Annotated in this window: 50 protein-coding genes, 1 pseudogene and 1 riboswitch (2 of these 52 only partly in view); of the genes and pseudogenes, 33 read left to right on the top strand and 18 right to left on the bottom strand. The window is 62.9% G+C overall.

The features are described 5' to 3' along the window. Together ertB and J3R84_RS11515 are read left to right on the top strand one after the other, a co-directional pair. Positions 1-1057, top strand: partial view of a thiourocanate hydratase gene (ertB, locus tag J3R84_RS11520; RefSeq protein ID WP_025427801.1) — the 3' portion only. Its footprint begins 605 nt before the window's first position; only the last 1057 of its 1662 coding nucleotides appear in the window; the start codon falls outside the window, past its left edge; its stop codon occupies positions 1055-1057. Positions 1058-1250: 193 nt separating this feature from the next. Next, a complete protein-coding gene (locus tag J3R84_RS11515) occupies positions 1251-2057 on the top strand; it encodes a class I SAM-dependent methyltransferase (RefSeq protein ID WP_025427800.1) in 807 nt (268 codons plus the stop codon). Between the two features lie 296 nt (positions 2058-2353). Here J3R84_RS11515 and J3R84_RS11510 read toward each other — a convergent pair whose 3' ends face one another. From J3R84_RS11510 to J3R84_RS11490, 5 genes are all read right to left on the bottom strand, one after another. Then, entirely contained in the window at positions 2354-3115 is a 762-nt protein-coding gene (locus tag J3R84_RS11510) for an SDR family NAD(P)-dependent oxidoreductase (RefSeq protein WP_025427799.1), read from the bottom strand. 4 nt (positions 3116-3119) lie between these two features. Continuing rightward, positions 3120-3938 carry an ABC transporter permease gene (locus J3R84_RS11505; protein WP_025427798.1) on the bottom strand — a complete coding sequence of 273 codons (819 nt, stop codon included), beginning with the start codon at positions 3936-3938 and terminating at the stop codon, positions 3120-3122. Continuing rightward, positions 3938-4804: an ABC transporter permease gene (locus tag J3R84_RS11500; protein ID WP_025427797.1), complete on the bottom strand. Its 867-nt coding sequence runs from the start codon at positions 4802-4804 to the stop codon at positions 3938-3940. The genes J3R84_RS11505 and J3R84_RS11500 overlap by 1 nt, the downstream gene beginning before the upstream one ends. A gap of 78 nt (positions 4805-4882) precedes the next feature. Then, complete coding sequence (locus J3R84_RS11495; protein ID WP_025427796.1) at positions 4883-6043, bottom strand: polyamine ABC transporter substrate-binding protein; 1161 nt, start codon at positions 6041-6043, stop codon at positions 4883-4885. Between the two features lie 71 nt (positions 6044-6114). After that, positions 6115-7203, bottom strand: coding sequence for an ABC transporter ATP-binding protein (locus tag J3R84_RS11490; RefSeq protein WP_025427795.1), 1089 nt, complete (start codon positions 7201-7203; stop codon positions 6115-6117). A 186-nt stretch (positions 7204-7389) separates the two neighbouring features. Between J3R84_RS11490 and J3R84_RS11485 the strand changes: the two genes are divergently transcribed. Continuing rightward, positions 7390-8193, top strand: a complete 804-nt coding sequence (locus J3R84_RS11485) for a helix-turn-helix transcriptional regulator (RefSeq protein ID WP_025427794.1) — start codon at positions 7390-7392, stop codon at positions 8191-8193. 339 nt (positions 8194-8532) lie between these two features. Here J3R84_RS11485 and J3R84_RS11480 read toward each other — a convergent pair whose 3' ends face one another. Next, positions 8533-8829 (bottom strand): hypothetical protein, encoded by a 297-nt coding sequence (locus tag J3R84_RS11480; RefSeq protein ID WP_057211102.1) that lies wholly within the window; start codon positions 8827-8829, stop codon positions 8533-8535. Positions 8830-8861: 32 nt separating this feature from the next. Between J3R84_RS11480 and J3R84_RS11475 the strand changes: the two genes are divergently transcribed. From J3R84_RS11475 to J3R84_RS11395, 17 genes and pseudogenes are all read left to right on the top strand, one after another. Then, a complete protein-coding gene (locus J3R84_RS11475; protein WP_025427792.1) occupies positions 8862-9830 on the top strand; it encodes a sugar-binding transcriptional regulator in 969 nt (322 codons plus the stop codon). A 126-nt stretch (positions 9831-9956) separates the two neighbouring features. Further along, positions 9957-11399, top strand: a complete 1443-nt coding sequence (locus tag J3R84_RS11470) for an extracellular solute-binding protein (protein WP_025427791.1) — start codon at positions 9957-9959, stop codon at positions 11397-11399. Positions 11400-11556: 157 nt separating this feature from the next. Next, positions 11557-12480 (top strand): annotated as a pseudogene (locus J3R84_RS11465) (carbohydrate ABC transporter permease). Positions 12481-12490: 10 nt separating this feature from the next. Then, positions 12491-13348, top strand: a complete 858-nt coding sequence (locus tag J3R84_RS11460; RefSeq protein WP_025427789.1) for a carbohydrate ABC transporter permease — start codon at positions 12491-12493, stop codon at positions 13346-13348. Positions 13349-13351: 3 nt separating this feature from the next. Further along, entirely contained in the window at positions 13352-14470 is a 1119-nt protein-coding gene (locus tag J3R84_RS11455; RefSeq protein WP_057211104.1) for an ABC transporter ATP-binding protein, read from the top strand. Continuing rightward, positions 14467-15591, top strand: a complete 1125-nt coding sequence (locus tag J3R84_RS11450) for an ABC transporter ATP-binding protein (RefSeq protein WP_025427787.1) — start codon at positions 14467-14469, stop codon at positions 15589-15591. The genes J3R84_RS11455 and J3R84_RS11450 overlap by 4 nt, the downstream gene beginning before the upstream one ends. Next, complete coding sequence (locus tag J3R84_RS11445; RefSeq protein WP_025427786.1) at positions 15591-17168, top strand: FGGY-family carbohydrate kinase; 1578 nt, start codon at positions 15591-15593, stop codon at positions 17166-17168. Before J3R84_RS11450 ends, J3R84_RS11445 begins: the two co-directional genes overlap by 1 nt. Next, positions 17165-18202 carry a 2-hydroxyacid dehydrogenase gene (locus J3R84_RS11440; RefSeq protein ID WP_025427785.1) on the top strand — a complete coding sequence of 346 codons (1038 nt, stop codon included), beginning with the start codon at positions 17165-17167 and terminating at the stop codon, positions 18200-18202. Before J3R84_RS11445 ends, J3R84_RS11440 begins: the two co-directional genes overlap by 4 nt. After that, positions 18202-19734 (top strand): glycerol-3-phosphate dehydrogenase, encoded by a 1533-nt coding sequence (locus J3R84_RS11435; RefSeq protein WP_038576262.1) that lies wholly within the window; start codon positions 18202-18204, stop codon positions 19732-19734. The genes J3R84_RS11440 and J3R84_RS11435 overlap by 1 nt, the downstream gene beginning before the upstream one ends. A 12-nt stretch (positions 19735-19746) precedes the next feature. Next, positions 19747-20799, top strand: coding sequence for a class II aldolase/adducin family protein (locus J3R84_RS11430; RefSeq protein WP_025427783.1), 1053 nt, complete (start codon positions 19747-19749; stop codon positions 20797-20799). Further along, positions 20796-22082, top strand: coding sequence for an FGGY-family carbohydrate kinase (locus J3R84_RS11425; RefSeq protein WP_025427782.1), 1287 nt, complete (start codon positions 20796-20798; stop codon positions 22080-22082). The genes J3R84_RS11430 and J3R84_RS11425 overlap by 4 nt, the downstream gene beginning before the upstream one ends. Beyond that, positions 22079-22918, top strand: coding sequence for a TIGR01459 family HAD-type hydrolase (locus tag J3R84_RS11420; protein WP_025427781.1), 840 nt, complete (start codon positions 22079-22081; stop codon positions 22916-22918). The genes J3R84_RS11425 and J3R84_RS11420 overlap by 4 nt, the downstream gene beginning before the upstream one ends. A 14-nt stretch (positions 22919-22932) precedes the next feature. Then, complete coding sequence (locus J3R84_RS11415; protein WP_025427780.1) at positions 22933-23871, top strand: sugar phosphate isomerase/epimerase family protein; 939 nt, start codon at positions 22933-22935, stop codon at positions 23869-23871. 104 nt (positions 23872-23975) lie between these two features. After that, a complete protein-coding gene (locus tag J3R84_RS11410) occupies positions 23976-24761 on the top strand; it encodes a DeoR/GlpR family DNA-binding transcription regulator (RefSeq protein WP_025427779.1) in 786 nt (261 codons plus the stop codon). Continuing rightward, positions 24758-25525 carry a triose-phosphate isomerase gene (locus J3R84_RS11405; protein ID WP_025427778.1) on the top strand — a complete coding sequence of 256 codons (768 nt, stop codon included), beginning with the start codon at positions 24758-24760 and terminating at the stop codon, positions 25523-25525. Before J3R84_RS11410 ends, J3R84_RS11405 begins: the two co-directional genes overlap by 4 nt. A 42-nt stretch (positions 25526-25567) precedes the next feature. Next, the gene (gene derI, locus J3R84_RS11400) at positions 25568-26005 is read left to right on the top strand and encodes a D-erythrulose-4-phosphate isomerase (RefSeq protein ID WP_025427777.1); all 438 of its coding nucleotides are present in this window, start codon (positions 25568-25570) and stop codon (positions 26003-26005) included. A 357-nt stretch (positions 26006-26362) separates the two neighbouring features. Next, entirely contained in the window at positions 26363-27640 is a 1278-nt protein-coding gene (locus J3R84_RS11395) for a low temperature requirement protein A (RefSeq protein ID WP_025427776.1), read from the top strand. Between the two features lie 240 nt (positions 27641-27880). Here J3R84_RS11395 and J3R84_RS11390 read toward each other — a convergent pair whose 3' ends face one another. The 7 genes from J3R84_RS11390 to J3R84_RS11360 all read right to left on the bottom strand — a co-directional run bounded on the left by J3R84_RS11390 (position 27881) and on the right by J3R84_RS11360 (position 34488). After that, on the bottom strand, positions 27881-28354 hold the full coding sequence (locus J3R84_RS11390; RefSeq protein ID WP_025427775.1) for a 6,7-dimethyl-8-ribityllumazine synthase: 474 nt from the start codon (positions 28352-28354) through the stop codon (positions 27881-27883). 91 nt (positions 28355-28445) lie between these two features. Beyond that, a riboswitch (FMN riboswitch) is annotated at positions 28446-28595 on the bottom strand. A gap of 166 nt (positions 28596-28761) precedes the next feature. Beyond that, positions 28762-29115 carry a TfoX/Sxy family protein gene (locus J3R84_RS11385; protein ID WP_025427774.1) on the bottom strand — a complete coding sequence of 118 codons (354 nt, stop codon included), beginning with the start codon at positions 29113-29115 and terminating at the stop codon, positions 28762-28764. Between the two features lie 194 nt (positions 29116-29309). Beyond that, entirely contained in the window at positions 29310-30371 is a 1062-nt protein-coding gene (locus J3R84_RS11380) for an ABC transporter ATP-binding protein (RefSeq protein WP_025427773.1), read from the bottom strand. Between the two features lie 4 nt (positions 30372-30375). Continuing rightward, positions 30376-31164 (bottom strand): ABC transporter permease, encoded by a 789-nt coding sequence (locus J3R84_RS11375; RefSeq protein WP_025427772.1) that lies wholly within the window; start codon positions 31162-31164, stop codon positions 30376-30378. Beyond that, entirely contained in the window at positions 31161-32036 is an 876-nt protein-coding gene (locus tag J3R84_RS11370) for an ABC transporter permease (protein ID WP_025427771.1), read from the bottom strand. The genes J3R84_RS11375 and J3R84_RS11370 overlap by 4 nt, the downstream gene beginning before the upstream one ends. Positions 32037-32318: 282 nt before the next feature. Then, positions 32319-33422 (bottom strand): ABC transporter substrate-binding protein, encoded by a 1104-nt coding sequence (locus J3R84_RS11365; RefSeq protein WP_025427770.1) that lies wholly within the window; start codon positions 33420-33422, stop codon positions 32319-32321. A 187-nt stretch (positions 33423-33609) separates the two neighbouring features. Beyond that, positions 33610-34488: a MurR/RpiR family transcriptional regulator gene (locus tag J3R84_RS11360; protein ID WP_025427769.1), complete on the bottom strand. Its 879-nt coding sequence runs from the start codon at positions 34486-34488 to the stop codon at positions 33610-33612. Between the two features lie 173 nt (positions 34489-34661). On the opposite strand from J3R84_RS11360, the gene J3R84_RS11355 reads away from it, so the two are divergent. The 7 genes from J3R84_RS11355 (at position 34662) to J3R84_RS11325 (ending at position 43935) form a co-directional block, all read left to right on the top strand. After that, complete coding sequence (locus tag J3R84_RS11355) at positions 34662-35435, top strand: N-formylglutamate amidohydrolase (RefSeq protein WP_025427768.1); 774 nt, start codon at positions 34662-34664, stop codon at positions 35433-35435. Between the two features lie 111 nt (positions 35436-35546). After that, positions 35547-37094, top strand: a complete 1548-nt coding sequence (locus tag J3R84_RS11350) for an amino acid permease (protein WP_025427767.1) — start codon at positions 35547-35549, stop codon at positions 37092-37094. Positions 37095-37189: 95 nt separating this feature from the next. Continuing rightward, positions 37190-38554 (top strand): glutamine synthetase family protein, encoded by a 1365-nt coding sequence (locus J3R84_RS11345; protein WP_025427766.1) that lies wholly within the window; start codon positions 37190-37192, stop codon positions 38552-38554. A gap of 86 nt (positions 38555-38640) precedes the next feature. Further along, entirely contained in the window at positions 38641-40026 is a 1386-nt protein-coding gene (locus tag J3R84_RS11340) for an aldehyde dehydrogenase family protein (protein ID WP_025427765.1), read from the top strand. Beyond that, the gene (locus J3R84_RS11335; RefSeq protein WP_025427764.1) at positions 40023-41171 is read left to right on the top strand and encodes an iron-containing alcohol dehydrogenase; all 1149 of its coding nucleotides are present in this window, start codon (positions 40023-40025) and stop codon (positions 41169-41171) included. Before J3R84_RS11340 ends, J3R84_RS11335 begins: the two co-directional genes overlap by 4 nt. Before the next feature lie 234 nt (positions 41172-41405). Next, positions 41406-42125 (top strand): AAA family ATPase, encoded by a 720-nt coding sequence (locus J3R84_RS11330; protein WP_025427763.1) that lies wholly within the window; start codon positions 41406-41408, stop codon positions 42123-42125. Positions 42126-42414: 289 nt separating this feature from the next. Then, complete coding sequence (locus J3R84_RS11325) at positions 42415-43935, top strand: globin-coupled sensor protein (RefSeq protein ID WP_025427762.1); 1521 nt, start codon at positions 42415-42417, stop codon at positions 43933-43935. A 431-nt stretch (positions 43936-44366) separates the two neighbouring features. Here J3R84_RS11325 and J3R84_RS11320 read toward each other — a convergent pair whose 3' ends face one another. Together J3R84_RS11320 and J3R84_RS11315 are read right to left on the bottom strand one after the other, a co-directional pair. Then, on the bottom strand, positions 44367-45656 hold the full coding sequence (locus tag J3R84_RS11320; protein WP_025427761.1) for an NAD(P)/FAD-dependent oxidoreductase: 1290 nt from the start codon (positions 45654-45656) through the stop codon (positions 44367-44369). A gap of 491 nt (positions 45657-46147) precedes the next feature. Next, positions 46148-47575: a L,D-transpeptidase family protein gene (locus tag J3R84_RS11315; protein WP_025427760.1), complete on the bottom strand. Its 1428-nt coding sequence runs from the start codon at positions 47573-47575 to the stop codon at positions 46148-46150. Between the two features lie 166 nt (positions 47576-47741). On the opposite strand from J3R84_RS11315, the gene J3R84_RS11310 reads away from it, so the two are divergent. From J3R84_RS11310 to J3R84_RS11300, 3 genes are all read left to right on the top strand, one after another. Beyond that, on the top strand, positions 47742-48587 hold the full coding sequence (locus J3R84_RS11310) for a DUF4432 family protein (RefSeq protein WP_025427759.1): 846 nt from the start codon (positions 47742-47744) through the stop codon (positions 48585-48587). Between the two features lie 77 nt (positions 48588-48664). Further along, complete coding sequence (locus J3R84_RS11305; protein WP_025427758.1) at positions 48665-49003, top strand: protein tyrosine phosphatase family protein; 339 nt, start codon at positions 48665-48667, stop codon at positions 49001-49003. Between the two features lie 157 nt (positions 49004-49160). Further along, the gene (locus J3R84_RS11300; RefSeq protein ID WP_025427757.1) at positions 49161-49511 is read left to right on the top strand and encodes a cupin domain-containing protein; all 351 of its coding nucleotides are present in this window, start codon (positions 49161-49163) and stop codon (positions 49509-49511) included. A gap of 276 nt (positions 49512-49787) precedes the next feature. Here the strand turns inward: J3R84_RS11300 and J3R84_RS11295 are convergent, their stop codons facing one another. From J3R84_RS11295 to J3R84_RS11285, 3 genes are read right to left on the bottom strand one after another with little or no spacing between them, the layout of a single operon-like run. Then, positions 49788-51434, bottom strand: a complete 1647-nt coding sequence (locus J3R84_RS11295) for a thiamine pyrophosphate-binding protein (RefSeq protein WP_025427756.1) — start codon at positions 51432-51434, stop codon at positions 49788-49790. Between the two features lie 45 nt (positions 51435-51479). Beyond that, positions 51480-52433, bottom strand: coding sequence for a DMT family transporter (locus J3R84_RS11290; protein ID WP_025427755.1), 954 nt, complete (start codon positions 52431-52433; stop codon positions 51480-51482). Positions 52434-52445: 12 nt separating this feature from the next. After that, positions 52446-53429: an alpha/beta fold hydrolase gene (locus tag J3R84_RS11285; RefSeq protein ID WP_203528240.1), complete on the bottom strand. Its 984-nt coding sequence runs from the start codon at positions 53427-53429 to the stop codon at positions 52446-52448. Between the two features lie 217 nt (positions 53430-53646). Here J3R84_RS11285 and J3R84_RS11280 point away from each other — a divergent pair, with 217 nt between their 5' ends. The 3 genes from J3R84_RS11280 to J3R84_RS11270 all read left to right on the top strand — a co-directional run. Continuing rightward, positions 53647-54393: a ribonuclease T2 gene (locus J3R84_RS11280; protein WP_081788876.1), complete on the top strand. Its 747-nt coding sequence runs from the start codon at positions 53647-53649 to the stop codon at positions 54391-54393. A gap of 118 nt (positions 54394-54511) precedes the next feature. Then, complete coding sequence (gene ettA, locus J3R84_RS11275; protein WP_025427752.1) at positions 54512-56161, top strand: energy-dependent translational throttle protein EttA; 1650 nt, start codon at positions 54512-54514, stop codon at positions 56159-56161. Between the two features lie 660 nt (positions 56162-56821). Beyond that, positions 56822-57671, top strand: partial view of an ArsR/SmtB family transcription factor gene (locus J3R84_RS11270; RefSeq protein ID WP_057211113.1) — the 5' portion only. The gene runs 170 nt beyond the window's last position; 850 of the gene's 1020 nt are visible here — the first part of the coding sequence; it begins with the start codon at positions 56822-56824; the stop codon falls past the right edge of the window.

Genomic DNA, 57671 nt, shown 5'->3' with positions numbered 1-57671 from the left:
GCGCCGGGAGATCGGCTACCTCCAGGAGATCGCACCGGATCTGGATACGGCACTTGCGATGATCGATGCGGCGGTCCGGGACAAGCGGGCGCTCTCCGTCGGGCTCATCGGCAACGCCGCCGAGGTCTACCCGGAAATCGCCCGGCGCGGCATCGTGCCCGACGTGGTTACCGACCAGACCTCGGCGCACGACCTCGTCTACGGCTACGTGCCGAAGGGCATGACGGTCGATCAGGTGAAATCGCTGCGTGACGACGGCCAGGGCCAGCTGATGGCCGCAAGCCGCGCCTCGATCGTCGAGCATGTTACGGCGATGCTCGAGTTTCAGAAAAAGGGCGCGGAAGTCTTCGACAACGGCAACCTCATCCGCACCCAGGCGCGCGAGGGCGGCGTTACCAACGCCTTCGACATTCCAATCTTCACCGAGGCCTATTTGCGCCCACTCTTTGCCCGCGCCATCGGCCCCTTCCGCTGGATGGCTCTGTCCGGCGAGGAGAGCGACATCGCGCGCATCGACGACCTGCTACTCGAAATGTTCCCGGACAACAAGATCGTCACCAACTGGATCAGGCTTGCACGCGAGCACATCCCGTTCGAGGGCCTGCCGGCGCGCATCGCCTGGCTCGGCCATGGTGAGCGCACAGCGCTGGCCCGTCGCGTCAACGAACTGGTGGCGTCGGGCGAATTGAAGGGACCAGTCGCCTTTTCGCGCGACCACCTCGATGCCGGCGCCATGGCGCATCCCAACATCATGACCGAGCGGATGAAGGACGGATCGGACGCGATCGCCGACTGGCCGCTGCTCGACGCCATGCTGCTCTGCTCCTCGATGGCGGATCTCGTCGTCGTGCATTCGGGCGGCGGCGGCTATGCCGGCTACATGACGAGCTGCGGCGTGACGGTGGTGGCCGACGGCACGCAAGCTGCCGACGAGCGGCTCGACCATGCGCTCACCAACGACACCGCACTCGGCGTCATCCGCTACGCCGATGCCGGCTACGACGAGAGTTTTGAGGAGATCGCCGCCAAGGGCATCGGGCACATTGCCCTGACATAGCCAGGGGCCGGCGTCTTGCCACCGTCTCTCCGAGAGGATCGTCGACGCCTTGGTATCGAGCAGTGCGCGAGCTACAGCGCCGCGCGTACGCGCGAAGGTCGTTGTAGCACTTTGAATTGCCGCATGTTTCCTTAAATCGAATACGATTTATGGAAACGCGGTAGAATGCTGGCTTTGCTGCTTGGGGGCGATCATGACATCAAGCTTCAATGTTCAAAGTGCGACTGGCTATGAGCAACTGATGGGGCGTTGGAGCAAACAGCTCGCGCCGCTTTTTATCAACTTTTCAGGCCTTGCAGATGGCGAGCGGATCCTCGACGTCGGATGTGGTACCGGAAGCCTGACCTTTGCGCTGCCGCATGCGGCAGATCTCCGTGAGATCACGGCGATCGACTTTTCGCCCGTCTTCGTCGAAGCGGCGATCAAGGCGAACACCGATCCGAGGATCAGGATCCAGCAGGCCGATGCCTGCGCGCTTCCCTTTGCCGATGATTATTTCGACCGGGCGCTGGCGCTGCTGGTCCTGCATTTCGTACCTGAAGCGGAAAAGGCCGTCGCCGAAATGCGCCGGGTGGTGCGGCCGGGCGGCGTGGTTGCGGCCGTGGTCTGGGATCATTTCGGCGGTCTGCCGGGCATGCGCATGGTGCTCGATACGGCGGCGATGCTCGATGAAAATGCCGATCAGGTACGCGCCCGCTATTGTTTCCAGCCGATGATGCGGCCCGGAGAGATGATACAGAGCTTCGCGGCGCATGGCCTCGTGGATATCGAGCAGACGTCGCTTATGATCCGGATGGACTATCAGTCGTTCGCAGATTTCTGGCAGCCGATCTCCGCGGGTGAGGGACCTCTCGGCAAATACGTCTCGGCACTAGAGCCAGCCCAGCGGGTGAAGATCGATGCAGCCGTGAAGGCCGCCTATGAGGCTGGCCAACCCGACGGCCCCCGGTCGTTTGCGGCAGTGGCCTGGGCATGCCGGGGTATTGTTCCGGAGGTGTGATAGGGCGTCAACATTTGCCGACCTCATCTCTGTGCTTGTCACAGAGATCCAGCGGCGCCGCGTCGGCGGCGCCAGAGGCTCCTTCGTTCCGGCGTCTGGCACAAGTCCTTCACGGCGCAGACGCGCCGTGGCTGGATTTCTGTGACAAGCACAGAAATGAGGGAAAGGAGGAAGCGCTTCGCGCACCACAGACACCAGGGACGCGAGGAAAACGCTCCGAGCCAGCGCGGAAATGAGGCGAGTGGGGCGGCGGCGCCTTCACAACGAGGCCTGGTGGGTACCTCAGCGTCCGGACGTCACACCACCGTCTCGCCGCCATCGACCACCAGGATTTGGCCGGTCATGTAGGACGATCGGTCGGACACCAGGAACAGGATCGACTCGGCGATTTCGTCGACGCTTGCCCAGCGGCCGAGCGGTACCTTTTCGCGGATGTAGGCCTCGATCGCGCCGCGACCGCCCATCTGGGCGATGAAGGGGTCGTTGAAGGGCGTATCGACCCAACCGGGGCAGAGCGCGTTGACGCGGATGCCGTGGCGGGCGTAGTCGCCGGCCATCTGCTTGGTCATGGCGATAACCGCATGCTTGGTGGTGGTGTAGGCGATCATCTCGCGGTCGTAGAGCACGCCCGACGATGACGAGGTGTTGACGATGACGCCGCGGCCGGCGGCCTTCATCGACGGCATGACCAGGCGGGCGGCCATGAAATGCGCACGCACATTGAGGTTCCACGAGCGGTCGAAGCCGGAGACTTCGACCTCTTCAAGATCGCCGGCAACCTGCGCGCCGGCGTGATTGTGCAGGATATCGATGCGGCCGTGGCGATAGAGGATATCGGCGATGCCGTCGGCAAGCGCTGCATCGTCGGTAACGTCGAGGGTGACGGCCTCGGCCTTGCCGCCCATGGCGCGGATGGTGTCGACGGTCAGGCTGCCGGCCTCGGGGCTGCGGTCGACGACGACGACATGCGCACCCTCGCGCGCCATGATGGCAGCGCCCGCCTGACCGATCCCGGAGCCCGCTCCGGTCACGATCGCGACCCGGTCTTTCAGGATCATCTGTTCACTCCCCGGATTTCGGTTTTTTGTCCCGCATCAGGATGCGGGCGGTCAGGATCAGGAGCAGCGAGGCGACGAGCACCAGCGTCGCGATCGCGTTGATTTCCGGCGTCACGCCGCGGCGGATCGAAGCGAAGACGTAGATCGGCAGCGTCGTCTTCGAACCGGCGACGAAGAAGGCGATGATGAAATCGTCGAAGGAGAAGGTGAAGGCGAGCAGGAAACCCGCCAGGATCGACGGCAGGATCTGCGGTAGCACGATCAGGCGGAAGGTGGTGAGCGGCGTCGCATAGAGATCGCTCGATGCCTCGACGATATCGCGCCCGAGGCTGGCGATGCGAGCTTTCACGATCATGGTAACGAGCGCCATCGAGAACAGCCCGTGCGCGGCGATGATCGAGCCATAGCCGAGCCCGAGCTGTGGCGGCTGGTCGCCCGGCCAGATGGCGGATAGCGCCGGATTGACGAAGGAAAAGACGGCGACGAGCGCCACAAGCGTGGCGATGCCGATGACGACGCCGGGCACGACGATGGCCGCGGCAAAGAGCGCGTCGAAGATCGCCCGGTTGCGCGGCGCCAGCCGCTCCATGCCGAGTGCGGCCATGGTGCCGAAGATGGCGGCAAGGGTGGCGCTGGTAAAGGCGATCATCAGGCTGTTCTGCAGCGCCGAGACCAGGAAGGTATTGCCGAGCGCCTTGCCGTACCATGCGGTCGAAAAGCCGGTGAACTCGCTGGCGCTGCGGCCGGCATTGAACGAAAACAGGACGACCAGCGCGATCGGCGCGTAGAGGAAGATATAGACCGAGGAGATGAAGGCGCGCATCAGACGAGATCCACCTGTCTTGTGCCGGCGACCCTGAAGGCGATGCGCATCGCCACCATCAGGATGACCACGACCACGGCCACCAGCGTCACGGCGATCGCCGAGCCGAAAGGCCAGTTTCGAGATTGCAGGAAGAGATCGACCAGCGCGTTGCCGATGAAGAACACCTTGCCGCCACCGAGAAGCTGCGGGATCAGGTATTCGCCGAGCAGCAGGATGGTGACGAGCGCCACGCCCGTCATCACGCCCGGCAGTGACAGCGGCAGGGTGACGCCGAAGAAGGTCGAGACGGGTCTCGCGCCGAGATCGGCGGAGGCTTCGAGCAGCCGGCGATCGAGCTTTTCGAGGCTGACATAGATCGGCATGATCATCAGCGGCAGGTAGCCATAGACGATGCCGAGCAGCACGGCGCCCGGCGTATTGAGCAGGCGCACATCCTCAAGGCCGATCATCGACAGCAGGTTCGGAATGCCGCGCGAGCCGAGGATATACATCCAGGCATAGGTGCGAACGAGCAGGCTCGTCCAGAAGGGTACGACCACCAGCGACACGAGGATAAGGCGGTACCGCGGGTCCGCCTTGACGGCGAGATAATAGGCGACGGGGTAGGCGACCAGCAGGCAGAGCAGCGCACCGACCGGCGCCAGCACCATCGTGTTCCAGAAGGCGGCCGCCCGGGTCGGGAGCCTGGCGAACTGGGCGAAGGTGAACGCCGCCTGATAGCCGCCTTCGGGCGCGCGCTCGCCGAAGGCGAAGACCAGCATGGCGATGAACGGCAGGACCAGAAAGATCATCAGCCATGCCGCCGCCGGCGCCACCAGCGCTGCCGTCACCAGGTTTCTCTTCGTGTTCGTTGCCGCGGGCATGTGAGTTGATCCGTCAAGTTTCATTGGCATTTCGGCCCCTCACCGCGAGGATGAGGGGCGGTCACGTCAAAGTTTCAATCAGGCTGACTTGAACCGCGCCATCAGCTCGGCGCGGCCCGGATCGGTCAAGGTTACCGCGGCGCCGAATTCGAGCGGCGTCAGCGAGGCCTCGTCGGGATAGACGATCTTGTTGCCGGTGACGTCGGCCGGCAGCAGCTTCATCACGCGGCTGTCGGTGGTCGGCGCGCCATTGGCGATATGTTCCTTGACGGCGTTTTCCGGTGCCATCAGGTAGTTGAGCAGCGCATAACCGGCCGCCTTGTTGGCCGCACTCTTCGGGATGGCGTAGAAGTCCGACCAGATTTCGCCGCCGTCCTTGCCGAGCACGAACTGGATTTCCGGCATGTCGCGGTTGAGCTGCGCGCCGTCATTGGTCCAGCACATCGTCATCCAGGCGTCGGTGGCGCGCATCGACGGCTGGTAGTCGCTGTTGATGGCGTAGAGGTGCGGCTTGACCTTGATCAGCAGTTCCTCGGCCTTGGCGAGCTCTTCCGGCTTGGTCGAATTGAAGGAATAGCCGAGCGAGACGAGCGCATTGCCGATGGTGGTCAGCTGGTAGTCGTGGACCATGGCGCGGCCGTCGGCCTCGGTCATGGCGATCTCGAAGAAGTCCTTCCAGCTGGTCACCGGTGTCTTGATCTTGCTGGAGTTGAGCGCGATGCCCGTGGTGCCCCAGTTCTTCGGCACGGCATAGGTCTTGCCGTCGACGACACCCTCGTTGGTGAAGCGCGCGGTCTCGGTCGAGGCGTCGTAGTTCGGCAGCTTGGAGAGATCGAGTTCGTCGATCAGGCCGAGCTTCACATAGGTGGAGATGGTGTAGTTGGTGGGCACGAACAGGTCCCAGCCGGTGCCGCCGGCCTGGAGCTTGGCGAGCATTTCCTCGTTCGAGCCGAAGACGTTGACCTCGACGGCAACGCCGGTTGCCGTCTGGAACGCCTCGAAGGTGGCAGGATCATGATAATTAGGCCAGGTGGCGATCGACATCTGCGTGCCGAGATCGCCGGCAAAGGCCGTCGAATTGAAGAGGCCCGGCTGGCGCGCCAGAACCGCCGTTGCAAGGCCAAGGCCGGTGACGCCGAGGAAGTGGCGGCGGGTGACCGAGCCGCGCTTCAGGCGCATCAGCTCGTCGGCCAATTGCTCGGCGGTGATCGGGGCATTTTCTCTGTACCATTTGGTCATGACGCTGTTCCCTTTATCGTTGACGTTCATGCAAGGCTCAGGGGGCGGCCGGGTCGGGCCGGAAACACATTTCAGGCCGGAAAGACGTGAAGCGCATTCGGATCGAAGGCGAGGCCGACCTTGTCGCCGGGCTCGACGAGATCGCTGTCGCCGAGCGCCCGGCGGTCGGCGGTGACGAGGAAATCGCCGAGGCCATCGACATCGATGGAGTATTCGACCGATGATCCCAGGAAGATGCGGTGCGTGACGGTGCCGGTGAGGGCGGCAGTGGCGGCAGCACCATTGCGTTTCAGGCTGATCGCCTCGGGGCGCAACGCGACCATGGCAGCACCGGCGCTCGGTGTCGTGGTGGCCGGGGCGGCAAACCGCGTGCCGTTGGCAAACAGGATGGAGGCGCCGCCATTGTCGACGGTGGCAGCGATCCGGTTGGTCTTGCCGACGAAATCGGCGACGAACAGGCTTGCAGGGCGATCGTAGATTTCCTGCGGCGGCCCGACCTGGACGATGCGGCCGGCATTCATGACGCAGACGAAGTCGCTCATCGACAGCGCTTCCTCCTGGTCGTGGGTGACGAGCACGAAGGTGATGCCGAGTTCGCGCTGCAGGGTCTGCAGCTCGATCTGCATGGCGGTACGCAGCTTCTTGTCGAGTGCCGCCAGCGGCTCGTCGAGCAGGAGCACCCTCGGCTTGTTGACGATGGCGCGGGCGAGCGCGACGCGCTGCTGCTGGCCGCCGGACATTTCGTGGATCCGGCGCTTGCCGAAGCCGCCGAGCCGGACCATCTCCAGCGCCTCCTGGGCGCGGCGCGAAATCTCGGCACTGGCGATGCGCGGCCGCATCTGCCTGAGGCCATAGGAGACGTTCTGCTCGACGTCGAGATGCGGGAACAGCGCATAGTGCTGGAACACCATGTTGACCGGGCGCCGATAGGCGGCAACGCCGTTCATCGCCTCGCCGTTGATATAGACGGTGCCTTCGCTCGGCTGCTCGAAGCCGCCGATCATGCGCAGGCAGGTGGTCTTGCCGCAGCCGGAAGGTCCGAGCAGCGCCATGAAGGCCCCCCGGGGCACCGCGAAGTTGATGTCCGAAACGGCGGTCACGCTGCCATAGCGTTTGGCGACCGAACGGAATTCGATGTCGTTCGTCGAAGCGGATGTCACGTCTGTTCCCTGCGGTTGTTGTCGGATACCGCCAAGGCTCTGATGCCCCCGCGCTCCACCGTCATTGACAGGCAGCCTAGTCAAAGCGCCCGGTGCCGGTATATACCCCGAGAGAGGTATTTCAACGCGAATTGGCTTGTGGGAGGAGTATACCCCGGAACAGGGCCGGATCGGCGGGAGAGCGGTTTGGGCATCGATCTCGAGGGATTATTTCAGGTCTTGGCGCCCATGGTCGACGGTGCGACCATGGACGACGAGGCTGTGGGTGCGGCCTATCGGCAATTGATGTCGACGCTGATGACCTTCGATTATGTCGTGGTTTTCGCCTATCGCGGCAAGGAACGGCCGATCGACCTCTACAGTACCTTCAATGCCAAGGACCATGTTCTATTCGTCAGCCTCTACCAGGCCGGGCCCTATCTGCTTGATCCGTTCTACCACGCGGCCTGCGAGGGCAAGCCGGGTGTCTGGCGCATGCGGGAGCGGGCGCCGGACCGGTTCTTCTCCAGCGAATACTATCGGACCTATTACGTGCAGACGGGACTGGCGGAGGAGGTCGGCTTCTTCGTGCCGATCAGCGAGCAGATCACCGTCGTGCTTTCGCTGATGCGGCGCGAGGCGACAGGCCCGTTCAGCACGGCGGAATTCGCGTTGCTGAAGAAGGTCGAGCCGCTGGTCTCCGCCCTTGTGCGCCACCACTGGGCCGACCTCGGGCGCCGGTTCGACACGGCGCTGGCAAAGACCGGCCGCAGCCGGAGAAAGTCGGCGCACCCTCCCGCGGACGGCGTCTGGCAGCACCTGAATCTGACCGAGCGCGAAGCCTCGATCATCGAACTCGTGCTGCAGGGTCATTCGTCGGAATCGATCGGCCTGAAGCTTGGGATCTCGACCGGCACGGTCAAGGTCCACCGCCGCAACGTCTACCGTAAGCTCGGCATCTCCTCTCAGACGCAGCTTCTTTCCCTCTACCTGCGCAATCTCGGCCAGTAGGGTTCAGCGCCACACCAGTCTTTCGGGGGGCGTGTTGGCGAAATTCTAAGAGCGCGCCCTTGCTTGACGGGCGGCGTATCCCCGTCGCCCCTCATTCCGGCCCTGTGCCGGAATCCAGCGACCTGACGTCTGTCGGGTCAAAAGACCTTCCAGCCCAAGGCCTTGGGCTGGCTGGATCCCTGTGACAGGCACAGGGATGAGGAGGTTTTTGCACCCTTGGCGTTCCCAGAGAACTGCCAAAGTGTGAAGCGTCGGCTGAGAATGGCTGTGTTGGAGGTGCGGCGCATCCCATTCTCCCTCATTCCGGCCTTGTGCCGGAATCCAGCGACCTGACGTCTGTCAGGTCAGAAGACCTTCCAGCCCAAGGCCTTGGGTTGGCTGGATCCCTATGACAGGCACAGGGATGAGGCGTCTCGATGCGCCCTCGGCCCTCCCTATGCCCGCCAGCGGCAGCAGTCCCATCGCCATCGATTCTCGGCCCATTGCACGCTCGTCGGCCAGTCCTTTCTCCTCGTCATTCGCCGCGATCCACAAACCATGAACGCACCGCGCACGTACTTGCTTGACATTTTTTTCACGGCATGAAATTTCTTTCAGCAACGAGATAAAAATATCATGCAATGCAAAAGGTATCATGCGTTGCAACATAACGAACCTGGGTGGAGACGATGGCGATCATCGGTGGTGCAAACCTTCGCGACGACGAAACCAGCATGGCGACGCGCGCCGCATGGCTGCATTATGCCGGCGGTCTGACCCAGGCCGAGGTTGCCAAGCGGCTGGGGCTGACGTCACTGAAAGCCCACCGCCTGATCATGAAGGCCAACCAGGAAGGCCTGGTGAAGGTCTATATCGATGGCGAAGTGTCGGAATGCGTCGAGCTGGAGCAGAAGCTTTCCGCGCGCTACGGACTTGACTACTGCGAGGTCGTTCCCGACTTCGATGCCGACGATCTGCCGCTGAAGGCGCTCGGCATTTCTGGCGCGCAGTTCCTGAAGCGCGAGATCGAACGCGGCGAAACTGCGCTCGTCGGCGTCGGTCATGGCCGCACGCTTGCTGCTTGTGTCGAGTATCTGCCGCGCACCACCAGCAATAACACCCGTTTCGTCTCGCTGCTCGGCGGTCTCACCCGCAAGTTCTCGGCAAACCCGCATGACGTGATCCACCGGCTGGCCGAGCGTACCGGCGCGGAAGCCTATGTCATGCCCGTGCCGTTCTTCGCCAACACCGTCGAGGATCGCGACGTGCTCTTCAGCCAGCGCGGCGTGCGCGAAGTGTTCGATCTCGCCAAGACCGCCGACCTCTTGTTGGTTGGCATCGGCACGGCAGAGCGCGAGGCGTCGCTGGTTTCGACCGGAATGATCGAGATGAGCGAGATCGAGGAAATTCAGAGGGGCGGGGGCAAGGGCGAGTTGCTTGGCCACTTCTTCGACGAGGATGGTCGCCCGATCGAGACGACGCTGTCGAACCGCACCTTCACGCTCAGCCGCGACGACCTGAAGGATCGGCGCACGGTGGCCGTCGCCGGCGGCAAGATCAAGACGCCTGCCATTCGTGCCGTGCTTGGCAGCGGCCTGCTGAGCGGCCTCATCACCGACGAAAAGACCGCTCGGGCGCTGGCCGCCGACGGAAAATGAGGAGTGCCTGACAAAGTCGAGAGGCGAGGGCGAGGAGGTGTCGCTCTAACGCCTCGGGGGAGGAATACCGGCCGGGTAGCCGGTGATCGCATGATGCAATCATACCCGCAACGGAGGAGAAGACTTATGTACGAGAAGGAGAAAGACCTCATCAGCGCGTTTCTGCGCGGAGAGGTAGATCGTCGCGGCATGCTCAAGGGTCTCGGCGCTGCCGGGATTGCGGCCGGTTCGGCCGGCACGCTCTTCAACATGATGTCGACCCAGGCGCTGGCCGCCGATTTCGACTGGAAGGCGCATTCCGGAAAGTCGTTGAAGCTGCTTCTGAACAAGCATCCCTATGCTGACGCGATGATTGCCAACCTTCAGGCCTTCAAGGATCTGACCGGTATCGAAGTCACCTATGACGTGTTCCCGGAGGACGTCTATTTCGACAAGGTGACGGCAGCGCTTTCGTCGGGCTCGTCCGAATACGACGCCTTCATGACCGGCGCCTACATGACCTGGACCTATGGTCCGGCCGGCTGGATCGCCGACCTCAACGAATGGATCAAGGATCCGACCAAGACCAACCCGAACTACAACTGGGACGATTTCCTCGCCGGCGTGAAGAACTCCTGCGCCTGGAACGGTCAGCCGGGCGGGGCGCTCGGTTCGGAAGACGCCAAGCAATGGTGCATTCCGTGGGCGTTCGAACAGAACAACATCACCTATAACCGCGAGATGTTCGACAAGGCCGGCGTCGAGCTGCCGAAGAACCTCGACGACATGATCGCGGTCGCGGCCAAGCTGCAGAAGGACATCGGCGGCATCTACGGCATCGGCGTCAGAGGTTCGCGCTCCTGGGCGACGATCCATCCGGGCTTCCTGTCCGGTTACGCCAACTTCAACCAGAAGGACTTGAACGTTTCAGCCGACGGTAAGCTGTCGGCAGCGATGAATACGGCCGAGTCCAAGGCCTATCACACCAAGTTCGTGCAGATGATCCAGGAAAGCGGCCCGAAGGACTGGTCGACCTATACCTGGTATCAGGTCGGCGCCGATCTCGGTGCCGGCGCATCGGCGATGATCTTCGACGCCGATTGCCTTGGTTACTTCATGAACGGCGGCGACAACAAGATGGCCGGCAAGCTCGGCTACGCCGCCTTTGCCGCCAACCCGGAAGCCACGGCCTCGACGCCAAACATCTGGATCTGGTCGCTCGCCATGTCCAATTTCTCCAAGGACAAGGACGCCACCTGGTACTTCCTGCAGTGGGCGTCGGGTCCGGAGCACGCGCTGTTCGGCGCCACCAAGATGGACTTCGTCGATCCCGTTCGCCAGTCGATCTGGAAGGACGAGATGTTCCGCGAGAAGCTGAACGGCAAGTATCCGGGCTATGTCGAAATGTTCGACGCTTCGGCCGCCGGCGCCTCGATCAAGTTCACGCCGCAGCCGCTGTTCTTCGACGTCACCACCGAATGGGCGGCGACGCTGCAGAAGATGGTCGCCAAGCAGGTACCGGTCGATGAAGGTCTCGACCAGCTCGTCGAAAGCATCGATCGCCAGCTGAAGGAAGCTGGTCTCGGCTGATACGCCTCCCAAGCGATGCCCGGCGCATTCGGCGCCGGGCATCCCGCGAGATCGGCTTAAGGCCGCCCAAACCAACCTGAGATGCCGGTGGACTGGCGCGGGGCTCGACCTCGCGTGCCGCGTGCTTTCTTCAAGACTTTAGAGAACGGAGCTCCACATGGCTTCAACAGCAACACTCCGCAAACCGGCGTCAGGTTTCAGGATCAGCAGGAAGATGCTTCCCTATGTGCTGAGCCTGCCGGCGCTGCTCGTGTGCATCGGCATTCTCATCCCCTTCTTCACGGCGGTTATCTATTCGTTCCAGCGTTATAGGTTGAGCCAGCCCTGGGCGCGTCAGTTCAACTGGGGCGAAAACTACCTGAACTTCGTCACCGATCCGGCCTTCTGGAACACGCTGAAGGTGTCGCTGCTCTATGCCGGGATCACCGTGACGCTGGAACTGCTGCTCGGTCTCGGCATCGCATTGTTGCTATAGCGCCGCTCAACGATCAACAACTTCATCTCGATCATGCTGCTGTTGCCGCTGATGATTGCGCCGGCGCTCGCCGCTTTGATGTGGAAGCTGATGACCAATCCGAGTTTCGGCATCCTCAGCTACCTCGCAAGCCTGATCGGCCTGCATGACTTCCGCTGGGCCTCTTCGCCCGACACGGCACTCCTGACCGTCATCCTCGTCGATATCTGGGTCTATACGCCCTTCATCATGATCCTGCTTCTGGCCGGCCTTCGGTCGCTGCCGACCCAGCCTTTCGAGGCGGCGGCGCTTGACGGCGTGCCGCGAAGCTTCGTCTTTTTCCGCATCACCCTGCCGATGCTGACGCCCTATATCCTGACGGCGACGCTGTTCCGGTTGCTCGACAGTATCCAGCAGTTCGACATCATCTATGCGATGACGCAAGGCGGCCCCGGCAACACGCTGACCGTCTTTCAGGTCGAGGCCTATCTCAACTTCTTCCAGTCGACCAATGTCGGCCGTTCGGCAGCGCTTTTGATCATCCTGTGGGCGATCACCTACACGCTCTCCAACGTCTTCATCAAGAACTGGCTGCGCCTGCGCGAACGCGCCCGCGGCGAAGCGTAAGGAGGTTCACATGGAAACCACGTCTCCCATCGAACGGGTCCTGCGCGCTGTCGCCCTGACGCTCGTCGTTGTCTTCTTCATGTTCCCGATCTTCTGGATCTTCCTGATGTCGTTCCAGACGAACGAGACGATCCTGACCATTCCGCCATCGATCGTGTTCTCGCCGACACTATCCAACTATGCGGCGCTGATCACCGGCAAGTTGCAGACGGCCGCCGGTACGCTCGACATCGCCTTCATGCGCAACCTCGGCAACTCGATCTTCCTGTCGGTCGCTTCCGTTGCGGTGGCGCTGGTGCTCGGCGTTCCCGCGGCCTACGCCTTTGCCCGGCACAAGTTCAGGGGTTCGGAAGACATCGCGTTCACGCTGCTGTCGTTCCGCTTCGCGCCACCGCTGCTGGTGCTGCTGCCGCTGACCCAATATTTCCAGTGGCTCGGCCTTTCCAACACCTATTTCGGCCTGATCTGGGTCTACCAGCTGATCTGCCTGCCACTGATCCTGTGGATCGTGCGTGGTTACTTCGAGGATATCTCGGCCGACGTCGAATATGCCTACCGCATCGCCGGCCATTCCTGGTTTGCGACCTTCCGCAAGATCGCCCTGCCGCTCGCCGGTCCCGGTATCGCTGCCGCCGGCCTGCTCGCCTTCATCTTCGCCTGGAACAATTTCGTCTTCGCGCTGGTGCTGGCCTCCGCCGACAAGCAGCCGGTGACCGTGGGCGCACTTGCCTTCGTCACATCCTCAGGCATCCAATACGGGCAGATAGCCTCGGCCATCGTTCTCTCGGTCACGCCGACGCTCGCGCTCGCACTCTACGCCCAGCGTTACCTCGTCGAAGGTTTGTCGCTTGGCGCGGTGAAAGGGTAAGACATGACGACGCTTCACCTAAAAAACATCGTCAAGCGCTACAAGAGCCAGACGGTTCTCGACGACCTGTCGCTCGATGTCGCCAATGGCGAACGCCTGGTGCTCTTCGGCCCGTCCGGCGCCGGCAAGACGGTGCTGCTGCGCCTTGTCGCCGGCGTCATCGAGCCCGACGAGGGCAGGGTGCTGATCGGCGGCGAGGACATGACCGATGTCGATGCCGAACACCGCGGTGTCGGCATGGCCTTCCAGAACTTCGCGCTCTTTCCCCACATGAGCGCCTTCGACAATATCGCCAGCCCGCTGACGGCGACGCGGTCGTCGAAGGATGCGATCACCGCGGGCGTGCAAAAGGTCGCCAAGCTCCTGAAGATCGACCATGTACTGAGCCATCACCCGAAGGCGCTTTCCAACGGCCAGAAGCAACGCACGGCATTGGCCCGCGCGCTGGTCGGCTCGCCGCCGCTGCTTTTGCTCGACGACCCGTTGCGCAATGTCGACGCGAAACTCCGCTTCGAGATGCGGCTGGAACTGCCGCGCCTTTTGGCAGCAGAAGGTGCTACCGTCGTCTACGTGACCCAGGACTACAAGGAAGCGATGGCGCTCGGCGACCGGATCGCGGTGATGTCGCAGGGGCGCATCCGCCAGATCGGTACGCCGCAGGAAATCTACAACGCACCCGCCGACATCGAGATCGCGCGGCTCTTCGGCGATCCGACGATCAATCTTTTGGACGTGGCGCCGCAGAAGAGCGGTGACGGTGTCTTCGTCGAACTCTCCAACGTCCGGGTGCGGCTTGCCGATTATGACGGCGATGTCTCGGGCAAACCTTGTGTTCTCGGTCTGCGCCCGGAAAGCATCGTCTTTGTCCAAGCATCGGCGCCGGGCGCCATCCCGGTGACGGTGGAGGCGGAAACGCCGCTCAACGAGAAGACCGTGACGCTGGCGATGACCGCGCGCGGCCGTGAAATCCTCGTGTCGCGTCCGGCCGGAACGCCTGGACCGGTGGCAGGACCGGCCCATATCGCCGTCAACGGTGCCCACGCCTTCCTCTTCGACAAGGCGAGCGGCCGGCTTCTGCCGCGCGCCGACATCGCATCCAAGCGCAATGGAGAAGCGGCATGAACGACACCGCTCTTTTGATCAGGGACGTCGATAAGTTCTATGGTCCGGTCGATTACGGCGTCCACGCCGTCAAGAAGCTCAACATGGACGTCCGGAAGGGCGAGATCATCGCGCTGCTTGGCTCGTCCGGCTGCGGCAAGACCTCGACGCTGCGCATGATCGCCGGTTTCGAGGCGGTGTCGCGCGGCACGATCTCGCTTGGCGGACGCGAAGTCCAGACGTCTGCGCCGGTGCGCCGCAACGTCGCCATGGCGTTTGAGGGCTATTCGCTCTATCCGCCGCTGACGGTGCGCGAGAACATCGCCTTTGCGCTCAAGGCGTCCAAGCTGTCGCAGAGCGTCGTCGACGAGAAGGTGGCTGGTATCGCCAAGCTGCTCGAGATCGAGGATATTCTCGGGCGTTATCCGAGCTCGATCTCCGGCGGCCAGCAGCAGCGCGCCTCGCTGGGGCGGGCGCTGATCCGTGATGCCAACCTGCACCTGCTCGACGAGCCGATGGGCCAGCTCGAGCCGCAGCTGCGCGCCGTGCTGCGCGGCCGCATCAAGCACTACATCAAGGAACGCGGACTGACGGCGATCCTCGTCACCCACGACCAGACAGAAGCCAATGCCCTTGCCGATCGCATCGCGGTGATGGAAGGCGGCGTGCTGCAGCAGTTCGATACGCCGCAGAAGATCAAGGAGCGTCCGGCGAACCTCTTCACCGGCACCTTCGTCGGTGAGCCGCCGATGAACGTGTTCGAGGCGAGTGTCACCGGTTCGGACGCCAAGGTCGCCTTCGGCCTCAGGGACGGCGTGCGGCTGGAATATCCGGCGTCGGATTTCTCCCATGCCGTGCGCGACGCGCTGATGAAGCGGCAGAAGGTGGTGCTCGGGATCCGGCCATATGCGGTGCGCCGCAGCGCCGACGGAGTTTCCGGACGTGTGGCGGTCAACCAATGGCTCGGTGACCAGACGCATATCGCGGCAGACTTTGCCGGCGGCACCATGGTGCTGGTCGAGCATGACCGCACCGAACTTGCCGTCGGCCAGCCGATCGGCATCCACCTCGATCCGTCGAGCCTGCATGTGTTCGACGGTGACAGCGGCAAGGCGATCAGCCACGGCGTGGAGCTTGCCTGATGCGCGACATCCTCATCGGCATCGATGCGGGAACGTCGGTCATCAAGTCGGTGGCCTTCGACCTTGGTGGGCGGCAGCTTGCCATGGCATCGGTGCCGAACACGTACGAGGCGGTCGGCAGGACCGGCAGCGTGCAGGACCTCAATCGCACCTGGACCGACACGGTCACCACCTTGACCGAGCTTTCGGCCAGGGTCGAGAACCTCGCTGGCCGTGTTGCGGCGATCGCGGTGACCGGGCAGGGCGACGGCACCTGGATGATCGACAGAGCGGGCGATCCCATCGGTAAAGGCTGGCTCTGGCTCGACGCGCGTGCTGGCGACACGGTGGAGCGCCTACGTGGCGACAGCGGCGATGTCGAGCGTTTCGCCAGCACCGGCTCCGGGCTTGCCGCGTGCCAGCAAGGCGCGCAGCTGCGCTGGATGAGCGACAACGCGCCGGAAATGCTGTCCGGTGTTGCAACCACGTTTCACTGCAAGGACTGGCTCTACTTCAAGCTGACGCAAATGCGTGCCACGGATCCCTCCGAAGCCAACTTCACCTTCGGCAACTTCCGCACCCGCAGCTACAACGACGACGTCATCCGTTTTCTCGGCCTTCAGAAGCTCAAGCATTTCCTGCCAGAGATCGTCGACGGGGCAACGTCGCACCACCTGCTTTCGTCGGAGGCAGCCGGCGCCACCGGTCTTCCCACGGGCACACCGGTGGTGCTCGGCTATGTCGATGTCGTCTGCACGGCACTTGGCGCCGGGCTCTACGATCCAGGCACCGACACCGGCTGCTCGATCATCGGCTCGACCGGCATGCACATGCGCCTTGCCACGAGCGCCGACGACGTGCGGCTCAACCGTGATCTCACCGGCTACACCATGTGCATGCCGATCACGGACACCTATGCGCAGATGCAGTCGAACATGGCGGCAACGCTCAACATCGACTGGATCCTGTCGGTCGCCGGCGGCCTCTTGAAAGGCATGGGCGTCGAAAAGACCAAGGGCGAGCTTCTGTCCCATGTCGACGGCTGGTTGGCGGAGGCCAAGGATACGTCGCTCCTGTTCCAGCCCTATATTTCGGATGCGGGCGAGCGCGGGCCCTTCGTCGACGCTTCGGCGCGCGCTTCCTTCGTCGGGCTTTCGATCACCCACGGCTTCGGCGACATGGTGAAGGCGGTGTTCGACGGGCTCGCCATGGCCGCGCGCGATTGCTACGCCGAGATGGGGCCGCTTCCGGGCCGCATCCGGCTGACCGGCGGTGCCGCACGTAGCGCCTCGCTTCGGCGCATTCTTGGTGGTGCGCTCGGGGCCAGTGTCCAGACCAGCGAGCGCGAGGAGGCGGGGGCGGCAGGAGCAGCCATGATCGCGGCCGTCTCCCTCGGTATCTACCCCTCGATGGCAGAATGCGTGCGTGACTGGGTGTCGCCGCATCAGCGCGCTGCCGAGCCCGCCGACGCGGCGCTTGCGCGCCGTTACGACGGCCTCTTCCCCTCCTACCAGCAGTCGCGCATCGCGCTTCGACCCGTGTGGCACGCACTTTCCCAGGATGCTGCCTCGGGATCACAACAGGAAGAACTGAAATGAAAAAGATAGCCATCATCGGCGACCGGTTCATGCTGCCGGACGTGTTTCGCGACAAGATCGTCGAAGCAAGCGGCGACGGCCATGAGATCCGCACCCTCGAGCTGCCCTGGCCGGATGTGCCGATGGAGCATGGTTACGCCGTCGAAGGCATGGACGGTCTCAAGGAATATCTGGGGAAGGCGGACGATATCGTCGAATTCATCGGCGACGCGGAAATCCTGGTGACGCAGCTTGCGCCGCTCTCGCGCGGCATGCTGACGTCGCTTCCCGGGCTGAAGCTCGTTGCCGTCTCGCGTGGCGGGCCCGTCAATATCGACATGTCGGCGGCACGCGACGCCGGTATCAGCGTCGTCAATACGCCCGGCCGCAATGCCAGCGCCGTTGCCGAGTTCACGCTCGGCGCCATCCTCGCCGAGACGCGGTTGATCCGCACCGGCCACGAGGCGCTACGCAAGGGCGAGTGGCGCGGCGACCTCTACCGCGCCGACCGCACCGGCCGTGAGCTTTCGGAAATGACCGTCGGCGTCATCGGCTACGGCAACATCGGCACCAAGGTGGTGCGGCTGCTGCGGGCCTTCGGCACAAAGGTTCTGGTGCATGACCCCTATGTGCAGCTGAGCGCCGACGATCTCAACGCCGGCGTCGAGCATGTGGCGCTCGACGACCTCCTGTCGCGCTCCGACCTTGTGACGCTGCACCCGCGCGTCACCGAGGAAACCCGGAACATGATGAATGCCGAGACCTTCGCGAACATGAAACCCGGTGCAATCTTCGTCAACACGGCGCGCGGGCCGCTCTGCGACTACCACGCGCTCTATGAGAACCTTGTGAGCGGCCACCTGTCGGCGGCCATGCTCGAGACCTTCTCTGTCGAACCGGTGCCGGAGGACTGGCCACTGCTCCAGCTTCCGAACGTGACACTGACGCCGCATATCGCCGGCGCTTCTGTTCGCACCGTCACCTACGCCGCCGAGATGGCTGCCGAAGAGGTGCGCCGCTACATCGCCGGCCTGCCGCCGGTCAATCCGTGCTGATGACGGGAGGCAAGAACGTGGGTTCCGAGACCGGAATATATGATCTTTTTGTCGTCGGCGGCGGCGTCAACGGTGCGGGGATCGCGCGCGATGCGGCCGGGCGAGGGCTCTCGGTCCTCTTGTGCGAGAAGGACGATCTGGCGCAAGGCACAAGCTCGCGCTCGGGCAAGCTGGTGCATGGCGGGCTGCGCTATCTCGAATATTACGAGTTCCGGCTGGTGCGCGAGGCGTTGATCGAGCGCGAGGTGCTGCTCTCATCCGCGCCGCACATCATCTGGCCGATGCGGTTCGTGCTGCCGCACAATCCGGCCGACAGGCCCGCCTGGCTCGTGCGGCTCGGACTGTTCCTCTACGACCACCTCGGCGGCCGCAAGCGTCTGCCAGGCACCCGCAGCCTTGATCTCAGCACTGCGCCTGAGGGTGCGCCGATCAAGCGGGACTATCGCAAGGCCTTCGAATATTCCGACTGTTGGGTCGATGACGCCCGGCTCGTTGTGCTCAATGCACTCGATGCGCAGAAGAAGGGCGCGCGCGTCTTGACCCGAACCGCCTGCAGCGCCATTCGTCGCGTCGACGGCCTCTGGCAGGTGGAGATGACGGATCTGCGCACCGGCGTGAAATCCGAGGTCAAGGCGCGCTGCGTGGTCAATACAGCGGGGCCATGGGTCAACGATGTCATCGGCCGGATCGCCGGGCTCAATTCCAGCCGCAGTGTGCGACTGGTCAAGGGCAGCCATATCGTCGTGCCGAAATTCTGGGAGGGGCGGCAGGCCTATCTGGTGCAGAACCCGGACAAGCGGGTGATCTTCATCAACCCCTACCAGAACGACCTGGCGCTGATCGGCACGACGGATATCCCCTATGAGGGGCGGCCCGAGGACGTATCCGCCGATGGCAACGAGATCGCCTATCTCTTGAAATCGGTGAACCGCTACTTCAAGCAGCAACTGACCGAAGACGATATCGTCCACTCCTTCTCCGGCGTGCGTCCGCTCTATGACGACAATGCCGAAAACCCGTCGGCGGTGACGCGCGACTATATCTTCGAGGTCGATGCGGCCAACGGCCAGGCGCCGCTTCTCTCCGTCTTCGGCGGCAAGATCACCACCTTCCGCAAGCTGTCGGAACATGCGCTCGAGCGGCTGAAACCGTTCTTCCCTGAGATGGGTGCGGCCTGGACCGCCAAGGCGCATTTGCCGGGTGGCGACATGGCCAATGCCGATTTCGAGCAGTTTCTTGGGGATCTCAAGGCGCGCTATCGCTGGCTGACGGCCGACCTCGCCAAGCATTACGCGCGGCTCTACGGCACGCGCACGCACGATCTGATCGGCAATGCCAAATCGCTCGAAGACCTCGGCGCTGTCTTCAGCCCGCTGTTTCGCGAGCGCGAGGCGCGCTTCCTGATCGACAACGAATGGGCGTCGACGGCTGAAGACCTACTGGAACGGCGGACGAAACACGGCCTGCACATGACACAGGCCGAGAGGCTGGCTTTCGCCGGCTGGCTGGAACGCCAGCAAGTGGCGGCCTGAAGGAGAGTGGGAATGCGCAGTCTGGAATTGGAGGCCTTGCTTGATATCTCGGCGCGGGTCGGCGCCGACCCGCTGCTGGTGCAGGGGGCGGGCGGAAACACGTCGATCAAGGAGGTCGGCACGCTCTGGATCAAGGCCTCCGGCCTCTGGCTTGCCCATGCGCGCCAGCGCGACGTCATGGTGCCGGTGGCGCTCGACCCATTGCTCGAAGCGTTGGATCGCATGGATCCCGCGGCCGAGAAAGCCCAGGACTTCGTCATCTCCGAAATGAACCCTTCCGGCCTCAGGCCGTCGATCGAGACGACGGTACATGCGCTGATGCCGCAGAAGGTGGTGATCCATGTCCATTGCGTCGAAACCATCGCGACCGCCGTGCAGACGATCGGTGCGGCCATCGCTGCCGAACGCCTGACGGGTATCCCGCATGTCTTCGTACCCTATGCGCGGCCGGGGCTGCCGCTTGCCAAGGCGATCGCCGAGCGGCTGCAGGAGAAGACGTCGGTGCTGATCCTCGGCAATCACGGCCTTGCAGTTGCCGCCGAGACCGTCGCCGATGCGGCAATCCTTCTGACCGAGGTCTCCCGCCGGTTGACGACGCAGCGACGGGCGGCGCCATCAGCCGATCTCGCGGCACTGTCCCGCCTTGCGGTCGACAGTGGCTATTGCCTGCCCGACGACGCACGACTGCATGCGGTCGCAACCGACCTCGAAAGCTGCCGGATTGCTGCCGGCGGCAGCCTCTATCCCGACCATGTCATCTTCCTCGGCAAGGGGTCCGTCATCGCCGCGCCGGGCGAAACCGCCGTTTCGATCGAGACCGCCAGGAATGAACGTGGCGAAACCCTGCCGCCGCTTCTGCTGTTTCCCGGCAAGGGGGTACTGGTCGAGAAGACCATTTCCGCAGGCGCGCTCGCCATGGCGCGCTGCCTTGCCGACGTGACGGCCCGCATTCCCGCAAATGGGCGTCTTCGCTATCTGAGCGATGCCGAGAACGCCGAACTGCTCGGCTGGGACGCGGAGAAATATCGCCAGAAGCTCAACCGGGCAGGGCAGGCGCTGCAATGAGTGGAGATCAGAACGCCCTTGTTGTCGGCATCGATATCGGCACGTCGGGCGCGCGCTCCGTGGCGATGGTGCCTGACGGCACGATCGTCGCCTCTGGTGCGGCCAAGCTCGCCGCTTTTTCCGATGACCACCGCGATCCGGTCGGCTGGTGGAAGGCGGTGCGGGCGGCGCTTGGCGAGGTGCTCGAGGCGGTCGATCGTCGACGGATCCGCGCCATCAGCATCGACGGAACCTCGGGCACGATGCTGCCCGTTTCCGCCGACGGTGCGCCGCTTGCCACGCCGATGATGTACAACGATCCGGTTTCCGACCGGACGATGCTGGACGCAATTGCCGCCCATGCACCGAAGGAAAGTGCCGCCCACGGGGCAACCTCCGGTCTTGCCAAGGTGCTGCTGTTCCAATCGGTGCCGGATGTCTTCCGTGTCATCCATCAGGCCGATTGGCTCGCCGGGCATTTTACCGGGCTCTACGACGTTTCCGACGAGAACAATGCCTTGAAGACCGGCTACGATCCGGTGGCGCGGTGCTGGCCGGAGTGGATCTCACGAACTGGCGCGCGCATCGATCTCCTGCCGGAGGTGCTGCCGGCCGGTGCGCCGGTTGCGACGATATCGGCGGCCGCAGCCGAAGCCTTCGGCCTGACGCCGGATGTCATTTTAGTCGCCGGCACGACCGATGGCTGTGCCTCGTTTCTGGCGACCGGTGCCGATCGTCCGGGCGATGGCGTCAGCGCACTCGGCACGACGTTGACGGTGAAGGTGCTTTCCGACCGGGCGCTGTTTGCCCCGGAATATGGCCTCTACAGCCACCGGATCGGCGACATGTGGCTGGCGGGCGGCGCATCGAATACGGGAGGCGTTGTTCTGGCCGAGTATTTTTCCGCAGAGCGCATCGATGAGCTTTCCGCCCGCATCGATCCGGCTGTCGATAGCGGGCTCGACTATTACCCGCTGACGAAGCCCGGCGAGCGCTTCCCCATCGCCGATCCGAATCTTGAGCCACGCCTGACGCCGCGACCCGAGGATGACGCGATGTTTCTGAAGGCAATCTTCGAAGGCATCGCCGGTATCGAAAGCCTTGCTTATCACAGGCTGACATCGTTCGGCGGACCCAAGCTCGGTTCCATACGCACCGTCGGTGGCGGTGCAAGAAATGCGGCGTGGTCGGCAATCCGCGCGCGCAAGCTCGGCGTGCCGTTCCTGACGGTACGTTCGGAAGAGGCCGCAGCCGGCACGGCGCGGCTGGCGCTTGCCGGTGCAAGACAGGCAGGTGTGTTATGAGTACTGTCATCTCAGGCCTCGGCGATATCGCCGATCGTTATGACGCCTTTCTGATCGACCAGTTCGGCGTGCTGCGCGACGGCCGCAGGCCCTATCCTGGTGCTGCCGAAACGCTGGTGCGGCTGAAGAATCAGGGCAAGCGCATCATCATTCTCTCGAATTCCGGCAAGCGCTCGGCGGAAAACGACCGCCGTCTCGTCGATCTCGGCTTCGTCGCCGGCAGCTGGGACTGGTTCCTGACCTCGGGCGAAGTGGCGTGGCAGATCCTGAAAAAGGAAGGCGGGCAGGCAAGCGGGCCTCCGAAAAAGTGCCTGCTGGTCAGCCGCGACGGCGATCTGTCGCCGCTCACCGGGCTCGACCTCGAGCGCACCGAAGATGGCGCGGATGCGGACTTCGTGCTTCTGGCTGCGAGCGAAGGCGATGTCCTGCCGCTGTCGCACTATGAGGCGCTGCTGGCGCCTGCGGCACGGCGCGGCGTGCCGTGCCTCTGCACCAACCCCGACAAGGTGATGCTGACCAAGAGCGGAATGGCTTTCGGGGCTGGGCGGATTGCGGAGCTTTACGAGGAACTCGGCGGCACGGTGCGCTGGATCGGAAAACCATTCGCCGACATCTACGATTTTGCCCTCGACTTTCTCGGTCATCCCGATCCGTCGCGCGTCTGCGCAATCGGCGACAGCATCGAACACGATATCGCCGGGGCGGCAAGTGCCGGCCTTGAGTCGGCGCTGGTGACCACCGGGATACTGGAGCATGCCTCCGACAAGGAGCGGCAAAAACTCTTTGCCGAGCATGGCGCCACGCCCGATTTCATCCTCCCGAAATTTCTCTGGTAGTCAGGAGTACGGTCTTGGCTTTCACGCTGTCGCTCAACACCAATCCGCTGGTCAATCGTTTTGCCGAGCCTGATGATCTGATCGAGACAATCGGGGAGCAGATCCGCATCGGCTACGTGCAGCTGACGCATGAGTTCGTCAATCCGGGCTGGCCGGCGGCAACGATCTCCAAGACCATCCGTCAGTTCAGGGCAGCGCTTAGCCGCACCGGCGTCAGGATCACCTCGGGCATGACCGGGCCCTATGGCAGGCTCAACCACTTCGGCCACCCCGACCCGGATGTGCGACGCTACTATGTCGACTGGTTCAAGACCTTTGCCGATATCTCCGCCGAGCTTGGCGCATCCGGCATGGGCACGCAGTTTGCGATCTTCACGCTGAGGGACTATGACGACCCGGCCCGGCGCGAGGAGATGATGAAGATCGCCATCGACTGCTGGCGCGACGTGGCGGAACACGGCAAGGCGGCCGGTCTTTCCTATGTGTTCTGGGAGCCGATGTCGGTCGGGCGCGAGTTCGGCCACACGATCGCCGAGTGCCGCTCGCTCGACCGGCGGCTCGCCGAGGCGGAGTTGCCGCTCCCAATGAAGATGATGGTCGATATCGACCATGGCGACGTCACCTCCGACGACCCCGATGACATCGACCCCTATGCCTGGGCGGGCGCATTTCCCGAGCGCTCGCCGATCATCCACATCAAGCAGTCGTCGATGAACAAGGGCGGGCACTGGCCGTTTACCGCTGCCTACAACCGGGATGGCCGCATCACGCCGGAGAAGCTGATCGATGCGGTCAAGGCCGGCGGCGGCACCGACAACGAGATCTGCCTGGAGCTGTCCTTCCGCGAGCGGGAACCGACCGACCACAACGTTGTGGAGATGATCCGCGAATCCGTGGAGTTCTGGGAGCCCTACATCGATACCGGGTTCAACCGATCATCAAAATCACACTGAAATATCACAAAGTATCATTAGCTAGATTGAAATATAACATAAAGGTGTTATCTTCTCAGGTGTGATGTCGCGCTCTCGCGGCATCGGGATCGAGGCGGATGACGATGAAGCCGGAAGACAGGCGACAGGCGATCATGGATGTTTTGATGGAGGCCGGCACGGCGTCCGTCGAGGATCTGTCACTCCGTTTCGGCGTCAGCAAGATGACGGTGCATCGCGACCTCGACGATCTCGAACAGGCTGGCCTGTTGCGCAAGGTGCATGGCGGCGCTTCGATCCAGTCGAGCCCGCAGTTCGAAAGCGATTTCCGCTACCGCGAGAAGATTGCCGCCGCCGAGAAGAACCGCATTGCCGAATATGCGGCGAGCCTGATCGAGCCGGGGCAGAGCATCCTCATCGACGACAGTTCGACGGCCGGCGCGATTGCCGGCTGCATCAGGGACATCAGGCCGCTGACCGTCATCACCAACAACCTCGGCGTCATCACCGGTCTGTCCGGTGCGCCCGGCATCAACGTCATCGCGCTCGGCGGCCAGTACAGCAAGAAGTTCAACGGCTTTTTCGGCATCGTCACCGAAGAGGCGCTGCGCTCGCTGCGCGTCGATATCGCCTTCCTCTCCAGCTCCGCAGTCGCGGGAACGGCAGCCTTCCACCAGGACCAGGAGGTCGTGCAGGCCAAGCGGCTGATGGTGAAGTCGGCGGCGCGCAAATATCTCATGGTCGATCACGACAAGTTCGGGCGTTCCGCCCTGCATTTCCTGACAGGGCTCGACGCCTTCGATGCGGTGCTGACCGGCGCCGAGGTGGCGGATGAGCATGCCGCGACGCTCCGCGAGGCCGGAATCCCCCTGGTGACGGTCGACAATCGAAAAGCATCGGAGAAAGCATGAACAAGCCGCAGCTCTGGGTGGGCACAAGCTGGAAGATGAACAAGACGCTGGCGGAGGCCATGGTCTTTGCCGAGAGGCTGGCCGCAGCGGACGGAGCGCGCGACGAGCGCATCCAGCGTTTCGTCATTCCACCCTTTACCGCCGTCAGACAGGTCAAGGAACGGCTCGTGCAAACGGGCGTCAAGGTCGGTGCGCAGAACATGCATTGGGACGACGCCGGCGCCTGGACCGGCGAGGTTTCGCCGGTGATGCTGAGGGACTGCAACCTCGATGTGGTCGAGCTTGGCCATAGCGAACGGCGCGAGCACTTCGGCGAGACCGACCGTACCGTGGGCCTGAAGACGGCAGCGGCGGTGCGCCACGGCCTGGTGCCGCTGATCTGCATTGGCGAGACGCTCGCCGAGCGCGAGGCGGGCGAGGCGGATGCCGTCCTGAAGCGGCAGGTTGAAGGCGCGCTGGAACTGCTGGAAGGCGACGCGCGCAAGGCGACGATCCTGCTCGCCTACGAGCCGGTCTGGGCCATCGGCGTCAACGGCATTCCGGCAACATCAGACTATGCCGACGAGCGCCATAAGCGGATCGCCGACGTGGCGCAAGGCGCGCTCGGCGTGCGCGTTCCCGTCCTCTACGGCGGCAGCGTCAATCCCGGCAATTGCGAAGAACTGATCACCCAGGGGCACATCGACGGCCTGTTCATCGGCCGCTCCGCCTGGGACGTCAATGGCTATCTCGACATTCTGCAGCGCGTCTCGAAGGCGATCTGAGCCCTCGTACCCCGCAGATCAACAAGACGGAAAGGAACAATCATGAAGATCGCAATCGGAGCAGACAGCGCCGGCAAGCCCTTGCTCGACGTCATCGCCGCCCATCTCAAGGGCAAGGCCGACCTCGAAGTCAGCGACCTCAGCCAGTCCGGTTTCTACGCCGACCTGTCGCAGAAGCTGGCGCAGACCATCGTCGATGGCGACAACGAGCGCGGCATCCTGTTCTGCGGCACCGGTATCGGCGTCTGCATCTCGGCCAACAAGGTGCCGGGCATCCGCGCCGCGCTGACCCACGACACCTATTCCGCTGAGCGGGCGGCAAAGTCGAACAACGCACAGATCATCACCATGGGCGCGCGCGTCATCGGGCCGGAGCTGGCGAAGTCGATCGTTGATACCTGGCTCGCCTCCGAATTCGACGCGAACGGCCCGTCGGCCGGCAATGTCGACGCGATCGATCGTCTCGACGCGGCGAAGTAAGCGAGCCAACTGCTAGAGCGTTTCCGGTTTAAACGGAGCCACAGACCCGCTCTATCTCTTTGTTTTTACGCATTTCCTGGCGGAAAGCCGATTCGCACTTTTCCTGGAAATGCTCTAATACCGCAATGCACGTTGATCCTCCCTCGCGCATCGCGGCGAGACGCCCGGCAGAGATGCCGGGCGTCTTTTCCTGATTTGCCACTGCCTAATTCGTTTCAGCGTCGTTTGCGCGTCATGTTTGAGGCGCGGCGCTGTCGGGTGTTTTGGCAGACCGCCGGGGCACTGCCGGCTTGACGAAGCTTCTGTAAATATTTGAACATGCTTGCATATCGTCACGTCAGCGAGGAATGCCGCCCCATGCCCGACGCCCCAACGACACCGCCGCATGCCGGAAGCCACCGCCTGGCGCGCATGAGCGGCCGCGACACGCACGAACACCACCGCACAGCCACGACGCTCGAGCTTCTGTTCGACCTGACCTTCGTCATCGCCTTCAGCCTTGCGGCATCGCAGCTTGCGCATCTGATGGCCGAAGGACATTTCAAGGCGGGGCTGATCGGCTTCTTCTTCGCCAGCTTCGCCATCTGCTGGGCCTGGATCAATTTCACCTGGTTTGCTTCCGCCTATGACACCGACGACTGGGTGTTCCGGTGCGTGACCATGGTGCAGATGGTCGGCGTGCTGATCCTGGCGATCGGCCTTCCCGCCATGTTCCGCTCGGTCGACGAGGGTGCCCATCTCGACAATGGCGTGATGGTGCTCGGATACGTCGTCATGCGGGTGGCGATGATCTTCCAGTGGCTGCGCGCCGCCGGCCAAGATCCGGCACGACGGCAGGCCTGCATGACCTATGTGGTAGCGATCACGGTTGCGCAACTCGGCTGGGTCGTGCAGATCTTCGTCGACTTCTCGATCGTTGTCACCTTCGCCATGGTCGTGGCGCTCACCGTCATCGAGATGCTCGGGCCCTATATCGCCGAGACGCGGCATGGCGGCACGCCCTGGCATGCCCACCATATTGCGGAACGCTACGGCCTTCTGGCAATCATCGCGCTCGGAGAAGGCGTCGTCGGCACGGTCGCCTCGATCACGGCGGTGGTGGATGGGGAGGGCTGGAACCTCGACGTGGCGCTCGTCTGCCTTGCGGGCACCGGGCTTACCTTCGGCATGTGGTGGATCTATTTCCTGTTGCCGAGTGCCGAGGTCCTGCACGTGCACCGCAGACGCTCCTTCGTCTGGGGCTATGGTCACATGTTCATTTTCGCCGCGATCGTTGCGACCGGTGCGGGCCTGCATGTCGCCGCCTATTACATCGAGCACAAGGCGCATATCGGGTCGCTTGCGACCGTGTTGACGGTGGCGGTCCCGGTCGCGGCCTATATCGCTCTGGTCTACGGCATGTATGCCTATCTGCTGCGGCAGTCGGAACCGCTTCATGCCTGGCTGCTCGCCGGCACGATGCTGCTGCTTGCGGCGTCGATCGCGGCCGCGATGGCGGGCGTCGACATGGCGATCTGCCTGATCATTCTGATGTTTGCGCCGTTCGTGACCGTCGTCGGTTTCGAGGCGGTCGGTCATCGCCACCGGATGGCGGCGCTGGAACGGTGCCTTGATGAGGCAGAGCCGGTGCATTGAACGCCGGGAATTGGCTATTCGAAACAGCGGTTTGCCGGCTGTTGCTGGCGGCTTGATTCAGGTGGTTCAGAGGTTGATTCAAGCAGGCGCCGCGAAGCGGCTCGATGGTTGCGCATCGGAGCGCTGAGCGAGCCTTGCCCCTCACCCTAGCCTTCTCCCCGCAGGCGGGGAGAAGGTGGCCGGCAGGCCGGATGAGGGGTGGCGGCCGGATACGGCGCGGGCTTGCGGCCCGCCAGCAGATCAGGCGTTGAGCAGCGCCAGCTTGGCGCGGGCGTCGAGGATCTGGGCGCAGGCATTGGCGGCTTCTTCGCCCTTGGCGACGAAGTGTTCGCGGAAGAAGGCGATCAGCGGCGCGCTTTCCTGGAAATTGTGCGGCGTCAGCACGGCCGACAGCACCGGCACGTCGGTATCGAGCTGGACGCGCATCATACCGTCGAGCACCGTGCCAGCGACGAAGTCATGGCGGTAGATGCCGCCATCGACGACGAAGGCGGTGCCGAGGATCGCGGCGTAACGGCCGGTCCTGGCAAGCTTCTGCGCGTGCAGCGGGATTTCCAGCGCGCCTGGCACGTCGAAGATCTCGACGTCGGCGGCACTGCCGCCGAACTTCGTCCATTGGGCGACGAAGGCATCGACACAGCGGTCGACGATGTCGGCGTGCCAGCGGGCACGGACAATCGCAATCTTGGCGGTGGGGTGGGAAAGAATAGTCATGGTCTCAAGCCTTCCAGGGTTTGGCGTTTCCAATTTTCCCGTCGGGCGAACATGCACGCGCGCGAAACCCCGGTGTGGGGTCCACGTTCCTGCTTGCTCTCTTCCATCCGGACTGTGACCGTCGGCTCCGGAATCTGACCGGATCTGCTGACCTCCGAAGTAGACCTCCGAAGCGCTCGCGGGCTTCGATCTTTCGATCGCTACCGCCGGTGGGGAGTTTCACCCCGCCCTGAGAACAAGAGCGACTATATAGATCGGCCGTGCCTGGTCAAACGCATGACGCGACGAAAATCCGGGAAATCGCGACAGATTTTTTCCGTGCCGTATCGCTCCCGGACAAATCTGTTCCCGTCGGGAGCCGCCGTAGTCTGACCTCGGCCGCGTGCCGCGTCGCCGCCACGAGACATTTATCTGCGGACGCGACGCGGGGCTTCGTCTTCGGCGGCGATCGCGCGTGCGGACCAATGGAGCAGCGCCTGCCTGTCATCAAGGCAAGTGACCGGTGCTTCGTAGTAGCGGTGCACGACCACCGGTTTGCCGCCCTTGTTGTAGGTGAACGGCTGACATCCTTCGCTGAGAAGCGCATCTCTCAGGGGCTGATCAACCCTGAAATAGAGGCGATCCTTGATGCTGATGGCGAACTGGCGATCAGCGACAAGATAGGCCCAACCGCCGAAGAAGCGGCCTATGTCAACGGGACCGATATCCGCGAGTTCTTCGTGGATATGGGTGACGAACGCACTCGGCTGCGCTTTAGTCATGGCGGCCGCCGGTGCAAAATGCGCTGTTTTTCATTCGACGGTTCAGGCAATCTCTCCACGGCATGGGCAAGGCAGCTACTGCATGTTTCCTTAAATCCTATTCGATTTAGGGATAAAAACATGCAGCACTTCAAAGCGCTACAGCGACCTTTGCGCGTAACAAGACTCACGCGCTGTAGGGGGACGCTGGAGATCTACTCGCGGATGACGAGCAGGTCCTTGGCGGCAAAGCGGAGCGTGACGTTCGAGCCGAAGGCCGGCGGCGTCAGGCCGGGGTCGTTGAACATGTCGAAGGAGATGACGTCGCCGCCGATGCGCAGCTTGGTGCGGATGACCGAGCCGAGGAAGCTGGTCGAAACCACCTCGCCGGTCAGCGCGGTGTCGCCCCTGGCGCTGTCGGCGATCGAGCCTGCCTCCGGGCGCAGCGCCAGCGAAATGTTGTCGCCACCCTTCATGCCGGCGATCGGCTCCTTCAGCGACACCTGCTGGTTGCCGATGGTGACAGCACCGGCGGCCGGGTCGGCGACCTTGGCTTCGATGATGTTGAGCGTGCCGACGAAGGAGGCGACGAATCGGGTCGCAGGGGTGTTGTAGATCTCGAACGGCGTGCCGATCTGGTCGGCTCGCCCGGAATTCATGACGACGATGCGGTCGGAGATCGACAGGGCTTCTTCCTGGTCATGGGTGACGAAGACAGTGGTGATGCCGAGCTGCTGCTGGATCTGGCGGATTTCCTCGCGCAGCGACACGCGGATCTTGGCGTCGAGCGCCGACAGCGGCTCGTCGAGCAGCAGCACCTGCGGCTTGACGGCGAGGGCGCGCGCGAGCGCCACGCGCTGCTGCTGGCCGCCGGAAAGCTGGTAGGGGAAGCGGTCGGCCAGGTGCTCGAGCTTGATCAGGCTCAGCATCTGCTTGACGCGTGTATCGATCTCCGACTTCTGCGCCCCGGCGACTTTCAGGCCGAAGGCGACGTTGTCGTTGACGTTCATGTTGGGAAACAGCGCATAGGCCTGGAACACCATGCCGATGTTGCGCTGGTTGGGCTTCAGCGTTCCCTGGTCCTTGCTGTCGATGGTGATCGTGCCGCCCGACGGCGTCTCGAAGCCGGCGATCATGCGCAGGATCGTCGTCTTGCCGCAGCCTGACGGGCCTAGGAACGAAACGAACTCGCCCTTGTCGATGACCATGTTGAAGTTGTGCACGACCTGAACCGGGCCGAAGGACTTCTGGATATTGTTCAGTGTCAGGAATGCCATGTGATCAAGCCTTGGCCGGAGCGGATTTCTGGATGCGGGAAACGAGCTGGATCAGACCCATGCTGAGCCAGGTGATGGCGAATGCGATGACCGCGAGCGCCGAAGGCTCATAGGCCTTGTTGGCGCCGACGAGCTGCAGGTACGGACCGAAGGCCGGGCGGTTGAGCAGCGCGGCCATGGTGAATTCGCCCATGACGATCGCAAAGGTGATGAAGGCGCCGGAGAGCACGCCACTCATGACGTTGGGGAAGATGCAGCGAAACAGGATCGTCGGCCATTTGGCGCCGAGGCTTTCGGCGGCTTCCGTCAGCGTGCGGACGTCGATCGCCCGCATCGCGGTATCGACCGCCCGGTACATGTAGGGCAGGGACAGCGTCATGTAGGAGAACATCAACAGCGCATTGGTGCCGGAGATCGAGCCGGTCAGCGGGATCCACGACGAGGAGTTGTAGAGGCGCAGATAGCCGAAGACGATGACGATCGCCGGGATGACCAGCGGCAGAAGGGTGATGAATTCGATGATCGGGCGCACCTGCGGCAGGCGAAGGCGGACCCAATAGGCGGTCGGCACCACCAGCAGCATGCCGAAGACGATGGTCAACACGGCCATCATCATCGAATAGCCGAAGGTCTCGCGGAACTGCAGGTCGGAGAAGACCGAGCGATAGGCGTCGAACGAGTATTCGCCGCGGCGCATGCGCAGCGAGAATTCCAGCGTGCCCAGCAGCGGGATGATGAAGTAGCTTGCACCGATGGCGATGGCGATCCAGGCGCCGAGACGTTGTGCTTTCATTTCTGCCACCGTTCGGCGCGCATACGCAGCCAGATATAGAGAACGTTCGAGATGCCGGTGATGACGATCATGCCGAGCGCCAGCGCATAGCCGAGGTTCGGATTGTGCAGCACGTCGCCGCGGATCTGCGCATAGAGCAGGATCGGCACGATGTTGAGCGAGGACCCGGTCAAGGCATAGGCCGTGGCGATCGCGCCGAAGGCGTTGGCAAACAGCAGGAGCGTGGTGCCGAGCAGGCTCGGCCACAGGATCGGCAGCGCCACCATGCGCCAGTACTGCCAGGTCGAGGCGCCAAGGATTTCAGAGGCTTCGCGCCATTCTTTCTTCAGACCATCGAGCGCCGGCGTCAGGATCAGCACCATCAGCGGGATCTGGAAATACATGTAGGTGATGGTCAATCCGAAAAACGACAGCAGGTTGAAGCCGGTCGAATAGAGATTGAAGCCGAACCATTCGCGCAGGAAGACGGTGACGAGGCCGGTGCGCCCGAGGGTCGCGAGGAAGGCGAAGGCGAGCGGCACGCCGGCGAAGTTCGAGGCGACGCCCGAAAAGGTCAGGAGGCCCGAGCGGATCCAGGTCGGCACGCCGCCGAGCACGATTGCCCAGGCGAGGAAGAAGCCGATCAGCGCGCCGCCGATCGAGGACGCGATCGAGATCCGGATCGAGATCCAGTAGGCGCTGAGGATCGAGGGCGTGAACAGATCGCCGATGTTCTTGAAGGTAAAGCTGCCATCGGGCGTCAGGAACGCGCCGGTGACGAGATAAAGCGTCGGGATGATCAGGAACAGCAGCGCGAAAAGCATGAAGGGGGCAATGCCGAGCCAGTCGATGACGGCTCGCTTGCTGATCAAGGTCGGTGAAGCGGTGCTCATATAGGCTTTCTGTCCCGAGGCTTGCAGTGACCTTTGCGCGTCCGCATGAACGCACAAAGATCGCCTTAGCGCTTTGATTTGCTGCAAAATTCCTTAGATCGATACCGAGCTAAGGAATTGTGCACGAGATTAAACCATGTCGCGCAAAAGCGTGTTGCGGTTTGCGACAACGACATGCGCAAAAACAAGACCTTAAAGCGCAGCAAGCGAATCCTGGTGATCGTGACGCGCTTTAGGGAAACCTCCCCGCGCCGAGGCGCGGAGAGGCGGAAGTCATGGATATTACTGCACGTTTGCGCCGACGACGCTATCCCACTTGGTGGTAATCGCTTCCTTGCCCTTGGCCTGCTCTTCGAGCGTCGGGAAGACAGCCTTTTCGTAGGCTGCTGCCGGCGGCAGCTTGTCGAGCAGTTCCTGCGGGATCTTGCCGTTCTTGGCGAGGTCGTTGAAGCGGATCGGGTGGCAATAGCCCTTCAGCCAGCCGAGCTGACCTTCGTCGGAATAAAGATACTCCATCCACAGCTTTGCCGCGTTCGGGTGCGGCGCGTAGGCCGAGATCGCCTGGACGTAGACGCCGGCGACGACGCCCGAAGCCGGAACGACGACTTCAACCGGCGGGTTGCCGTTGAGGCTGTCGCGCCAGGAAAGGCCGTTGTAGTCCCAGGCGATCACGACCGGGGTCGAGCCCTGCGCGAGCGAGGCGGACTTGCCGATAACCGGAACGAAGTTGCCGGCCTTGTTGACTTCGGCGAAGAAGCCGAGGCCCGTTTCACCAGCCTTGACGGCATCGGTTTCGCCAGCGGCGAGGCCGGCGGCGTAGACGGCCTGAACCGCCTGGTTGGAGGCGCGCGGGTCGCCGGCCATGGCGACCGAGTTGGCGTAGTCCGACTTCTTCAGGTCGGCCCAGTCCTTCGGCACGTCCTTGACGATGTCGGTGTTCACCACGAAGGAGAGAACGCCGTAGTAGTCGCCGTACCAGTAACCTTCGGCGTCCTTGGCCGAATCCGGGATCGAATCCCAAGTGGAGACCTTGTAGGGCTGGATCAGGCCTTCGGCCTTGGCCGACGGACCGAAGGAGAGACCGACGTCGATGACGTCAGGCGCCTGCGGGCCGGTGTTGCCCTTGTTGGCCTTGATGGCTTCGATTTCGTCGCCCGAACCGGCATCCGGGTTCAGCTCGTTGACTTCCAGGCCATACTTGGCCTTGAAGCCTGCGATGACGTCGCCATAGCCGCACCAGTTGTGCGGAAGTGCGATGGTGGTCAGCGAGCCTTCCTTTTTGGCGGCGGCGATGAGCTCTTCGCTCGGCTCGGCAGCGGCGATGGCCGTCGTTGCCAGAAGCATGGCGGTGGAAAGCGAGAGCAGGCGTTGAGTCGTTGAAATCACTGGCGTTCTCCTTATGGGTTTTCAGTCAATTTCGGCGATGCTGTTAAAGAGATGCGATGAAACTTGTGTGACAGCGATCTGTCTGTTCGCGCCGCGCATGTCGTTGGAAGAACAATTCTTTTTTCGACACGGCGCCTTCACTGAAACACACGTGCATAAAATTCCGTGAACGTGCCGGCCACTCCTCCTAAACCGGTTTGCGAAAGATGCGGGTCGAATCGAACAATCCCTCTAGCGTCTTCATCCGGTCGCGGGTTGCGTCCCAGTTGGTGCTCTGGACGGCCTCGATCAGGGCCTCGACCAGAAACAGGATCACCACTGAACTGTCCCAGGCCGAGGGCACCTCGATCTGCGAGCGGAAGACCTTGGAGGCGGATTTTGCCACCGGCGAGCTCCAGCGATCGGTGAAGAGGACGATCTCGACGCCGCGTTCGCGCGCCGATTTCGCCAGCGTCTCCATTTCCTGCTCGTAACGGCGGATGTCGAAGAGAATCAGCACGTCGCCGTGGCGCATGTCGAGCACGTAGTGTGGCCATGCGCTGGCATTCGACGCGATTTCGGTGACACCAGGGCGGATCACCTGCAGATGGGTGAAGAGATAATCGGCAACGGCGCGGGTGATGCGGCCGCCAAGCAGATAGACGTTGCGCTTGCGGTCGGCGATAAGGGCGACCGCCTCGTCGAATTCGCGCGGCTCGATCTGCGCCAGCGTCTCGCGCATGTTGTTCATGGCGGCATCGGCAAAGCGATTGAGCGTGTGGGTGCCCGGCGCGCTTGCGGCCCAGCGGTCATGCTTGGTGATCGGGTTGGAAATCGTGGCTTCCAGCTCCTGGTGCAGCCGCGACTGGAAATCGGGAAAGCCTTTGAAACCAAGCTTTTGCACCATGCGGGCGACGGTCGGAGTCGATACGCCGGCGTTCTCGGCGACCGTGGTGATCGAACCGAGTCCCGATACGGGATAGTTGTCGAGAAGTGTCTCTGCCAACTGTCTTTCCGCGCGGGTCAGCGCGGCGAAGTGGGCGTTGATCACATCCGACACCGTCGTGGGTGTCGCCTTGCTAGTCATAGTCTCCCCTGAACTGGTCTAACGCCAGTTTGTGACAGATTAAACATCGCTGTCACAATTGGAGTCAATCGCAATTTTGAAGAGATCGTTTCAGATTTCGATTGACACTCGCTAATCTCTGAACAAATCTTTTCATTAACGAACGTCTAACGGGGCAAGAGGGGATGCCGGTGTTGACGCGACTTTTGACCGATACAGATGGCGATCCGGTTGCGATCGAGAACGCGGCCGGGAGAGGCGATATCGTTCTCGTTTGCGAACATGCGTCGCGCCGGGTGCCGGAGCGTCTCGGTTCGCTCGGCCTTTCGCCGCAGGCGCTCGAAAGCCACATTGCCTGGGACCCGGGCGCGCTCGCGGTTGCAGAGTTTCTGTCGCGCAAGCTCGACGCGGTCCTGATCTACCAGCGCTTTTCGCGCCTTGCCTATGATTGCAACCGCCCGCCGGAGGCCGACGGCGCCATGCCTGCCGTCAGCGAAGTCTATGAGGTTCCGGGCAACCGCGACATGGCGGAGGAGGAGCGCCGGGCACGGGTCGACGAGATCTACCTGCCGTTTCACGACGCCATCAGCCAGTTCGTGACCGAGCGCAAGGCCAAAGGCCGACCGCCGGTGGTCGTCACGATGCATTCGTTCACGCCCGTCTATTTCGGCAAGCCGCGTTCCGTCGAAGTGGGCATCCTGCATGATGCCGACAGCCGGCTCGCCGATCAGATGCTGACCTTCGCAACCAGGGGCAAGGTCGCCTACGATATCCGCCGCAACGAGCCTTACGGGCCGGCCGACGGCGTTACGCACAGTCTGATCGAATACGGCGTCCACAACGGGCTGCCGAATGTGATGATCGAGATCCGCAACGATCTCATTCGAAACGAGATCGGCCAGAGGGTCATGGCCGATTATCTGGAAGGGCTGCTCAGCAAAGGCGTGGCAGCGCTTTCAGCAAAATAAAGACCCTGGGGAGCGGCTTTGCCGCGGTCCTGTTCCGGCTTGCCGGGGCAGGTGGTGATGGGACCCTGCTGCAATGGGGCGGTCGGGTCTGAAGAAATCAGGGGAAGAAAAATGTCAGACTACAGTGATCTCGACAAAAAGCAGGACATGCAGGTCCTGCATTCGATGGGCTATGCCCAGGAGCTCGAGCGGCGAATGAGCCAGTTCTCGAACTTCGCGGTCTCATTCTCCATCATCTGCATTCTCTCCGGCGGCATCAACTCGCTGGCGCAGGCGACGTCGGGTGCGGGTGGGGCCGCAATCGGCATCGGCTGGCCGCTTGGCTGCTTCATTTCGCTCGTCTTTGCCGTCGCCATGGCGCAGATCAGCTCGGCCTATCCGACGGCCGGCGGCCTTTATCACTGGGGCTCGATCCTCGGCAACCGCTTCACCGGCTGGGTAACCGCCTGGTTCAACCTGCTCGGTCTCGTCACCGTTCTCGGCGCCATCAACGTCGGCACCTATTACTTCTTCATGGGCTCGTTCGGCACGCCGTATTTCGGTCTTGCGGATACGACGCTCACCCGCATCATCTTCCTTGCGGTCATCACGGGCGCTCAGGCGCTGGTAAACCACATGGGCATCGGGCTTACGGCCAAGCTCACCGACTTCTCGGGTTACCTGATCTTCGCAACGGCGATCCTGCTTGCGCTCGTGTGCCTTGCCGTCGCCGACAGCTACGACATCGCCCGCCTCTTCACCTTCTCCAACTATTCCGGCGAGACGGGTGGAAACGTATGGCCGGCGACCTCGGGCACCTGGGTGTTCCTGCTCGGCCTGTTGCTGCCGATCTACACGATCACCGGCTACGACGCCTCCGCGCACACCTCGGAAGAAACCGTAAAGGCGGCAGAATCCGTGCCGCGCGGCATGGTCTCGTCGGTGCTGTGGTCGGCGCTGTTCGGCTACATCATGCTTTGCTCCTTCGTGCTGATGCTGCCGAACATGGACGAAGCCGCCAAGCAGGGCTGGAACGTGTTCTTCTGGGCAATGGACGCGCAGGTTCACCCTGTGATCAAGGACGTGCTCTACCTCGCCATCCTCGTCAGCCAGTGGCTGTGCGGCCTGGCAACCGTCACGTCGGTCTCGCGCATGATCTTCGCCTTCTCGCGTGACGGCGGCCTGCCGGCGTCCAAGGCTCTGGCCAAGGTCAGCCCGAGCTACCGCACGCCGGTGGCTGCGATCTGGACCGGTTCGATCCTCTCCGTGCTCTTCGTCTGGGGCTCGTCGCTGGTCTCGATCGGCGAAACGCCGGTCTATACGATCGTCGTATCGTGCACCGTCATCTTCCTGTTCTTCTCCTTCGCGATCCCGATCACGCTCGGTCTGTTCGCCTGGGGTACGTCGAAGTGGGACAAGATGGGTCCGTGGAACCTGGGCGAGGGCATGTTCAAGCTCTTCGCGGTGCTCTCGATCATCGCCATGGTGCTGATCTTCGTTCTCGGCATCCAGCCGCCAAACGACTGGGCGCTCTACATCACCGTCGGCTTCTTGGCGCTGACTGCGATCATCTGGTTCGGCCTGGAAAACCGCCGGTTCCGCGGTCCGCCGATCGGCGATGAAGTGGCTCGCCGCCAGGCGGAAATCGCCGCTGCCGAAAAGGCGGTCGGCCAAGTCTAACCAATAATAAAATGGGCGGGAGCGCATCTGCAGCTTCCGCCTTTCTTTTTGCGGCCACGGGAACGGCCGCTTGCCGAAACATGGGATGAAATTTGATGAGCTATTCGTTCGAGCAATTGAAAGAGGATGTCGCCGCCGGCCGCATCGATACGGTTCTCGCCTGCCAAGTCGACATGCAGGGCCGGCTGATGGGCAAGCGCTTCCACGCGCAGTATTTCGTCGACAGCGCCTGGCAGGAAACGCATAGCTGCAACTACCTGCTGGCGACCGACATGGAGATGGAGACCGTCTCCGGCTACAAGGCGACGAGCTGGGAGAAGGGCTATGGCGACTACACGATGAAGCCGGACCTTTCGACGCTGCGGCGCATTCCGTGGCTCGAAGGCACCGCACTCGTGCTGTGCGACATGCTCGATCATCACACCCATGCCGAAGTGCCGCATTCACCGCGCGCCATCCTGAAGAAGCAGATCGCGCGGCTGGAGGCGATGGGCCTCAAGGCGTTCATGGCGAGCGAGCTCGAATTCTTCCTGTTCGATCAGACCTATGACGACGCGCGCCAGTCCGGCTATCGCGACCTGCAGCTGGTCAGCGGCTACAACGAGGACTACCACATCTTCCAGACCACCAAGGAAGAGGATGTAATGCGGGCGATCCGCAACGGCCTGCAGGGCGCGGATATCCCGGTCGAGAATTCCAAGGGCGAGGCGTCCGCCGGCCAGGAAGAGATCAACGTGCGCTATGCCGACGCGCTGACGATGGCCGACCGGCATGCGATCATCAAGAACGGCTGCAAGGAGATTGCCTGGTCGCGCGGCAAGGCGATCACCTTCCTCGCCAAGTGGAACTATTCGGCCGCGGGCTCCTCCTCGCATATCCACCAGTCGCTGTGGAGCCCTGACGGCAAGACGCCGAAATTCTTCGACAAGGACGGCAAATACGGCATGTCGGAGCAGATGCGCCAATATGTGGCCGGCCTGCTCAGCCACGCCAGCGAGATCACCTATTTCCTCGCGCCCTACATCAACTCCTACAAGCGCTTCATGGCCGGCACCTTCGCGCCGACCAAGGCGGTGTGGAGCAAGGACAACCGCACGGCCGGCTACCGCCTCTGCGGTGAAGACACCAAGGCGATCCGCATCGAGTGCCGCGTCGGCGGCTCCGATCTCAACCCTTATCTCGCCTTCGCGGCTTTGCTCGCGGCCGGCATTTCCGGTATCGAAGGCAAGATGGAACTGGAAGCGCCCTTCGTCGGCGATGCCTACGGCGGCAAGAACGTGCGCGAGATCCCGCGCACCCTGCGCGCCGCCACCGAGGCGCTGACGGGGTCCAAGATGCTGCGTGCCGCCTTCGGCGACGACGTCATCGACCACTATGTCCGCGCGGCCGAGTGGGAGCAGGAAGAATACGACCGTCGCGTCACCGACTGGGAAGTGGCGCGCGGCTTCGAGCGGGCCTGACAAGGCCGGAAACTTAGATCTCAGTGGCCGGTCCGGTACCAAGGGCCGGCTACGCCGTCATTCGAAATGGAAGCAGGAAGACGATCATGAGCATGATCAAGTGTATTTCTCCGGTGAACGGAGAGGTTTATGCCGAGCGCCCGGCGCTGCCGCTGGAAATGGCCAAGCAGGCCGTCGCCCACGCGCGCCAGGCGCAGAAGAGCTGGGCCCGCCGTCCGCTGGACGAGCGCGTCAACCTGGTACTATCAGGCGTTGCCCGTCTCAACGAGATGGTCGACGAGGTCGTGCCGGAACTGGCCTGGCAGATGGGCCGGCCGGTGCGCCACGGCGGCGAGTTCAAGGGTTTCAACGAGCGCTCGAACTATGTCGCTTCGATTGCTGCCGACGCGCTGAAGCCGATCCTCGTCGAAGAGAGCGACCGCTTTGGCCGTCGTATCGAGCGCGAGCCGCATGGCGTGGTCTTCGTCATCGCGCCGTGGAACTACCCCTACATGACCGCGATCAACACGGTCGCGCCGGCGCTGATGGCCGGCAACACGGTGGTCATCAAGCATGCCAGCCAGACGATCCTCGTCGGCGAACGCATGGTGCGCGCCTTCGTCGAGGCCGGCGTTCCGGCCGACGTGTTCCAGAACGTTTTCCTCGACCATGAGACGACGGCGGCGCTGATCGCGGCGAAAAGCTTCGACTTCATCAACTTCACCGGCTCGGTCGAAGGCGGCCGGTCGATCGAGCGCGCGGCCGCCGGAACGTTCACCGGTCTCGGCCTCGAACTCGGCGGCAAGGATCCGGGCTATGTCATGGAAGACGCCGATCTCGATGCGGCCGTCGACACGCTGATGGATGGCGCTACCTTCAATTCCGGCCAGTGCTGCTGCGGCATCGAGCGCATCTATGTGCATGAATCGCTCTATGACGCCTTCGTCGAGAAGTCGGTTGCCTGGGTGTCGAACTACAAGCTCGGCAACCCGCTCGATCCGGAAACGACGCTTGGCCCGATGGCGCACAAGCGCTTCGCCGCAACTGTGCGCGAGCAGATCGCCGATGCGATCGCCAAGGGCGCCAAGGCGCTGGTCGATCCGAAACTATTCCCGCAGGATGATGGCGGCGCCTATCTCGCGCCGCAGGTGCTTGTTGATGTCGATCACTCGATGGCCTTCATGCGCGAAGAAACCTTCGGTCCGGCGGTCGGCATCATGAAGGTGAAGAGCGACAGCCAGGCGATCGAGCTGATGAACGATTGCCAGTACGGTCTGACCGTGTCGCTGTGGACCCAGGATGCGGACCGCGCCTCGCGCATCGGCCGCGACCTTGAAACCGGCACCGTTTTCATGAACCGCGCCGACTATCTCGATCCGGCCTTGTGCTGGACCGGCGTCAAGGAAACCGGCCGCGGCGGCTCGCTTTCGGTCATCGGCTTCCAGAACCTTACCCGTCCGAAATCCTACCATCTGAAGAAAGTCACAGCATGACGATCACCGCGAACTGGAGCTACCCGACCGCCATCAAGTTTGGCGCCGGCCGGATCAAGGAGCTTGCCGAACATTGCAAGGCTGTCGGCATGAAGAAGCCGCTGTTGATCACCGACCGTGGCCTGGCGCCGATGCCGATCACGCAGAATGCGCTCGATATCCTCGAGGCCAACGGCCTTGGCCGGGCGATCTTCGCCGACGTCGATCCGAACCCGAATGACGTCAACCTCGCCGCCGGCGTCAAGGCGTTCAAGGACGGCGGCCATGATGGCGTCGTCGCCTTCGGCGGCGGTTCCGGCCTCGATCTCGGCAAGTGCGTGGCCTTCATGGCCGGCCAGAGCCGCCGCCCGGTCTGGGACTTCGAGGATGTCGGCGACTGGTGGACACGTGCGAGCGTCGAAGGCATCGCGCCGATCGTCGCGGTGCCGACGACAGCGGGCACCGGCTCAGAGGTTGGCCGCGCCAGCGTCATCACCAACTCCGCCAGCCATGTGAAGAAGGTGATCTTCCACCCGAAGTTCCTGCCAGCCGTCACCATCTGCGACCCGGAACTGACGGTCGGCATGCCGAAAGTGATTACCGCCGGCACCGGCATGGACGCCTTTGCCCATTGCCTGGAAGCCTATTCTTCGCCGTTCTACCATCCGATGTCGGCCGGTATCGCGCTTGAAGGCATGCGCCTGGTCAAGGAATACCTGCCGCGCGCGTACAAGGACGGCACCGATATCGAAGCACGCGCCAACCTGATGAGCGCGGCCGCCATGGGTGCCGTCGCCTTCCAGAAGGGGCTCGGCGCGATCCATTCGCTGTCGCATCCGGTCGGTGCGATCTACAACACCCATCACGGCATGACCAATGCCGTGGTGATGCCGCCGGTGCTGCGCTTCAACCGCAGCGCGATCGAGGACAGGATCGTCAGGGCGGCCGCCTATCTCGGCATTTCCGGTGGCTTCGACGGTTTCTACGACTACGTGCTGAAGCTGCGCGAGGAACTCGGCGTTCCCGACAAGCTTTCCGCACTCGGCGTCGGCACCGACCGTATCGACGAGATGTCGGAAATGGCGATCGTCGATCCGACCGCCGGCGGCAACCCGGTTGAACTGACGCTCGATGCGGCCAAGAAGCTGTTCAGGGAGTGCATTTGACCGCCGGCAAGTCGCTCTAAAGTAACTGACCGTTAATTTTCTTCGGCCCGGGAAACCATTGGTTTTCCGGGCTTTTTCGCGCCCTGCCTGCGGATTGGGCAGGGCGGGGGTTAATCTTCGCCAACGAAAATTTCCAATTCGTTAACCATGTTCTGAAAGGTTCTATTAAGCGGCATTGCCCGGCGAAGCATCGGTTGGGCAGGCCACGGAACACAGGACAGAATGAGGAAGAAGATGGCGGTCATCACATTCGCCAATGCAAAGGGCGGCGCGGGCAAGACGACGGCGGCGCTGATCCTGTCGACGGAACTGGCGAGACAGGGACACCGTGTTGTGGTCCTCGATGCCGATCCGCAGCGTTGGATCACCAGCTGGGCGGAAAACTCCGGCCAGATCGCCAATCTCTCCGTCATCTCGCATATCACGCCGGCATCGCTGGAATGTCATATCCGGGAAATGAAGGACGAAGCCGACTACATCATCATCGACCTCGCCGGCGCCAAGGATCAGATCGTCGCTTTGGCTCTCGCTCTTTCCGACCAGGTGCTGATCCCGGTGCAGGGCTGCGCGATGGATGCGCGCGGTGCCGTGCAGATCCTCGAGCTCATCCGCCAGATCGAGGACAGGTCGCGTGTGCGCATCAACCATTCCGTCGTTCTCACCCGGGTCAATTCTCTGGTGACGACGCGGGCGCTGCAGACCATCAAGACTTTGCTTGCTTCGCGCGGCGTCTCCGTGCTCGACACGCCGATCGTCGAGCGCGTTGCCTATCGCGAGATTTTCGACTGCGGCGGCACGCTTCAGTCGATGGATGATACCCGCGTCAGCAACCTCGACAAGGCCCGCGAAAATGCAGCTGCGCTTGCCAAGGAAGTGCAGGCTCTGACGCCGGTGAGGGCGCGCCGCTCCTGGGCTTCGCGTGCACCATCCTGGGCGACGCGGCGCGCGGCCTGATCAGGGATCGGCATACGAAGTTAGCCGCTTTGAAGACTGCCATAACCGGAATTGATGTTCGTCAATTCCGGTTGAATCGCGTTGCGACCACCCGAAAAGGCTGTTGCCCGTAAGGCTTCCTTTACCATGGGCTTATACCAGTGCTGGTGGAAAGCGATTGCACCTTATGGCGGTTTGCGAGGGTGCAGGTAGCCGCCATGATTGCGGCAAGGATTGTGGATTCGACCTTTCTCGCTTGGTCTCCCGTCCAGCTTCCATGATCCAGCAAGAGCATGCAGGGAAATCGCGCATGAAAACGGAACACGTCGCTGCCGGCAAGGAAGACATTGCCGGTCGTCTCAATTTCATGGCGCTTGACGATGCCGCCAAGGCGAGCCTGAAGGCCCTGAAGCCGATCCTCGAAAAGGAGCTGGCGCCGGCGCTCGACAAGTTTTACGCCCGGGTCAAAAAGACGCCGGAGACGAACCGCTTCTTCTCGTCGGATGCGCACATCAACCGCGCCAAGGGCGCGCAGGTCGGCCACTGGGCCAACATCGCCGACGCCAATTTCAACGACGAATATGGCGCGAAGGTCCGCACCATCGGCCAGGTGCACGCCCGTATCGGGCTGGAGCCGCGCTGGTATATCGGCGGCTACGCGCTGATCGCCGAACATCTGATCACGGAGATCGTCAAAGCGAATTGGCCAAAGGGCGGTCTGTTTTCGCGCCAGACGACCTCGGCGGAAGAGATGAGCGCGATGCTTTCGAGCCTCGTCAAGGGCATGTTCCTCGACATGGACCTGTCGATCTCGGTCTATATGGACGCCTCCGACGTCACGAAGCAGCGCGCGGTGCAGGAAGAGGTACTGGCGACCGAACGCAAGCTCGTCAGCCAGACCTTCGGCGTTGCCCTGAAGAAGATCTCCGACGGTGACCTGACGGCGCGCATCGCCGCCGATTTGCCGGTTGCCTACGAGGAACTCGGCGAGAACTTCAACCATGCGATCAGCGAGCTTGCCCGCGCGATCGGCGGCATCGAGGCCGGCGCCAGCCAGATCCATCTGAGCGCCAAGGAAATTGCGGCAGCAGCCAACGATCTCGCCAAGCGCACCGAACGCCAGGCGGCAAACCTCGAGGAGACGGCCGCTGCCGTCGAACAGGTGACGCGCACCGTCAAGCAGACGGCCGAAGGCGCCGATCAGGCGAACTCGACGGTGATTGCCGCCCGCGCCAATGCCGAGCGGAGCGGCGAGGTGGTCAGCCACGCGATTGAGGTGATGCAGGAAATCCAGACCTCGTCTGCGAGCATCGCCCGCATCGTCGACGTCATTGACGAGATTGCCTTCCAGACCAACCTGCTTGCGCTCAACGCCGGCATCGAGGCGGCGCGTGCCGGCGAGGCGGGCAGGGGCTTTGCGGTTGTCGCTTCGGAAGTGCGGGCGCTCGCCCAGCGCTGCGCCGATGCGGCCAAGGACATCCAGGGCCTGATCGCCAAGTCGCGCGGCCAGGTGGATGATGGCGTCAGCTCGGTCAACCAGGTCGCCCAGTCGCTGCAGCAGATCGTCTCGCAGGTGGTCGAAGTCAGCTCGGTCTTCGGCAACATCCGCGCCAGCACGGCGGAACAGGCCACCGGCCTGCAGGCGGTCAATACGGCGATCGGCCAGATGGATCAGATCACCCAGCAGAATGCTGCCATGGTTGAAGAAGCCAATGCCGCGAGCCAGGCGCTGACGGTGGAATCAGAACAGATCGCGCTGAAGCTGAAGGCGTTCCAGACGTCTACCCAGGTTCACGTCGGCACCGCGTCCGGTTATCGCCGCGCGGCCTGAGCCCACGTATCGCAGTATGGGCAATAGCGCCTCGGATCATCCCGGTCCGGGGCGCTGTCTATTATAGCCAGAGTTTTATGAGCGCACTTGGATCGCCGGCGAAGTTCGTAGGAATTTCGGCGTCCGCTGTGATCATGGTAAGTTTTGACCACTCAGTCAGCCCCGAGCTTGTCTTCGTGACGTTCCGTCCCCGGGCTTCACTTCTCCGGTCGTCATCCTCGGGCTTGACCCGAGGATCCCGTTCTGCAGTTCCACGAAAGCACATGCCAATTTCGCGTGGCAGGCCCTGGATCCTCGGGTCAAGCCCGAGGAAGACGGAGGATGGGGTGCCACCTGCGCATGAACGTGCGTCGACATGGCGCCCGTCTCAGACGGAGTTCACCATCTTCGATGTCTGCAAGGGATGTCTCGTCGCGCGTTGACGAAACCGCTCAGAACCGGCGGTCGACCAGATGCTTGGCCTGTGCGCCCGCATGGTAGAAGGCGGACTTGACGCTGCGCCAGGTGTCGGGCGTCACAGGCGTTTCGGCAAGCGGGATCGCGGAGGTCTGGCCGGTGACGTGGTCGGCGAGCGCCTTGCCGAAGACGGTGCCGGGTGCGATGCCGCGGCCGTTGTAGCCGCTGACGGAGACGACGTTCGGCGCCAGCGTATGCATGGCCGGCAGGTTGTTGGTCGTCATGCCGATGCGGCCGTCCCACCAGTATTCGAAGCGGAAATCGCCGATATAGGGGAAGAGCTTGCGCACGGAGCGGGCGGCGAAGGCGCGGTGCGTGCCCTCGGCCATCGCATCGAGCCGGCCGATCGAACCGAAGATCAGGCGGTTCTGCTGGTCCATGCGGAACGAGGTCATGACAAGGCCCGTATCCCATGTGCCCTGGCGCTCCGGCAGGATGCGGCTTGCGACCTTTTCCGGCAGCGGATTGGTGGCGAATTGGAAGTAGGGCAGGATCGTCAGTTCCTGCGTGTGTTCCTGCCACGGGGTCTCGGCAAACATGCCGCCATAGGCATTGGTGGCGAGGATCACCTGCTTGGCCCTGACGATGTTCTGGCCGGCTCTCAGCACCCAGGTTTCGCCCTTGCGTTCGGCGCCGACGAGCGCAGTGTCGGTATAGATCTCGGCACCGGCGGCAAGGGCCGCACGGGCAAGGCCGCGGGCATAGGCAAGCGGCTGGATCGTGCCGGCGCGACGATCGAGAAGCGCACCGGAGAAACCTTCAGCGCCCGAGAGCGCGCTCGATCGCTCGGCCGAGAGAACCTCGACCGGCGCTCCGCGCTTCTTCCATTGGGTCTCGCGGTCGCTGATATCCTTCAAGCCTTCGGCGCCGACGGCCATGTGCAGGGTGCCGTTGCGGACGGCTTCGCAGGAGATGCCGTGCTTCTCGACCAGGGCATAGACCATTGCCGGGCCGTCGCCGAGTTCGCCGAGCAGGCGGTTGCCGGCCTCGAGCCCCAGCGTCGCGATCAGATCGTCGGGCTTGACCCACATGCCGGCATTGACGAGGCCGACATTGCGGCCGGAGCCGCCGAAGCCGATCATCTTCGCCTCGATCGCCGTGGCCTTGACGCCTTTTTCCGCGAGATGAAGTGCAGCCGAAAGACCGGTGAAGCCGCCGCCGATGATGGCGACATCTGTCGTCAGGTCGCGGGCAAGCGGGCGCGTGTCCGGCGCTGCCGGTGCCGTCGCATGCCAGAGGTTGGGCAAGGTGCGCTCGGTCGCCATCGCGGACATTCCTTCGGTCAAGGGCCTGAAATTTAGAGGTGGCTAAGTGATAGGGCCATCGCCTCGAAAATTCTCATGACAATGTTTCATGAGGTCATGAGGGGTTTCATGAGGTCATGAAGGTTGACTGTGGGGCGTCCGCAAAAAAAATGACCGCAGCCGGTTCGTGGGCGGCCGCGGTCTGGGTCGTGTCGGTGGAGTAGTCGGGTGTAAATGTCTTTGCCGGGTCGGCGGTCCGCCGCACCGGCCCTATGGGTTCCGATGAAAATAACCTGACCGATGACGTCATCGATCAGGCAAGCTCATTTTCAACGGAGACATGTCGCTGTCACTCCCCCAATTGGGGGACGGGATGCGAAAAAAGCTGCGATTTCAGTCAATTCCACCGGGGTTCCTACGCGGCAACGCTTGCCACGGTCGGCAAAGAAGAAAGCCCGGGTGGTACCCGGGCTTTGATCGTTTTCTGCGGGATGTATCGAGCGGCTGATGCCTCAGTCTGCGAATTCGACCGTGACGCCGACACTCACCATCTTGGCAAGTTCCGTTGCGTCCCAGTTGGTCAGGCGAACGCAGCCGTGGCTCTGGGTCTTGCCGATCTTGGAGGGCTCCGGCGTGCCATGAATGCCGTAGGTCGGCTTCGAGAGCGCGATCCAGACCGTGCCGACCGGGCCGTTCGGCCCCGGCTGCAGCGTCAGGATCTTGTCGTTGTTGCCCTGCTTGAAGTTGATCTTCGGGTTGTAGGTGTAGCCGGGATTGAGCGCGATGCGCTCGACATTGACGATGCCTGACGGCGAGGGCGTGTCGGACGAGCCGATCGTTGCCGGGTAGGCGGCGACGAGCTTGTCGGCGGCATCATAGGCCAGAACCTGCTTGCGGGCCTTGTCGGCAACGATGCGCGCGACCTTTTCCTTGCGGTTTTCTCCGGGATTGATGACCTTGATGATCGTGCCCGGAATGGTGAAGTCCACGCCTGGGTTGAGCTCGCGCAGATAGGTCTCGTCCATGTGGAACTTCTCGCCGAGCATTTCGGTCGTCGCGGTGAAGGACATGTGCGGCAGCATCGCCTTGTGGGCGTAGTCGTCGGGGATCGAGGCGACATAGGGGCCTGCGGCATCGGCGGCCGTGATCGTATAGCTGGTGATCGGCAGGCCGCCGTTCATGCGCAGGCGCTCGAGGATATCTTCGGTGTTGTTCGGATCGAGCGTTTCGCCGGTTGACTGCTGCCAGGCCTCGATCGCCTTGGTGACGTTCGAGCCCATCTTGCCGTCGATGACGCCGGGCGAGAAACCTTCGCGGTCGAGGAAGACCTGCAGCGCGGTGATTTCGGCGCGCGACTTGGACTTGACCGATATGGCCGGCGGCATGGACTGCCGCAATGGCTGCTCATATTGCGGATCGATCGCCGCCTCTTCGCTGCCGTCGATCAGGCCGGGCAGGCTGTTGGGCAGGTCGTTGCGCTCGACCGAGGGCGGCACCACGTCGCGATAGGCCGGATCGCGATAGTCTTGAATGGATCCGGTGACATCGCCCGGCTCGGAATAGCCGTAGCCGCGGTCGCCGTTGCGGCGGTTGGAATAGACATCGACGTCGCCCTGGCGGCGATAGGCGCGATAGCCGTCGGACGGTACTACGGTTGCGACCACGTTGCCCCAGTTGTCGACCAGCACGGTGCGGCCGCGACGGTCACGCATGGTGCGCACTTCATCGGGGCCCGGCATATAGTCGAGAATTTCGCCTTCCGGCGTCACCAGCATCACGTCGCCATTGCCGCGGCGATTGCGGCCGTAACCTTCCTGAGCAAAGGCGGATGCAAGATCCACGGCGAGGAAGCCGGCTGCGGCGAGGAGCGAGAGGCCGGTGCGGGTCGCTGACGTCACGATAAAACCTGTTCTCATGGTGGTTGATGTGGCGCGGTACATTTGGATTTCGACGTTAATGTGAAAAAAGTGAATTCATCATGAATAAGCGGTTAAATTCTATCTAGGCGCACCCTTAGCAGCTTTCAACCGATGAAAAACAGCCCCTGTCGGCTATCATGTCTTTGTGATCGCTGTGATTCCCGTGAGTTGGACTGGAGGCTGGTGCATGCGAACGAGATTTGATGCACCCGATAACGAACAGGAGAATCATCTGCTGTTCGACCGTCTGTCGGCACTCGATATCGCCGCCTTCGTCGTTGATGGCGTCGATCTTTCGCCGGGTACCGCGATCCCCTCCGATGGCGACCCGCGCATCGACCGGGCACTCGCCGGTTTTCTCTTTACCTGCGGACCAGACCACATCCGCCATCCCGAACCGATTGCCGGCCGCGGGGAAGGCACGCGCTATCCCTTGCACGGTTCGCTTGCCGGCACGCCGGTCAAGCACACGCACATGTCCGCCGACACCACGCTTTGCATCGCCACCGTCGAGGTCAATCTTGCCGATGGCGGCCACGCGCTCCTGGAACGGCGCTGGCATGTGGATGCGGACCGACATGAGGTGATGCTGGAAGACCGGCTCACCAACACCGGCGCCGGCGCCTTTCCGCCGATGATGATGTACCACCTCAATATTGCCGGCCGACTGGTCGGCGACGCGACCCGCATAACCAGTCCCTCTTTTGCCGAGGGTGAACGGGCCTGGCGCTTCGGCGAGGGCGAGAGCGCGCATTTCTGCATCCCGGCCAGCGTCGGGGCCGACGGCTGGTCCGAAGTGGCGCTTTCGCCGCTGGTCGGTGCGGGCGGGAAGTGCTTGGCGGTGCGCTTTCGCGCCGACACGCTGCCTTACTTGCAGATGTGGCGCTGTCAGCGTGGTGCGGCCGATGTCATCAGCATCGAGCCTGCGTCGCATCGCCTCGCCAAGCGGCCGGAGCTTGCTGCTGCCGGTGAGCTGCAACTGCTCGAGCCCGGGCAGACACAGACCTATGCGCTTGCCTTCGGTGTCTCCTGACTGAGCGATTGGAATTGACGCCGGCGGGCACCGCGCCTACATCAGTGGCCAAGGTTTTTTGCAGGGATTAAGCGACCATGGACATCCGCCCGATCAACGATGAATACTCGGTTTCCGGCCAGATCACGGTCGAAGACCTCGACCAGATCAAGGCGCTTGGCTTCAAGTCCATCGTCTGCCACCGCCCCGATTTCGAGGCGCCGGACCAGCCGACCTTCGATTCCATCGCAGCGCGCGCGCAGGAGCTGGGCATCGAGACCATGCACATCCCGGTCGGCCCGATGGGCGTGACGGCGGATGCGGTCCAAAAGATGGTCGACGCGCTTGACGAATTCCAGCGCCCGATGCTCGGCTATTGCCGCTCCGGCGCTCGCTCGACGGCGGTCTTCCAGCAGACACAGCATATTCGCGGCTGAGCCGGCCTACCGCAGCATAAGGGCGCACTTCGTGCGCCCTTTGCGACGATGTGTCCTCGGGTCCACATAGCCCCCAAGGGATGCATGCCCCAGGGAATGCGCACCTGACGCGCCGGCTCGACCGCGGTTCGGATACACGAACGGCGGAGGATATGGCATGACGGGAATACATTTGATCGAACGCGAGCAGTGGGCTGAAAAGCCCGATGTCTGGCAGGGCGAGTTCCAGGGCGGCTCCTATGGCGCCGACGTTTCGGTGATGTTTTATACCACCGACAAGGTTGGCGGCGGGCCGAAGCTGCACCGTCATCCCTATCCCGAGACCTTCATCATCCGCACCGGCCGCGCGCTGTTTACCGTCGGCGATCGCAAGATCGAGGCAGAAGCCGGGCAGATCGTCGTGGCGCCGGCCAACGTGCCGCACAAGTTCGAAAACCTCGGACCTGGGCGCCTGGAAACCACCGACCTGCATGTGACCGGTGCGTTTGCGACGGAGTGGCTGGAATAAGCAAGAAGCGGCAACTCAGTATAGAGGAGGACGCCACCTCCCTGCGTCGTCGACACGACGCAGCTGGATTCCTGTGACAAGCACAGGAATGAGGGAGCGCTAGGAGGTGTCGCAGCGCGCATGCCGCGTTTGCGGAGATGTGCGATCACGTCGGAAACGGGCTCGGTTGGCCGCAACAGTTCCATGCCCTCATTCCTGTGCTTGTCACAGGAATCCAGCCACGGCGCGTCGGCGCCGTGATTGAAGCGTGCTCGAAGGAAAACCTGCCCGTTCCGCTCAGCCTTTCCTTATTTCGCTCAGCGTGCGCGTCGGGGTGATGGCTTCCGGATCGAGCTTGATCTCGATGATCGCCGGCTTGCCGCTGGCGCGGGCGCGCAGGAATGCATCGGCAAACTCCTCAGTCTTTTCCACCGTCTCGCCGTGGCCGCCATAGGCGCGGGCAAGGGCGGCAAAGTCAGGATTGGTCAGGTCCGTGGCGCTGACGCGGCCGGGATAATCCCGCTCCTGGTGCATGCGGATCGTGCCGTAGATGCCGTTGTTGACAACCACAGTGATGATCGGCAGGCGGTAACGCACGGCAGTTGCGAATTCCTGACCGTGCATCAGGAAACAGCCGTCGCCGGCAAAGCAGATGACTTCGCGATCCGGGTGCAGATGCTTGGCGGCAACGGCTGCCGGCAGGCCGTAACCCATGGAGCCGGAGGCGGGGGCTGCCTGTGTTGCGTATCTGCGGAAGCGGTGGAAGCGATGCACCCAGGTGGCGTAGTTGCCGGCGCCGTTGGTGAAGATGGTGTCTTCCGGTGTGTTCGCCTCGATCCAGTTCATGATCGGGCCCATGCGCACGTCGCCGGGGCCGGTTTCCGGCGGTGTCGACCACTTGAGGTAACCTTCATGCATCGCCCTGGTGCGTGCCGACCACACCGGCTCGGCCGCTGGCGCGAGCCCTTCGAGTGCTGTGACGAAATCGCGGGGGCTGGCGGCGATCGGCAGTTCCGGCCGATAGACGCGGCCGAGTTCGGATGCATCGGGGTGGACATGGACAAGCGTCTGGCGCGGATAGGGCGCATCCATCAGCGTATAGCCGGACGACGGCATTTCGGAGAAGCGCCCTCCGACCAGAAGCACCAGATCAGCTTCCTTGATCTCTTTTGCCAGCGCCGGGTTGATGCCGATGCCGACATCGCCGGCATAGTTGGGGTGCAGGTGGTCGAACAGCATCTGGCGGCGGAAGGAGCAGCCGACAGGCAGGCTCCAGCGCTCGGCAAAGCGCTGGAATTCGGCGACGCTGTCAGCCGTCCAGCGCGTGCCGCCGAGGATGGCGATCGGGCGCTTGGCGCCTTCGAGCAGCGCGCCGAGCTGCTTGATCTGGGACGGACCCGGATGGCCCTCGACCGGCTGGTAGGGCTTTGCCGCTGGCGCCTCGGCGCTGCGCGTAAGCATGTCCTCGGGAAGCGTCAGCACGACCGGGCCCGGCCGGCCTGAGGTCGCGACCGCGAAGGCGCGGGTGACGAATTCGGGAATGCGGGCGGGATCGTCGATCTCGCCGACCCATTTCGCGACCTCGGTGAAGGCGCGGCGATATTCGATCTCCTGGAAGGCTTCGCGCTCGCGAGCCTCGCTCTGGACCTGGCCGATGAACAGGATCATCGGGATCGAATCCTGCCGGGCCACATGCAGGCCGGCCGACGCATTGGTGGCGCCGGGGCCGCGCGTTACCATGCAGATGCCGGGCTCGCCGCTGAGCCGCCCCCAGGCATCGGCCATCATTGCAGCGCCCCCCTCCTGGCGGCAGACGACGACATCGATGTCGGTGTCGTAGAGCGCATCCAGCACCGCCAGATAGCTTTCCCCCGGTACGCAGGCGATGCGTTTGACGCCATTGGCGACGAGCGCGTCGACGACGAGCTGACCTCCAGTTTTCATGCTTTCCTCCCGATAGTCATTCTTTTGTTTTCAGATCACTTGTTTTCAGATCGCCGGCGAAACCGGAGCGATGCTCGCGGTCTTGTCGACCCGGCGTTCCCGCCAGATGATGTAGAGGCCGGAGCCGATGATGATGGAAATGCCCAGCCATTTCAGCGCGTCGGGCAGGTCGCCGAAGACGAGCCAGCCGAAGATCGTCGCCGAGACGATTTCGAGATATTGCAGCGGCGCCAGCACCGAGGCGGGGGCGGAGCGATAGGCATAGACCCCAAGCACGCCGGAGATAGTGGCGGTGACGCCGACGCCGAGCAGATAGAACCAGGTGTTGCCCTCGGGCCAGACCGGGTCGAAGATACCAGATCCGCTGCCTTCGCCGAGCCAGAGCAGTACGAGACAGAAGAGACCGCCCCAGATGCCGGCATGGAACTGCATCGACCACGGGTCCTCATTCTGCGCCACCATGCGCGTCACCAGCAGGAACACCGCCAGGCCGAAGGCGGCGACGATCGGCAGCAGCGCGATCAGGCCCACCTCCTGCATGCTTGGCTGGATGACAAGGAGCGCGCCGAGGAAACCGACGGCACAGGCGGTGTAGCGCCGCCAGCCGATCGTCTCCTTGAGGAAGATGCTGCCGAGGATGGTGAGGATGATCGGCTCGACGAAGAAGATGGCGATGGCGTCGGCCACCTCCATTACCTTCAGCGTGGTGATGAAGGACAGCATGGTGACGACAAGCAGGCCGCCGCGCAGCGCGTGCAGCCCGGTCTTGCGCCAGGTGAGGTCGAACAGGCTGCCGCGCACGAGCACGATCGGCAGGATGAAGACGACCTGCAGGATGAAGCGCACGGCGGTGATCTGTGCCGACGGTACTGTCGAGATCGCGAGCTTGGCGAAGATGTCGATCAGCGGCGACAACAGCACCGAAAGGACCATCAGCGTCAGGCCGAAGGAGATGCGGTCATTGGCGTTGGAGGTCTTGGGGAGGGACATGTCTGCCATGATGATGTCGGGTCAGGTCCTCTTGCCGGCCACAGCCTTGGCGGCAACAGAATGGCCGACAGAAGATTTGCCGACGGCCGATTGGCACCAGGCCGCAAACTCCGCTGTTGCCTTCTCACGGCCGATTTCGTTGAGCGTCTCGTGGCGCATGCCCTCATGGATCGTTACCGATACATCCGTCATTCCGCGCGCCTTCATGCGCTCGCCGAGCCAGCGGACGGCACCGCCGTTTTCGGTCGAGGGATCGGCGCTGCCGCCGACGAGATGAACAGGCAGGCCGGCGGGCAGGCGCGCCAGCCGGTCGGCCCGTGCGCCGGCAAAGGCGAGCCGCATCAGATCCAGCCAGAGCGACACCGTCGCGTCGAAGCCGCACAGCGGATCGGCGATATATTTGGCCACCTCCGCCTCGTCGCGCGACAGCCAGTCGGAATCGGTCTTGCGATCCTTGATCGCCTGACCCCAGGCGCCAAAAGTGAGCTTCGACAACAGCGGGCTCGGCACATCCGAGCCCTTGAGCGCCTTTTCGATCTTCAGGATCAACTGGCCGCCGCGCCCGGCGATACCAGGGCGGAAATTCGAGTTCCAGACGGCGAGTGCATCGTAGAGACCTGGATCGGTCTCGGCGGCGTTGAGCGCGATCAGCCCGCCCATCGAGTGACCGAAGAGGATGACCGGCAGGCCGCCCGGATGGGCGGCGGTGGCGAGCGCGCGCATGGCCCTGATGTCGGCAAACACCTTGTCGAGACCTGAGCTGTTCGAGAACATGGCCAGCGGCGCATCCGGCGCGCGCGTCGCGCCATGTCCGCGATGGTCGTGGGCATAGACGTGAAAGCCGTGGCCGGCCATCGCCTCGGCAAAACGGGCATAGCGGCCGGAATGTTCGGCAAGGCCATGGCTGACAAGAAGAATGCCACGCGCGTCGGCAGCTGCCGGAAAATGGCGCCAGTTCAAGATAGCGCCTGTCGGGCTCTGATGCGTCCTCACCTGCCCGAACATGCCTTCTCCCGGACCAATCGTCAGACTCTGCCGATATCAAATCGATTTACAGGGGAAAGGCAATCGCTGCTTGTTGATCGTTACGCATGAGGTCACAAGCGATTTCGCGGACCTGTAATTAACAGTTGCAATTTTCCCGTTTTGAGCGATATTTGTTCCCGTTTTGTTTTATCGGGAGAGTGTCATGGCATGTTGGAGTAAAGCGGTATCAAGTCCAATGACAATTGTTGCGATGGCGCTGGCAATGCTGCTTGCTCCATCCTCGTTTGCCTTGGCGCAAGAGAAGGTTGATGCCGCGGCGGAAGGCGCCTCGGGCCGCACGGAATATGTGCTTGCCGTCAGCTGGCAGCCGGGCTTCTGCGAGACGCGGCCGCAACGCAAGGAATTCGCCAACCAGACGGCCGAACGTTTCGATGCCACGAACCTGTCGCTGCACGGGCTCTGGCCCTTGCGCAAGAGCTATTGCGGGGTGGCGGCCGAGATGCGCACCCAGGACCGCAAGGGCGACTGGCTCGATCTGCCGAAGCTCGCCATGGCCGATGATACGGCGGCGCGGCTGCTGGTCGCCATGCCGGGCGTTCAATCCGGCCTCGATCGTCACCAATGGTTGCGCAGCGGCACCTGCCAGACGGCACCGGTCGACGACTATTTCGCCACGCAACTGCATATGCTCGACGAGCTCAACCGGTCCGCCGTCGGCGCGCTCTTTCGGGCGCGTATCGGCTCGGAACTCGATGAGAAGGCGATCAAGCAGGCTTTCGACCAGAGCTTCGGCGCAGGGGCCGGCGACCGGGTGCGCATGCGCTGCCAGACGGTCGCGGGACGCAGCGTCATCACCGGCCTGACGATCGGCTTGACGGGAGACGTTTCGGGCAAATCCAGCCTCGCGCCGCTGATCCAGGCGGCGGGGCCGACGGAGTTCAAATGTGCCAAGGGCATTGCTGACGCGGCAGGCCGCGGATAGCGGCTGACAAGGCGCTCCGGCATGGGATAGGCGGGGGCAAACGCCTTTGGCGATTGCCCCTTTGCACTAATTCGCCTACATAGCGGGCAAATTTCCTTCCCATGCGGAGCATTCTTTTATGGCACGTCAGTTCATCTATCATATGGCCGGGCTCAATAAGGCCTATGGCGCGAAGAAGGTCCTGGAGAACGTTCATCTGTCGTTCTATCCGGACGCGAAGATCGGTATCCTCGGCCCGAATGGTGCCGGTAAGTCGACGGTGCTGCGCATCATGGCCGGCCTCGACAAGGAATATACCGGCGAGGCCTGGATCGCCGAAGGTGCGACCATCGGCTACCTGCCGCAGGAGCCGCAGCTCGACCCGACCAAGACCGTGCTCGAAAACGCCATGGAAGGCGTTGCCGCCAAGACGGCGATCGTCGAGCGCTACAACGAGCTGATGATGAACTATTCCGACGAGACGGCGGAAGAGGGCGCAAAGCTTCAGGACATCATCGACAGCCAGAACCTGTGGGATCTCGAGAGCCAGGTCGAAATGGCCATGGAAGCGCTGCGCTGCCCGCCGGGTGATGCAGACGTCACAAGTCTTTCGGGCGGTGAAAAGCGCCGTATTGCGCTCTGCAAGCTGCTTCTGTCGCAGCCGGACCTGCTGCTGCTCGACGAACCGACCAACCACCTCGACGCCGAGACGATCGCCTGGCTCGAAAAGCACCTGCGCGAATATCCCGGCGCCGTGCTGATGATCACCCACGACCGCTACTTCCTCGACAACGTCACCGGCTGGATCCTCGAACTCGACCGCGGCCGCAGCATTCCCTACGAGGGCAACTATTCGGCCTACCTCATCGCCAAGGCCAAGCGCATGCAGCAGGAAGGCCGCGAAGAGGCTTCCCGCCAGAAGGCGATCGCCCGCGAGCAGGAATGGATCGCATCCAGCCCGAAGGCCCGTCAGGCCAAGTCCAAGGCGCGTATCCGCTCCTACGACGAACTGGTCAACGCCGCTGAAAACCAGCGTCCGGGCGACGCGCAGATCATCATCCCGGTCGGCGAGCGTCTCGGCCAGGTGGTCATTGAAATGGACGGCGTCACCAAGGGGTACGGCGACCGCCTACTCATCGACGGCCTGTCGCTGAAGCTGCCGCCGGGCGGCATCGTCGGCATCATCGGCCCGAACGGTGCCGGTAAGACGACGCTCTTCCGCATGATCACCGGCCAGGAACAGCCCGACAGCGGCTCGATCCGTATCGGCGAAACCGTGCACCTCGGCTATGTCGACCAGAGCCGCGACGCGCTCGACGGCAACAAGACCGTCTGGGAAGAAATCTCCGGTGGTGCCGAAGTCATCAAGCTCGGCAAATACGAGATGAACTCGCGCGCCTATTGCTCGACCTTCAACTTCAAGGGCGGCGACCAGCAGCAGAAGGTCGGCAATCTTTCGGGTGGTCAGCGCAACCGCGTTCACCTCGCCAAGATGCTGAAGAACGGCGGCAACGTGCTGCTGCTCGACGAACCGACCAACGACCTCGACACCGAGACGCTGGCGGCACTTGAAATCGCGCTGGAAAACTTCGCCGGTTGCGCCGTTATCATCAGCCACGATCGCATGTTCCTCGACCGTCTGGCGACCCACATCCTCTCCTTCGAAGGAGACAGCCAGGTCGAATGGTTCGAAGGCAACTTCGAAGACTACGAGAAGGACAAGATCCGTCGCCTCGGCCCGGATTCGGTCAACCCGAAGCGCGTCACCTACAAGCGCCTGACGCGCTAACACTCTGGCACGTCGCGTGAGCCTCGGCTTGCGCGACGTGCGCCCCGCTCAAAGCGTAGCGATTTCCAGGATTCGCTTGCTGCGCCGTAAGCTCTGGTTTTGCACATTTCGTTATCGCAAAACCGCAGCGCACCTTTGGGTGACGTGCTTTCAGCCCTGGCTCGGAAACGATTTAAGGGAGAAGGCATGCCACAGCTTTGACGTTGCGGCATCCTGCCCCGTCTCGTTTCGCGCCAGTCTCAGCCGCCTGCTTTCATATGTCGTATCCCGAACCGATGGCTGGTTCGGGCGATACGCTCTCCCGCCAACCATTCCATAGAATGCGTCATGGACGCTGCGGTGCGTGACCCTTGCCGCTGGCCCTCTCGTTGAAACCGCTTCTTTGGATGCGTCGTCCACATTGCGCTGCGTTGAGACTGTGGGCATCCGCGGTCAAGGGCGGGAGCGGGCCGCGAGGCGGAGAGCGCAGGGCAGGGTCAGTGGCACGCCACGCCGCAAAGGCATCGTCAACGGGCGGAGCGCAAGCTTCGCCCGTTTGCGTGTCGAAACGGTGGAAAATCCTGTTCCTGGAGCGGCATAGTTTGGTCTCTTCGCGCAAATCCGCTTGCGCTACATCCGCAAATCACATAAACATATCTTTATGTGTTGATGGGGAATGATATGGCGGATCAGAGAGAGCTTGGTCTCGACGCGCTGGTGGATGTGCTGAAGGCTGCGGGTGAGCCGACCCGCATGCGCCTTCTCGCGCTGCTTGCCGCTGGGGATCTCACCGTCACTGATCTTACCGAAATTCTCGGACAATCGCAGCCCCGCATTTCGAGGCACCTGAAGCTCCTGGCCGAGGTCGAACTCGTCGACCGCTATCAGGAAGGCGCCTGGGCCTATTTCCGCCTTCGCCAGGAGGGCGCCCGCGTGTCGCTGGTCAGGGCGATGCTTGCATCCGCCACCGGCGACGACGCAGTTCTGTCGCGCGATGCATCCCGGCTCGTCACCTTGAAGAAAGCGCGGGCCGAAAAGGCGCAGGCCTATTTCAGCCGCAACGCGGCCGGCTGGGACGAGCTTCGGCGCCTGCATGTCAGCGAGCGGGATGTGGAGACGGCACTGCGCGACATGGTTGGCGACGAGCCGGTCGAGAGCCTGCTGGATCTTGGCACCGGCACAGGGCGCATCCTGCAACTGTTCGAAGGGCTCTATCGGCGCGGCATCGGCATCGATGCCAGTCGCGACATGCTGGCCGTTGCCCGCTCCAATCTCGACCGCGCCGGCATCACCAAGGCGTCGATCCGCCACGGCGATATCTTCAACTTGCCGCTTGATGGCCAGTTCTTCGATCTCGTCACCATCCACCAGGTGCTGCATTTCCTCGATCAGCCGGAAGCGGCGATCGCTGAGGCGGCACGCATGCTGACGCCGGGCGGGCGGTTGGTGATCATCGATTTTGCGCCGCACGGGCTGGAGCACTTACGCGACGAGCATGCCCATGCGCGGCTTGGCTTCTCGCATCAGGCGA

Source organism: Ensifer canadensis (assembly GCF_017488845.2).
In the GTDB taxonomy this organism is placed as follows: Bacteria; Pseudomonadota; Alphaproteobacteria; order Rhizobiales; family Rhizobiaceae; genus Ensifer; species Ensifer canadensis.
Note: the sequence above shows the minus strand (reverse complement) of the source record. Positions and strands in the feature narration are given on the sequence as shown.

What these genes read in the sequence shown, in the direction of transcription:
- J3R84_RS11515 (WP_025427800.1), top strand. Translation starts at nt 1,251, where the DNA reads ATGACATCAAGCTTCAATGTTCAAAGTGCGACTGGCTATGAGCAACTG.
- J3R84_RS11510 (WP_025427799.1), bottom strand. Translation starts at nt 3,115, where the DNA reads ATGATCCTGAAAGACCGGGTCGCGATCGTGACCGGAGCGGGCTCCGGG.
- J3R84_RS11505 (WP_025427798.1), bottom strand. Translation starts at nt 3,938, where the DNA reads ATGCGCGCCTTCATCTCCTCGGTCTATATCTTCCTCTACGCGCCGATC.
- J3R84_RS11500 (WP_025427797.1), bottom strand. Translation starts at nt 4,804, where the DNA reads ATGCCCGCGGCAACGAACACGAAGAGAAACCTGGTGACGGCAGCGCTG.
- J3R84_RS11495 (WP_025427796.1), bottom strand. Translation starts at nt 6,043, where the DNA reads ATGACCAAATGGTACAGAGAAAATGCCCCGATCACCGCCGAGCAATTG.
- J3R84_RS11480 (WP_057211102.1), bottom strand. Translation starts at nt 8,829, where the DNA reads ATGATACCTTTTGCATTGCATGATATTTTTATCTCGTTGCTGAAAGAA.
- J3R84_RS11475 (WP_025427792.1), top strand. Translation starts at nt 8,862, where the DNA reads ATGGCGATCATCGGTGGTGCAAACCTTCGCGACGACGAAACCAGCATG.
- J3R84_RS11470 (WP_025427791.1), top strand. Translation starts at nt 9,957, where the DNA reads ATGTACGAGAAGGAGAAAGACCTCATCAGCGCGTTTCTGCGCGGAGAG.
- J3R84_RS11460 (WP_025427789.1), top strand. Translation starts at nt 12,491, where the DNA reads ATGGAAACCACGTCTCCCATCGAACGGGTCCTGCGCGCTGTCGCCCTG.
- J3R84_RS11455 (WP_057211104.1), top strand. Translation starts at nt 13,352, where the DNA reads ATGACGACGCTTCACCTAAAAAACATCGTCAAGCGCTACAAGAGCCAG.
- J3R84_RS11450 (WP_025427787.1), top strand. Translation starts at nt 14,467, where the DNA reads ATGAACGACACCGCTCTTTTGATCAGGGACGTCGATAAGTTCTATGGT.
- J3R84_RS11445 (WP_025427786.1), top strand. Translation starts at nt 15,591, where the DNA reads ATGCGCGACATCCTCATCGGCATCGATGCGGGAACGTCGGTCATCAAG.
- J3R84_RS11440 (WP_025427785.1), top strand. Translation starts at nt 17,165, where the DNA reads ATGAAAAAGATAGCCATCATCGGCGACCGGTTCATGCTGCCGGACGTG.
- J3R84_RS11435 (WP_038576262.1), top strand. Translation starts at nt 18,202, where the DNA reads ATGACGGGAGGCAAGAACGTGGGTTCCGAGACCGGAATATATGATCTT.
- J3R84_RS11430 (WP_025427783.1), top strand. Translation starts at nt 19,747, where the DNA reads ATGCGCAGTCTGGAATTGGAGGCCTTGCTTGATATCTCGGCGCGGGTC.
- J3R84_RS11425 (WP_025427782.1), top strand. Translation starts at nt 20,796, where the DNA reads ATGAGTGGAGATCAGAACGCCCTTGTTGTCGGCATCGATATCGGCACG.
- J3R84_RS11420 (WP_025427781.1), top strand. Translation starts at nt 22,079, where the DNA reads ATGAGTACTGTCATCTCAGGCCTCGGCGATATCGCCGATCGTTATGAC.
- J3R84_RS11410 (WP_025427779.1), top strand. Translation starts at nt 23,976, where the DNA reads ATGAAGCCGGAAGACAGGCGACAGGCGATCATGGATGTTTTGATGGAG.
- J3R84_RS11405 (WP_025427778.1), top strand. Translation starts at nt 24,758, where the DNA reads ATGAACAAGCCGCAGCTCTGGGTGGGCACAAGCTGGAAGATGAACAAG.
- derI (WP_025427777.1), top strand. Translation starts at nt 25,568, where the DNA reads ATGAAGATCGCAATCGGAGCAGACAGCGCCGGCAAGCCCTTGCTCGAC.
- J3R84_RS11395 (WP_025427776.1), top strand. Translation starts at nt 26,363, where the DNA reads ATGCCCGACGCCCCAACGACACCGCCGCATGCCGGAAGCCACCGCCTG.
- J3R84_RS11390 (WP_025427775.1), bottom strand. Translation starts at nt 28,354, where the DNA reads ATGACTATTCTTTCCCACCCCACCGCCAAGATTGCGATTGTCCGTGCC.
- J3R84_RS11385 (WP_025427774.1), bottom strand. Translation starts at nt 29,115, where the DNA reads ATGACTAAAGCGCAGCCGAGTGCGTTCGTCACCCATATCCACGAAGAA.
- J3R84_RS11380 (WP_025427773.1), bottom strand. Translation starts at nt 30,371, where the DNA reads ATGGCATTCCTGACACTGAACAATATCCAGAAGTCCTTCGGCCCGGTT.
- J3R84_RS11375 (WP_025427772.1), bottom strand. Translation starts at nt 31,164, where the DNA reads ATGAAAGCACAACGTCTCGGCGCCTGGATCGCCATCGCCATCGGTGCA.
- J3R84_RS11370 (WP_025427771.1), bottom strand. Translation starts at nt 32,036, where the DNA reads ATGAGCACCGCTTCACCGACCTTGATCAGCAAGCGAGCCGTCATCGAC.
- J3R84_RS11360 (WP_025427769.1), bottom strand. Translation starts at nt 34,488, where the DNA reads ATGACTAGCAAGGCGACACCCACGACGGTGTCGGATGTGATCAACGCC.
- J3R84_RS11350 (WP_025427767.1), top strand. Translation starts at nt 35,547, where the DNA reads ATGTCAGACTACAGTGATCTCGACAAAAAGCAGGACATGCAGGTCCTG.
- J3R84_RS11345 (WP_025427766.1), top strand. Translation starts at nt 37,190, where the DNA reads ATGAGCTATTCGTTCGAGCAATTGAAAGAGGATGTCGCCGCCGGCCGC.
- J3R84_RS11340 (WP_025427765.1), top strand. Translation starts at nt 38,641, where the DNA reads ATGAGCATGATCAAGTGTATTTCTCCGGTGAACGGAGAGGTTTATGCC.
- J3R84_RS11335 (WP_025427764.1), top strand. Translation starts at nt 40,023, where the DNA reads ATGACGATCACCGCGAACTGGAGCTACCCGACCGCCATCAAGTTTGGC.
- J3R84_RS11330 (WP_025427763.1), top strand. Translation starts at nt 41,406, where the DNA reads ATGGCGGTCATCACATTCGCCAATGCAAAGGGCGGCGCGGGCAAGACG.
- J3R84_RS11325 (WP_025427762.1), top strand. Translation starts at nt 42,415, where the DNA reads ATGAAAACGGAACACGTCGCTGCCGGCAAGGAAGACATTGCCGGTCGT.
- J3R84_RS11320 (WP_025427761.1), bottom strand. Translation starts at nt 45,656, where the DNA reads ATGGCGACCGAGCGCACCTTGCCCAACCTCTGGCATGCGACGGCACCG.
- J3R84_RS11315 (WP_025427760.1), bottom strand. Translation starts at nt 47,575, where the DNA reads ATGTACCGCGCCACATCAACCACCATGAGAACAGGTTTTATCGTGACG.
- J3R84_RS11310 (WP_025427759.1), top strand. Translation starts at nt 47,742, where the DNA reads ATGCGAACGAGATTTGATGCACCCGATAACGAACAGGAGAATCATCTG.
- J3R84_RS11305 (WP_025427758.1), top strand. Translation starts at nt 48,665, where the DNA reads ATGGACATCCGCCCGATCAACGATGAATACTCGGTTTCCGGCCAGATC.
- J3R84_RS11300 (WP_025427757.1), top strand. Translation starts at nt 49,161, where the DNA reads ATGACGGGAATACATTTGATCGAACGCGAGCAGTGGGCTGAAAAGCCC.
- J3R84_RS11295 (WP_025427756.1), bottom strand. Translation starts at nt 51,434, where the DNA reads ATGAAAACTGGAGGTCAGCTCGTCGTCGACGCGCTCGTCGCCAATGGC.
- J3R84_RS11290 (WP_025427755.1), bottom strand. Translation starts at nt 52,433, where the DNA reads ATGGCAGACATGTCCCTCCCCAAGACCTCCAACGCCAATGACCGCATC.
- J3R84_RS11285 (WP_203528240.1), bottom strand. Translation starts at nt 53,429, where the DNA reads ATGTTCGGGCAGGTGAGGACGCATCAGAGCCCGACAGGCGCTATCTTG.
- J3R84_RS11280 (WP_081788876.1), top strand. Translation starts at nt 53,647, where the DNA reads ATGACAATTGTTGCGATGGCGCTGGCAATGCTGCTTGCTCCATCCTCG.
- ettA (WP_025427752.1), top strand. Translation starts at nt 54,512, where the DNA reads ATGGCACGTCAGTTCATCTATCATATGGCCGGGCTCAATAAGGCCTAT.